The 41,761-nt window shown below is 39.1% G+C and carries 42 protein-coding genes and 1 pseudogene; 7 read left to right on the forward strand and 36 right to left on the reverse strand.

Annotated features, from left to right (window positions below):
- Positions 1-30: 30 nt before the first annotated feature.
- Together HMPREF2926_RS09180 and HMPREF2926_RS09185 are read right to left on the reverse strand one after the other, a co-directional pair.
- Complete coding sequence (locus HMPREF2926_RS09180; RefSeq protein ID WP_003010141.1) at positions 31-1,152, reverse strand: VanZ family protein; 1,122 nt, start codon at positions 1,150-1,152, stop codon at positions 31-33.
- Positions 1,153-1,296: 144 nt separating this feature from the next.
- On the reverse strand, positions 1,297-1,887 hold the full coding sequence (locus tag HMPREF2926_RS09185; protein ID WP_042759775.1) for a rhomboid family intramembrane serine protease: 591 nt from the start codon (positions 1,885-1,887) through the stop codon (positions 1,297-1,299).
- 310 nt (positions 1,888-2,197) lie between these two features.
- Here HMPREF2926_RS09185 and HMPREF2926_RS09195 point away from each other — a divergent pair, with 310 nt between their 5' ends.
- On the forward strand, positions 2,198-2,401 hold the full coding sequence (locus HMPREF2926_RS09195) for a CsbD family protein (protein ID WP_023919356.1): 204 nt from the start codon (positions 2,198-2,200) through the stop codon (positions 2,399-2,401).
- A 280-nt stretch (positions 2,402-2,681) separates the two neighbouring features.
- Here the strand turns inward: HMPREF2926_RS09195 and HMPREF2926_RS09200 are convergent, their stop codons facing one another.
- The 19 genes and pseudogenes from HMPREF2926_RS09200 to HMPREF2926_RS09285 form a co-directional block, all read right to left on the reverse strand.
- Positions 2,682-3,383 carry a DUF3169 family protein gene (locus HMPREF2926_RS09200; protein WP_070587525.1) on the reverse strand — a complete coding sequence of 234 codons (702 nt, stop codon included), beginning with the start codon at positions 3,381-3,383 and terminating at the stop codon, positions 2,682-2,684.
- A gap of 14 nt (positions 3,384-3,397) precedes the next feature.
- Positions 3,398-3,748, reverse strand: coding sequence for a PspC domain-containing protein (locus tag HMPREF2926_RS09205; protein ID WP_049499704.1), 351 nt, complete (start codon positions 3,746-3,748; stop codon positions 3,398-3,400).
- 13 nt (positions 3,749-3,761) lie between these two features.
- Positions 3,762-3,944 (reverse strand): hypothetical protein, encoded by a 183-nt coding sequence (locus HMPREF2926_RS09210; protein WP_049499707.1) that lies wholly within the window; start codon positions 3,942-3,944, stop codon positions 3,762-3,764.
- The gene (locus tag HMPREF2926_RS09215; RefSeq protein WP_031576108.1) at positions 3,941-4,150 is read right to left on the reverse strand and encodes a helix-turn-helix transcriptional regulator; all 210 of its coding nucleotides are present in this window, start codon (positions 4,148-4,150) and stop codon (positions 3,941-3,943) included. The genes HMPREF2926_RS09210 and HMPREF2926_RS09215 overlap by 4 nt, the downstream gene beginning before the upstream one ends.
- Positions 4,151-4,918: 768 nt before the next feature.
- A complete protein-coding gene (locus HMPREF2926_RS09220) occupies positions 4,919-5,500 on the reverse strand; it encodes a TMEM175 family protein (RefSeq protein WP_070587527.1) in 582 nt (193 codons plus the stop codon).
- 252 nt (positions 5,501-5,752) lie between these two features.
- The gene (cadX, locus tag HMPREF2926_RS09225; RefSeq protein WP_002889640.1) at positions 5,753-6,091 is read right to left on the reverse strand and encodes a Cd(II)/Zn(II)-sensing metalloregulatory transcriptional regulator CadX; all 339 of its coding nucleotides are present in this window, start codon (positions 6,089-6,091) and stop codon (positions 5,753-5,755) included.
- An 11-nt stretch (positions 6,092-6,102) separates the two neighbouring features.
- Complete coding sequence (locus HMPREF2926_RS09230; RefSeq protein WP_070587531.1) at positions 6,103-6,717, reverse strand: CadD family cadmium resistance transporter; 615 nt, start codon at positions 6,715-6,717, stop codon at positions 6,103-6,105.
- A 645-nt stretch (positions 6,718-7,362) separates the two neighbouring features.
- The gene (locus HMPREF2926_RS09240) at positions 7,363-7,734 is read right to left on the reverse strand and encodes a type II toxin-antitoxin system death-on-curing family toxin (RefSeq protein WP_046165031.1); all 372 of its coding nucleotides are present in this window, start codon (positions 7,732-7,734) and stop codon (positions 7,363-7,365) included.
- Positions 7,731-7,988 (reverse strand): type II toxin-antitoxin system Phd/YefM family antitoxin, encoded by a 258-nt coding sequence (locus tag HMPREF2926_RS09245; protein ID WP_070587534.1) that lies wholly within the window; start codon positions 7,986-7,988, stop codon positions 7,731-7,733. Before HMPREF2926_RS09245 ends, HMPREF2926_RS09240 begins: the two co-directional genes overlap by 4 nt.
- 790 nt (positions 7,989-8,778) lie before the next feature.
- Positions 8,779-10,356: an ATP-binding cassette domain-containing protein gene (locus HMPREF2926_RS09250; protein WP_070587536.1), complete on the reverse strand. Its 1,578-nt coding sequence runs from the start codon at positions 10,354-10,356 to the stop codon at positions 8,779-8,781.
- Between the two features lie 548 nt (positions 10,357-10,904).
- Positions 10,905-11,078, reverse strand: coding sequence for a cysteine-rich KTR domain-containing protein (locus HMPREF2926_RS10785; protein ID WP_002779755.1), 174 nt, complete (start codon positions 11,076-11,078; stop codon positions 10,905-10,907).
- 51 nt (positions 11,079-11,129) lie between these two features.
- Positions 11,130-13,049 carry a tetracycline resistance ribosomal protection protein Tet(O) gene (tet(O), locus tag HMPREF2926_RS09255; protein WP_000691758.1) on the reverse strand — a complete coding sequence of 640 codons (1,920 nt, stop codon included), beginning with the start codon at positions 13,047-13,049 and terminating at the stop codon, positions 11,130-11,132.
- Positions 13,050-13,415: 366 nt separating this feature from the next.
- Entirely contained in the window at positions 13,416-13,790 is a 375-nt protein-coding gene (locus HMPREF2926_RS09260; protein ID WP_001129922.1) for a TnpV protein, read from the reverse strand.
- A pseudogene (locus HMPREF2926_RS11460) lies at positions 13,771-13,851 on the reverse strand (helicase); the annotation flags it as partial. The gene HMPREF2926_RS09260 and the pseudogene HMPREF2926_RS11460, both read right to left, overlap by 20 nt.
- A complete protein-coding gene (locus HMPREF2926_RS09265) occupies positions 13,842-14,681 on the reverse strand; it encodes a hypothetical protein (protein ID WP_218108107.1) in 840 nt (279 codons plus the stop codon). The gene HMPREF2926_RS09265 and the pseudogene HMPREF2926_RS11460, both read right to left, overlap by 10 nt.
- Positions 14,662-15,288, reverse strand: a complete 627-nt coding sequence (locus tag HMPREF2926_RS09270; protein ID WP_083307961.1) for a hypothetical protein — start codon at positions 15,286-15,288, stop codon at positions 14,662-14,664. Before HMPREF2926_RS09270 ends, HMPREF2926_RS09265 begins: the two co-directional genes overlap by 20 nt.
- Complete coding sequence (locus tag HMPREF2926_RS09275; RefSeq protein WP_070587544.1) at positions 15,288-15,986, reverse strand: class B sortase; 699 nt, start codon at positions 15,984-15,986, stop codon at positions 15,288-15,290. The genes HMPREF2926_RS09270 and HMPREF2926_RS09275 overlap by 1 nt, the downstream gene beginning before the upstream one ends.
- Positions 15,987-16,573: 587 nt before the next feature.
- A complete protein-coding gene (locus tag HMPREF2926_RS09280) occupies positions 16,574-17,203 on the reverse strand; it encodes a hypothetical protein (RefSeq protein ID WP_070587547.1) in 630 nt (209 codons plus the stop codon).
- Positions 17,204-17,370: 167 nt separating this feature from the next.
- Positions 17,371-17,733: a hypothetical protein gene (locus tag HMPREF2926_RS09285; RefSeq protein WP_070587550.1), complete on the reverse strand. Its 363-nt coding sequence runs from the start codon at positions 17,731-17,733 to the stop codon at positions 17,371-17,373.
- 876 nt (positions 17,734-18,609) lie between these two features.
- Here HMPREF2926_RS09285 and HMPREF2926_RS09290 point away from each other — a divergent pair.
- The 4 genes from HMPREF2926_RS09290 to HMPREF2926_RS09305 all read left to right on the forward strand — a co-directional run bounded on the left by HMPREF2926_RS09290 (position 18,610) and on the right by HMPREF2926_RS09305 (position 22,957).
- Positions 18,610-19,620: a site-specific integrase gene (locus HMPREF2926_RS09290; RefSeq protein WP_070587553.1), complete on the forward strand. Its 1,011-nt coding sequence runs from the start codon at positions 18,610-18,612 to the stop codon at positions 19,618-19,620.
- Between the two features lie 282 nt (positions 19,621-19,902).
- Positions 19,903-21,273: a hypothetical protein gene (locus HMPREF2926_RS09295; RefSeq protein WP_070587556.1), complete on the forward strand. Its 1,371-nt coding sequence runs from the start codon at positions 19,903-19,905 to the stop codon at positions 21,271-21,273.
- A 135-nt stretch (positions 21,274-21,408) separates the two neighbouring features.
- Complete coding sequence (locus HMPREF2926_RS09300) at positions 21,409-21,672, forward strand: helix-turn-helix domain-containing protein (protein ID WP_070587558.1); 264 nt, start codon at positions 21,409-21,411, stop codon at positions 21,670-21,672.
- Positions 21,673-21,739: 67 nt separating this feature from the next.
- Complete coding sequence (locus HMPREF2926_RS09305; RefSeq protein WP_070587562.1) at positions 21,740-22,957, forward strand: tyrosine-type recombinase/integrase; 1,218 nt, start codon at positions 21,740-21,742, stop codon at positions 22,955-22,957.
- A gap of 110 nt (positions 22,958-23,067) precedes the next feature.
- On the opposite strand, the gene rpsI is transcribed toward HMPREF2926_RS09305, so the two are convergent.
- The 5 genes from rpsI to rlmB all read right to left on the reverse strand — a co-directional run bounded on the left by rpsI (position 23,068) and on the right by rlmB (position 26,200).
- Entirely contained in the window at positions 23,068-23,460 is a 393-nt protein-coding gene (gene rpsI, locus HMPREF2926_RS09310; protein WP_002893764.1) for a 30S ribosomal protein S9, read from the reverse strand.
- 18 nt (positions 23,461-23,478) lie between these two features.
- A complete protein-coding gene (gene rplM, locus HMPREF2926_RS09315) occupies positions 23,479-23,925 on the reverse strand; it encodes a 50S ribosomal protein L13 (RefSeq protein WP_002876943.1) in 447 nt (148 codons plus the stop codon).
- 152 nt (positions 23,926-24,077) lie between these two features.
- A complete protein-coding gene (locus HMPREF2926_RS09320; RefSeq protein WP_070587564.1) occupies positions 24,078-24,941 on the reverse strand; it encodes a DegV family protein in 864 nt (287 codons plus the stop codon).
- Complete coding sequence (locus HMPREF2926_RS09325) at positions 24,941-25,453, reverse strand: NYN domain-containing protein (protein ID WP_003004212.1); 513 nt, start codon at positions 25,451-25,453, stop codon at positions 24,941-24,943. The genes HMPREF2926_RS09320 and HMPREF2926_RS09325 overlap by 1 nt, the downstream gene beginning before the upstream one ends.
- 18 nt (positions 25,454-25,471) lie before the next feature.
- Complete coding sequence (rlmB, locus tag HMPREF2926_RS09330) at positions 25,472-26,200, reverse strand: 23S rRNA (guanosine(2251)-2'-O)-methyltransferase RlmB (RefSeq protein ID WP_070587566.1); 729 nt, start codon at positions 26,198-26,200, stop codon at positions 25,472-25,474.
- Positions 26,201-26,296: 96 nt separating this feature from the next.
- On the opposite strand from rlmB, the gene HMPREF2926_RS09335 reads away from it, so the two are divergent.
- A complete protein-coding gene (locus tag HMPREF2926_RS09335) occupies positions 26,297-27,259 on the forward strand; it encodes an aromatic acid exporter family protein (protein ID WP_070587569.1) in 963 nt (320 codons plus the stop codon).
- A gap of 114 nt (positions 27,260-27,373) precedes the next feature.
- Positions 27,374-30,595, forward strand: a complete 3,222-nt coding sequence (locus HMPREF2926_RS09340; RefSeq protein WP_070587572.1) for an LPXTG-anchored zinc carboxypeptidase — start codon at positions 27,374-27,376, stop codon at positions 30,593-30,595.
- Positions 30,596-30,910: 315 nt separating this feature from the next.
- Here HMPREF2926_RS09340 and HMPREF2926_RS09345 read toward each other — a convergent pair whose 3' ends face one another.
- From HMPREF2926_RS09345 to HMPREF2926_RS09390, 10 genes are all read right to left on the reverse strand, one after another.
- Entirely contained in the window at positions 30,911-32,578 is a 1,668-nt protein-coding gene (locus HMPREF2926_RS09345) for an alpha-glucosidase (protein WP_070587576.1), read from the reverse strand.
- Positions 32,579-32,644: 66 nt separating this feature from the next.
- On the reverse strand, positions 32,645-33,775 hold the full coding sequence (locus HMPREF2926_RS09350; RefSeq protein WP_021154414.1) for an ABC transporter ATP-binding protein: 1,131 nt from the start codon (positions 33,773-33,775) through the stop codon (positions 32,645-32,647).
- Positions 33,776-33,900: 125 nt separating this feature from the next.
- The gene (locus HMPREF2926_RS09355; RefSeq protein WP_070587579.1) at positions 33,901-34,761 is read right to left on the reverse strand and encodes a helix-turn-helix domain-containing protein; all 861 of its coding nucleotides are present in this window, start codon (positions 34,759-34,761) and stop codon (positions 33,901-33,903) included.
- A complete protein-coding gene (locus HMPREF2926_RS09360) occupies positions 34,758-35,156 on the reverse strand; it encodes a Mini-ribonuclease 3 (protein WP_049503453.1) in 399 nt (132 codons plus the stop codon). The genes HMPREF2926_RS09355 and HMPREF2926_RS09360 overlap by 4 nt, the downstream gene beginning before the upstream one ends.
- Positions 35,149-36,492: a cysteine--tRNA ligase gene (gene cysS, locus HMPREF2926_RS09365; protein WP_070587582.1), complete on the reverse strand. Its 1,344-nt coding sequence runs from the start codon at positions 36,490-36,492 to the stop codon at positions 35,149-35,151. The genes HMPREF2926_RS09360 and cysS overlap by 8 nt, the downstream gene beginning before the upstream one ends.
- A gap of 20 nt (positions 36,493-36,512) precedes the next feature.
- Positions 36,513-37,379, reverse strand: a complete 867-nt coding sequence (locus HMPREF2926_RS09370; RefSeq protein WP_070587585.1) for a GNAT family N-acetyltransferase — start codon at positions 37,377-37,379, stop codon at positions 36,513-36,515.
- 12 nt (positions 37,380-37,391) lie between these two features.
- A complete protein-coding gene (cysE, locus tag HMPREF2926_RS09375; RefSeq protein WP_031576159.1) occupies positions 37,392-38,009 on the reverse strand; it encodes a serine O-acetyltransferase in 618 nt (205 codons plus the stop codon).
- A gap of 24 nt (positions 38,010-38,033) precedes the next feature.
- A complete protein-coding gene (gene pnp, locus HMPREF2926_RS09380) occupies positions 38,034-40,256 on the reverse strand; it encodes a polyribonucleotide nucleotidyltransferase (protein WP_070587587.1) in 2,223 nt (740 codons plus the stop codon).
- Between the two features lie 346 nt (positions 40,257-40,602).
- Positions 40,603-41,340 carry a hypothetical protein gene (locus HMPREF2926_RS09385; RefSeq protein WP_070587589.1) on the reverse strand — a complete coding sequence of 246 codons (738 nt, stop codon included), beginning with the start codon at positions 41,338-41,340 and terminating at the stop codon, positions 40,603-40,605.
- A gap of 18 nt (positions 41,341-41,358) precedes the next feature.
- Positions 41,359-41,761 (reverse strand): DUF6287 domain-containing protein (locus HMPREF2926_RS09390; protein WP_256263032.1); only part of this gene is annotated, 403 nt, incomplete at its 5' end.

Below are 41,761 nucleotides of genomic sequence, written 5' to 3' on the forward strand. Positions count from 1 at the left end.
AACGAATTACTGATTTCTGTCCCACTCTCTCTATTTTGACGATTCAGTTTCATCTTTTAAGAGCTCTTTCTTCACGCGCACCGTACTCTCATACTCAGCCCCAGCTAGACGGTCAAACAGAAAGCGACGATTAAGCAAGATAATGGCAAGAGTGAGAATCAGGTACAATAAAACCACAAAGAAGAGCAATAAAATCATGGACAGGGTTAAGAGAGAATTGTCCGTCAAATCGCTATTCAAGAGCGAAATCAAATAGAACAACCCTTGAGGAATCAGATAGAAATAACCTACTACCAGGATTCCCCACCAGATGGTGCGAAGCCATTTTTGCTTGTCAAAATGCAAGCGGAATTTCAATAAAGCCATTCCCAAGGTTTTGCCCCGCCACAAGGGAATCAAACCAAAATAAACAGCCAAAACCGCTACATAAGGAATCGTCTCTAAACGCTCGATTACCGCGTAAAGCAAGGATAGCATCACAAAGTCGATCAAGAAGGCAAGACCCGTCCGGAAACCAGATACTCTGGTTCCTACTCGGAAAGAATGTTCGTCAATTTCATCTCGTGTCGGCAATAACCAAACCAGGAACCAACCAAGCAGATAACCCACTCCACCACCAGTGGTATTTTGAATAATATCATCGACATCTGCTAGGCGGTAAGGACCCGGATATAGAAAGTAGAGACCTGATAACTGGGTCAGCTCCAAAAAGAGACTAAAGAGGGCTGTCAGGAGAATCGTTTTCTTAAAACCACACTTGAAATAATAGCGCAGATACATCCCAAAAGGAATCAACATCAGAACATTAAAGGCAGGCACATAAAAAGTTGGATGCTTAAGGGCTTGAATCCATGTACCAGTCTGCGCTAAATCAAAGGGGCTCTCCTGGAAAAAATCCACTACAAAAGCAAAGGGATGGAGATTGACCATTTCCGAGTAGTTAGTATGAATCTTACTTGGATCCGGCAGAGGCAAGATCACCAAGAGATAGACCGTCATCAAGTAAAGCATAAAAGAATAGAAAATCAGCACCCGCAGTTTATTGACCGAACCATATTTTCGATAATTCAAAATCATGTAGGGCAAGGTCAGCAAAAATGCCAGAAAAGGAAAGAGCTGAACAGCTGTTTTGATCGTAGAGATATACCCCATTGTGTCTCCTTTTTTTCGTTATAAAATCACCCTTTGCACAATGACAAAAGGTGATTTCTTCATTGATATAGAATATTATACGGCCCGGTAGAAGAAGAGTCAAGGAAGTACGATGAAAACCTTACTGAGGAGCCATCTTAATAGTTAGCTCCTCCCCTTCAATCCTTTACTTCCGATAAAGACCAATAGATAACTCACAATCCCTGAAAGATGCAATAGTGTTGATATCCATCCGGTGATTACTGGTAAGAGCATGAGGCCAGATAGAAAAATCAAGAATAGATAAAGCCATTTTACGGTACGTGAAAATTCTTTCCACACGTTTGGCAGGATCATAACCCCTCCGGTCACAAAGGCGTATCCTACAGCAGAGATCCCTGTTGCCTGAATGTCCTGCTCCTGGGTTAAAAAGTGAAAAACGATGGAAGAGAGGACTGTCGCCGTCACAAAAACGATTAAGACTTGTCTGGAGCCTCTATTTCTTTCTAGCAGTCCTCCGAAGGGAAGGATCATGAGTCCATTTAACAACAAATGGACCCATAAAAACCAGATAGGGGCTCCTTTACTACCGTGCATCAGGGTCCCACTGACATATTGCCAACCATACACCGGCTTTGAATGAAAAGCCAATAGGTCGTACATAGCATCCCCATAAAAGGAAGTCAACAGGCCGAGCAACAAACAAGTTAAAGACAAAGTACTGACAACGGGGTAGGTTTTGAGGATTCTTTTCATGTTTCTCTTCTCTTTTTCAAAAAATAGCGTTACGATGTATCCATTCACGACCATTATACCATTTATTTTATTGGAGACAGAAAAGTTTTTGGCTTCTTTCGTTATCTTTGCTGGAAATCCTGAAAGTCGTGACCTATTAGTCGATCATTATTCAGACCTCATCCCTATTATTACAATGCCGGAGCGGATATTTGACTTTCCATTTCAGAGGGCATATAATTATACTAATCTGAACTAAATAGTTTTAATTTTTTAAATGAACTGTCTTAAATTCAGATTAAAAAACTATTTACTTAACGGAGGTGACGCTATGTCATTAGAAGAAAAATTGAACCAAGTGAAGGGTTCTGTTAAAGAAGGCTTCGGTAAATTAACCGGTGATACAAAAACAGAAGCTGAAGGCACTGCTGAAAAAGTTGCTTCAAAAGCAAAAGAAGTTGCTGAAGATGCAAAAGAAGCTGTCGAAGGAGCTATCAAGGGCGTTAAAAATATCTTTCATAAAGAAGACAAATAGTCTTTAACATCCTAGACCCACTCTATTTTCTACAGTCATGTTTGACCGTGGAAGATAGGGTGGGTTTTTATTTTCCATTTATCTTAGGTATAGAAAAAACACCCCGAAGGGTGCTCATTGTAATGATTAGCATTCTTTTAAAAGAACGTTTACTAAAGCTACTTTACAAACTTTTTAGAATTTTGTGTTTAGCTCTATCTTGGAATGAGATTTATTTTGATTGATTCATTCCTTTCAACATCGTCACCTACATTTGCGACACGATTCATAGAAACCCCTGTTATTTAAAGTAACGTTTTGTTTTTCTTAATTGTGCAATATTGATATAGAGATGGATGACAGCAGTTATAAGGGCAGCAACTAACTGTACTTCTCCAAGAATAATGGATAGGGCAAACAAGATGATATAGACAGATGGTAAGATTAGCTGATTGAGTTTGAACAAGATTAAATAAGCCTCTTCCATTTCCGCTTGTTTCTCTCCCTCGTCATAGGTTTCTAGATAATCTAATACCTCTTTTGGTGTGGCTAAAATAGAGAGTTGGTAATTACGAATTTTGCTCGTTGTTTTGATGCAGAAACTTCCAACAAGAATGGTTAATACTGCTAAGAGAAAAGCTGATATCGGTAAATCGTGGCTAGGCAACACTGTAAGCAAGCTAAAAAGCATACTAACTTGCAAAACATTGTAAGCAACTGTCCCATAATCTAGAGAGCGATACATCTTAATATAAGCTCGCTCGTTTAATTCATCATCTTCTTCTGCTAGGTAGCTAGCATAAACTTTCCTACTATTCATGATAAAATAGAGAGCTACTATTGTCGATAGTATTCCCAGACAGAAAAAGATGGTCGTCAAAATAAACTGTACTTGCTCTTGAGAAATGTTTAAATGAAGATTCGTAAAGGTAGCACCAAACATTCCGATTAAACCACCCAACAATAAACTTCCTAACAATAGTAATAAATGTTTCTTTTTCATTTTCTATCTTCTTTCTAAAATAAACCTAGCAGTCCTTGAACCAGAGCATGCCCAAATCCAAAAGTCGCCGTTAAAACTTGATCACCAAAACTATTCAGGAGAATGGCAACTAGATAGAAAAATAGAATCTTGTACCCTGATTTTTTGATGACTACTTCAAGAGATTCATTTCCCATCCAGCCAGCTAAAAAAGCATAACTTATCACTGTGAGAAGACTAATTTCTATCGAAGATAGAAAAAGCAAAACGGCTAATGCACGAATCATCAGAGGGTCTACATTGAAATAACGGGCGATACCGGCACAAACCCCTGCAATTTCTTTATGTTCGGTATCTACTTGAAAATCTGCCAAAAACTCTTTCATAATCTTACTCCTTTTATACTCTTTCTTTTACTTTCTTTTCTATCCGCTCAAATACTAAACTAAAAATCAAGCCACTCCAGAAAAAATAATTACTGTCTAAAATGTGAAACCATCCCATCAAGGTCCCGATCATCATCGAAACATTTGCTATAAAGGCAATGATACAAAGATAATAAATTACTCTATATTTGTTCATGATTCTTCCTCCTCTAAGCGAAATACCGACTCTACTGGCTCATGAAATATCTGAGAGATTTTCAAGGCGATAATAATAGAGGGGGTATACTCATCACGCTCTAGCAAACTAATGGTCTGCCTAGATATACCTGCTAGCTTTGCAAGCTCGGTTTGGTTTAAACCATCACGAGCGCGAAGCTCTTTTAAACGATTTTTTAGCTTCATATTTACCATTGTCATCAAACTCAGCCACTTCGCTTAGATATCCCAAAAATGGTAGAATCTGATTTTTCCTCCTTTGTTATTATATAAGATATTATTACCGATATCCTCATAGTTTCTCCGTTCAAAGTCTTATTTCTTTAACTTGATTACATTGTAACATATCTTTTTATTTTTGAAAATGATAATAGTCAAAAATATCATTATTTTTGTCATTTTGTAAATGATTTAGGTCAAAACTCTTATCCTGAATAAGAATTGATTTGATATTTTTCTAAATAGAGATGAAATGGATACTTGAAATCAAAAAAATAACGGGGTCAACTTTGTATTTTTGAAACAAAAAAAGACATCCAAGAGAATACTCTTGAATGTCTGTAAACGTTGATAGTATCGTGTTGATTAACGTTTTGAGGCAATTGACTTCGTCGAATGGCAGCCGTAATTGTAAGCGGCTAAAGCCACAACAACTACGTCAACTACCACAATTTAGTATGAAAATACAAAAAGAACACCTCGAAAGGTGCTCTTTGTAAGTATTGTAATTCTTTCGAATTAACGTTTACTAAATTGTGATGCTTTACGAGCTTTCTTAAGACCTGGTTTGGAAAGTATGGGTTTCAGTTGGACTAAAAACAGCGTATTATCAAGGCTTTTCAGAACGATATCTACTGATTAATTTCATAAAATATGAATCAATAGATTATAAATAGGGGAATAGTTTAGGTCTGTGAGCATTAAAATAATACACCTAACTTTGATCACCATTTTTTAGTTATTCACTCTTTTTTCAGATAGTGTTTTTAAAGTTATGATGTAAAATGCCGCAATTAAAACACTATACATCATAATCGGAGGATAGAGAATTAAGGATAGAATCAATCCCACTCCTTTAATTATTTGGTCAGGTATCAATAACTTTCTATATTGTGCGTTAGCTTCAAGTAATTCTTTCTGATCTATATTGGGTTTATCAATTACTTTATGTAAAAACCAGTTTGCTACCGTTGAAACAATAACGATCAGTCCATAAAAGAGCTGTGCCGTATGATTCATGAAATGACTACTAACTATTCCAGTAGCATAGGGCATAAATGAAACAAAAAATAAAAGATACAAATTCCACCAAACAATTTGTGGGGAAATTTTCTCAACCTTTTCCCACAATGTATTTAGTGCCATCCATAACGATCCCAACCAGAAAAAGGAAAGAAAATAAGCAAAGAAATTTTGCCGTAAATCCCAAAAAGCTTGAAGACTTGGTGTCGTTGGTTTTTCTAACTCTAAAATCAAAATGGTCATAATAATTGCTAGAACAGCATCTGTCAATGCAATTAATCTATCTTTCTTCATCGGATTACATTGCCTTTCATTTTGTAGTATTCTATCTCATCGTATAATATTTATTAATCTTAAATATTGGATAGTCACTTCATATTTTGAGTACAAACAAGATACACTAAAAAGCATGTATCTGTCATATTCTATTTAACTTTAGAAATATTCATCCATTGCTACGAGTAGTCTTTCTTGTGAGTAATTTTCATCAAAAAATTTCATAGATAAGTCCTATATATAATCATGATAAAGTAGTAAAAATAGTTGTTATCCTAGTTGATTAAAAAAGTCTTTGATTTCCTCATCTTTTATAAAATAATATATAATTTTCCCCTCTCTTCTAGTGTCCAAGATGTTTTGATTGGCTAGTTTACGAAGATGGTGGGAGGCAGATGCCATACTGAGATTTAGTAAACAGGCTATATCACAGACACAGAGTTCTTCAACAGCAAGGAGATAAAAGATGATATTTATCTGTTTATTATCGGTAAATTTTGATAAAATGCGAAGTGATTTTTGGACTTTTTCCTTTTCAAGGTAGTTCGTTGCGGTTGTAACATTTTGTTGATTAATAACATCCACTTGACAGATACTATCTTTTTTCATAATTTTTTCTCCTAGCCTAACACAGCCCATAGCATGTCAAAGCTGTTGTTTTCAATCAGGATATACATCCCCAATCCTAAATAGACAACGGCAATAAACCATCTGCTATATTTTTCCAAAGTTTCTCCAACAGAAGGGACTTGTGCTAATTTTTGGGCAGAAAAAACCAAGAGATAAATCATGACTAGAAAAGTAAGTAAAGTCACTATCAAATTCGCTAAATTTAAGGTGGTAAAATATGGGACAAAAACACCAATATTGTCAGCGCCACAACTTGCAAAAGTAATCATAGCGACTAGAAAAATCAGGTTTTTATTGTCTTTTCGCAAACCATCTTTTGCAATAGCTTCTCCATCAGAATCTCCTAAAAGCAAAACTTTGAGTCCTAGGAAAATTGGAATCAAACCGAGCAAACCTAAAATCTCTTTACTAGGAATATAATTTAAGACAAATGCAAAAAGTAAACTTAGCAATATTAGACTAACAGAGCCTAGAAATTGTCCTAAATAGATGTTAATGATGTCTTTTCTGCTTTTTCTTTTGGCAAAAAATAACATTAGGATAATAAGTAAGTCTACGGCTGTCCCAGAATACAGGATTATTGAAGTAACAATATTTTGAATCATAAAACACCTCATTCAAATATATTTTTGAATGTATTCTAACATTAAAATTTATAGATGTCAACTTAAAATCCACCAATTAATAATTGCATGTCAATATTTGTATTGTGAAACTAGTTTCAGAAATATATAGTCTTAAAGTATGTCCACTGCCAATGGTTTTTTCAATATTTAAGAGGAGATTTATAATGGTTCATTTCTATAAATTTATAAACGAGTTATATATTTTGTTTAACCAATTATTAACTATTTTTATCAATAATCACTTCATTAATTTGTACTTTTTAATTTTCCCAATTTGTAAAATTAAACCAGAAAAAAAGCATCTCGTATTAGACGAAATGCTTTCAATAAGTATAAATAAGTTTTAACGTTTACTAAATTGTGAAGCTTTACGAGCTTTCTTAAGACCTGGTTGGAAACACTTCTATTTGAATACGTTTCAAAATGCGCTTAAAATCAATGTTTTCTCACGTTTTCAGAAAGAACAATTTCATCTAATTTGAATAACTTTCATTTGAATGGTGTGAATTTTACACTAAAAATACACGAATTGAGCTAGATTTTACCAAAAAGTTCACACCATTATTACCTTCGAATCATTAAAAAATAAAGCAAGTAATTTTTAATAGTCACTTGCTTTTTGTATCAATGACTTTTTACAAAATCTAAAATATCTTCGTAGGTTAATTCTGATGCCGCTACACCCAATCCGAGATGAACCAACTCTTCATCAGTACAATCAAGCACAATATCGTTAAGTTCTAGTAGCACAAGCATTACAAAAATACCAATGCGCTTATTTCCATCTAAAAAAGCGTGATTCTTAATCAAAGAATAACAAAGCCTAGATGCCTTTTCTTCAATAGTTGGATATTGATCAACTCCAAAATAAGTGTCAAAAACATTCGAAAGCGAGGCCTCAACTAACCCCTTGTCTCGTACACCATCCATTCCTCCCGTAGATATAATCAATTGACTATGTAAGGCAACAACCTGTTCAACGGTTAATCGCTTCATTTAGCTAATTCCTTCAAGGCTTCTAGGTGGCGTGACAAGATAGAGCTTGCCACCTCGTCAACACTAGCTTGATCTGCAACAACAGCTTCTGTCTGTTCTTCTTGAACTAAGGTGTTATAGTCAACTAAAACATATTTAGGTTTATTGTTTTTCAAAATAACAGCTGTACCCTTACTATCAACCATTCGAGCAACTTTAGAGAAATTCTGATTCGCCTCCGTGATTGGAATTAAATTTTCAAGATTAATTTGCATTGTCATCGCCTCCTTTTGTTTATCATACCATTATTAAGCAACAAAAGCAAAAATATAGGATGGATTTATCCTATATCAAATGAAATAACTTAGTAATTTGAGGGGGATTTAGATCTTGCGTACGGTAAATGAGAATACTTTCATGCTCAACTATGGTAAAATGATGGCAGCTCATAAGACTTCCTTTCGTAACTAGTTCGTTCAATTCTATTTAACTAGAAAATCTTATGAGCTTTTATTACGTACTTATATTGTATATTCAAGAGTAATAAATAAGCTAGGCAGCCCCCATGGTGTGAACCATGAAGTGTTTCGAAGCGTTAATAGTATCACATTGATTAACATTTTATGGCAATTGATTTCGTCAAATTGCAGCCACATTTATAAGCGACTAAAGTCGCAACAACTGTGTCAATTGCACAAATTTAGTAAGAAAGTACAAAAAAAACACCCCGAAAGGTGCTCTTTGTAAGTATAGTAATTCTTTCGAATTAACGTTTACTAAATTGTGATGCTTTACGAGCTTTCTTAAGACCTGGTTTGGAAAGTATGGGTTTCAGTTGGACTAAAAACAGCGTAGCATCAGCATCAAGCACTCACAGAATTCTATCTCTTATTTCAAAAAAAACTGATTGAGTTTGATTGAATAGGGGAAAATAAAAAGTTAGCTTTCAATTAGTCTAAAATAGCATAGTATCAGATACTTGCAGAATTCTATCTGTATTTTATTTTCAATACAACTGATTATCAAATGCAATATATTGGATTGTATTTCAATTTGAAGTCTGTGTTAATCACGAAATCTATAATCTTCTAACTTAATAACCTCATCATAATTATCTTTATTGAATTTATGAGCAATTTCAATAATTGTACAATCTTGATAGTAAATAAGCTGTCGAATCTCTTTTGCATTCGTATCATCCAATGAAGCTGTTACCTCATCAACAAGTAGAATGGGCTTCAATCTAAGCAAAGCTCTGGCAAGTTCCAATTTCATCATTTGACCACCTGATAGATTTTGTCCATCAAGGTGTAATTCAAGATTATTGCCAACTTCCTTAAGAAGATTAACTTTCTGTAACACATCTATTATACTACTGTCTGAAAAATCTTGGAAGAGAGTTACATTATCTCTTAAACTACCGTTAAAAATATAAGGCTTTTGATGAATGACTGATACACAATCATACGATGGCTTAAAAGACATTCCATTCTCACTTTCAAAAGAAATAGTTCCTGAATATTCAGTATCTTCACCACTTAAAAGTCTAAACAGAGTAGATTTCCCACTGCCGCTTGCTCCCGTCAGTAAAACCTTTTTTCCAAAAGGAATATTAAGAGATAACTGTTGAAAGAGCTTTTTTTCTCCAAATGATTTACTTAAATGATCAATATCAATACATAATTTTCTTCCTTCAACGTTTTTTTCCTTTACGTCAGTAAATCCATCACTTAACTGTAAAATAGAAACTACCTTATCTCTAATAGCTGTGGATGATTGTAGACTAGAAGTACCTTCTAGCAATTGTTGTAAAGGAGAAATAAGATTCATCGAGGCCGTCATCATGGCAAGTAATGTCGTCAGAGTTAAAGAGGTTGTTCTCATCAAAAATAATCCTATCATCAGAGGGATAACTAGCCCTATACCTTTGAGAGGTCCTGTCCAAAACATGACTAAATTATGACTTGTAAAATAATGGTATTGCTTCCTTTCAGTGTTTTTAATAGCATCCAACACATGAACCGAAAACTGCTGGCTAGCTTGATTACTACGAATAGTATCTATTCCTTTGGTAAAATCCGTGATAGAAGCCATACTGTTTTCTCTAGCTTTACTTAATTCCTCCCCTCGTCTCTTCAACATCTTATGAAAGATAAACTGGGGTATAATCATTAAAAATCCCCCAACTGTAAACATCAGACCTAGTTGGATATGTTGTATCAAAAGATAGGACACAGAAGCTAGAATAGATAGTCCAAAGATAGGATAAATAATGAGCGGGACCAGATACTCTTGCCAAAACATTAGAATATCTTGTGCTAAAAAGGAATTTAATTCTGATGGACTGTATTGCAATGTTCTTTGATAGAACTTCTCAATAGCTTTTTTAGAAATAAGAACATTAAAATCTTCAATGATTGCTCGTGCTAGGATATTATTGACATACATACAAGCGTAGATAAAGACAAATAATAACACTCCACTTAATCCAAATGTTAGGATCATTCGATTGTCATTTACATCAACTTTTCCTGCTACCTGTATGAGAAATGAAGTAAGTAAGCCTTGTAAGGAATATAATAGCGAAAATAATAGATAAAAAAATAATTTAGTTTTTGAAATATGCTTAAAAATAGTTCCCATCTCATTCTACCTTCAATTCATAATCGACCTTATTGGATAAAATCGCAAGTTCAAAATTTTGTAAAATATTTTGTCGCATACGTTGGCACTTTTCATTAAACGTCCGTTCATTAAAAATATCACGTTTAGGACAAGCTCCACCTTTACAAATCAATAATAATTGGCATTTCGAACAAAACCGCAAAGGCTCTGTGACCTTTACGGTTATAGGAAATAGTAATTCTATTGTATGGAGATTGTACTTCTACTTTCAAGGTGAGAAGTACCGTTGCACTGGCAGAAATTTTTTTAACTGGTTTCCTGCCGTTCTCTGATATGCTATGTATTGATAAATTTTGCTTCGTATGAGCAGATAGATAACTGCCCGAAAAAAGGACATAAAAAAATCCCTCCAAATTTAAAAACAAATTCAGAGGGTAATTTAGGGTATAACAAAATAACCCACCCGAATATCGTTTTTTTTTATTTGGTGAGTTTGTTCTTTCAAATACGAAACAAAAAGAGCCGATGATTCGTGAATTGTTCCACAATTTCATCGGCTCTGCGTCTTAAGCGTCTGGCTCTTTGATGACAGTTATCTTCAAGTTGTCAACTTTAATCAATCTTTCTTGTCTGCATTTTGGACAATAAAGGGGATAATTCTCCAAAACAGTGTCCTTCCTAATTTTATTACGGGTTTTGCTCCCACAAACAGGACACAATATCCATTCGCATTTCATCATAATTAGTCTCTAATCCTTTCAAATCTCATTTTATATGACTTTTGCAAGCTGTTAAGCTAACTTGTGGAACATATGCCGAACCTTATCTATACGGCTATTCGGGCGGCGGGGTTGGCAAATAAATTTACCAATAGCTGGCTGGTATCCTTTTAACTCTGTCAAGCAGACTCCCTGCCCATTTGTGAAATAAGTTAAATCGTTCCTGTATTCTTGAATACATCTAGCAGGGATTTCTCCTTTCAGAATGACCTCGTCATTCTTTATCTGAGTACTTACAATATCTGCACAATACCTTGGAGCATCATGATACGCCCGTGAGAGATATTCCTGCGGTGCATAAATTTCAAAGTGGAGATATGGCTCTAATAGTTCTGTCCCTGCTTTTTTTAAAGCCTGCTCCAATACGATAGGGGAAAGCAGCCGAAAGTCTGCGGGGGTACTTACAGGACTATAATACAATCCATATTCAAAACAGATTTTACAGTCTGTCACTTTCCATCCATACAGCCCCTGCTCGCAGCCATAAAGAACCCCCTCCATAACCGCATTTTGGAACGATTGATTTAAATATCCAAGTGAAACTCTGCTTTCATACTGCACTCCGCTTCCAATAGGGAGCGGCTCTATGGACAACCCGACAGAAGCCCAGAAAGGATTTGGCGGGACTTCTATGTGGATGGTATATTCTGCTTTTCTAAGCGGTCTTTCCATATATATAACAGTAGGCTCTTTTATTTCTGCCTCCACATGATATTTTTCCTCAAGGATGGCACAAATGACTTCCATCTGCACATTCCCCAAAAAAGAAAGTATAATCTCATGCGTTGTAGTATCCACATAATATTTTAAAAGAGGGTCGCCATCTGAAATTTCTGTAAGTGCCCCAAGCAATATTTCCCGCTGTTCAGATTTCTTTACTGCAATCGTTGTTTGGAGCATAGGGAGAGGATTTTCAATAAATTTTCTCTGCGGCAACAGTATTTCGTTCCCCAAAATACTGTTTAGCTGCAAAACATCATTTGGTAAAATTACAATATCACCAGAGCAGGCTGTATCGGATGAATATAATTCACCGTTTGTCGGAACACACATCTCTGTGATTTTTATTTTCTCTTTTTCAGATATTCTAATAACATCCCTCAAATGCAATGTTCCGCTATATATACGCACATAAACAAAACGCCGCCTTTTCTCTGAATATTCAATCTTAAAAACCTGCCCGCATAGTTCAGATTGACCTTCAGGCGTTGATGAATAAAATTTACTGGCAATTACTTCTATAAGCTGCCGAATCCCCAGATTGTTTTTAGCGCTTCCGTGATAAACGGGAAATAACGTTCCGTTTTGGAATCTCCTGTTTTCTTCCTGTTCCAGTTCTGACATTTTAAACGGTTTCCCTGACATATATTTCTCTAATAGTTCATCGTTTCCCATAATTACCGCATCCCACTGTTCCATATCGTCATTGTCCGTTACATTTATATGGGGATGCTGCCCAACCTTTTGCTTCACTATAATTTCCGAAGAAAGCTTTGCTTTCATTTCCCGATATACCATTGGCAAATCAATCCCCTCTTGGTCAATTTTATTGATGAAAAAAATTGTCGGAATCTTCATTATCTGTAGTGCATGAAACAGTATACGGGTCTGTGCCTGTATGCCATCCTTTGCAGAAACTAATAATACTGCTCCGTCTAATACGGATAAAGAACGGTATACTTCCGCCAAAAAATCCATATGGCCTGGCGTATCTATAATGTTGACTTTTACATCCTCCCACTGAAAAGATGTCACTGCTGTCTGGATAGTGATTCCCCTTTGACGCTCCAAATTCATTGTATCTGTCCTTGTTGTGCCTTCATCTACGCTCCCTAGTTCTGCAATTGCACCACTGGTATACAATAAACTTTCCGTTAATGTTGTCTTTCCTGCGTCAACGTGAGCCAGAATGCCTAAGTTAATTATTTTCATGTGATTTTCCTCCTATCAACACCCAAAAAAGGGCATAAAAATACCCAGTGATAAATACTCCTATCACTGGGTAAATAACTCCAATAGCCCCAAAACACTTATATGTTTTCGGGCATATAAAATTACATGATAAAAGTATTCTTAAACTGGGTACAAAAAACTAAGCCCCATATTAAAAGTGAAACGGGACTGCTACTTTTTGTTCCCACTATCAAATTGACAGTTTATTTAAGAATACCTTGCCGCATATTTATTAACTCCTTGTATAATACTGAATCTAATTATATTCCTTAACCCTTTATTTGTCAAGCTGACAAACTAAAGCAGAAAAAGCGGCAGGATTTCCCCCTGCCACTAATCATCTGTTTATGCAAAAATAATTTCCTTTTCCACAATCTCCCTCGCACAAGCCCTTATGTTATTGAGGCATCCTGTCCATTCTAAGGCGTTTTCTGCCTTTAGCTGTTCCGTTATGCCCTGTGCCTGTTTCATACCCTCTATGAGCCTTTCAAAGCGTTCCTGTGCCTGTCTGTTGATGTCGGCAAGGTAGGCGTTTAGCCTGCCGCTTGTAAGAAGATTGGTGTATGTAACTTTACGGTACTGTTTTAGATAATCTAAATGCCGTTGCCCCCAGATGCCTATTGCCTGTTCTTCTTCGGCGGGTACAGTTAAGCACGGTATCAAATAATCCCCTTGCCTTTCGTATTTGCCGCCCAGTTCCTCAAATAATGATTTTGCCATTGTCTGTTACCTCCACATTCTTTTTTATTTTGAATGTCCGCAAAATCCGTCCTACATCATTGGAGCAGTTAGTACAAAGAGAATCTTCGCTTTCCCCTTTTCACGGACAAGGATTTGATTGTCTTTCAAAGAAACATCATACTTAGATGCATCCAAACCATAAGTAAAGGAGTTCTTCCCACCCCACTCGGCTAAGATGATTTCTTCTTTGACTCCATTAGACTGTACCGTATATTGCACATCTGTTTTGCCATCGACATTGTTGTATAAGATGGCATTCTTTTCTACAGTTGCTTGTTCGTATGTCTTATCAAGCGGATACAGGGAAATTTTGTCATCCTTATGTGTAATATCAATAGGAGTATCTTCTTTGACTTCGCTCGGAAGAACTACTCCTACTGGAGATTCTTTAGGTAGATAATAGTGCTTCCCATTAGCATGATAAGAATAAAGAGATAAATCTACAGGAACTTCTACCCCTTCTTTATCAATATAGGTTTTAATATCACTCCCAATATGCGTCACAAAGTGAGTATCATCAACGCGAAACAATTGTTCTTGCCCACTAACCGCTACTGGTTCACCATATTGTTTCTTGAGTTCTGCCTCTGCCTTACTCTCTTCGTTGATCACCTTTGGTTGTTGTAGGGCATCTCCTCCATCTTTTGCTGGTTTTGATGAAGCGTCAGCACTTGTCGATCCTTCTGTATTTGCATTTTCAGAACCAACAGTCTGGCTACTCGCCTCTGTAACAGCTTTTTTATAAGCTTCCTCAGCCTGTCCTTGTTTAATTGCTTCGTTTATTTCTTCCGCATAGATCAACGGCATGTTAGAAACAAACAAACTCAGCAATAATAACCACTGTATGGTCTTACGAAGTCTTTTCATCATCATTCTCCTTTGTAAGATAAATAAAATAATAAAGTGTAAAAATTAAAATAAGAGCATCAGTGATTGATAAAACGAAAGAACCTAGTATTGGAAACCAAGCAGCGATAGCTAAACAAACAGTAACGATAATCATTGATACTAGAGCAGGTAGTCGCATTTGCTCTGCTCTACTTTTCATTGGTAAAGCCTTATAGATACTAACCAAACTATAGGATAAGACTACTTTAAGAAAAGTTTGGATAATGGTAGTAAAAACCCAGATAGCAATCTTGACATGATCATATTCCAAACTTGTATTATCGTATAAAATTTGACCAAAGCCCCCGATGAGGATTCCGCATAAAATCACACCAAACAAGTAAATAAGAATAGTGTGATTTAAGCGTTTATCTGATCGATACTGCTTATAAAACCAGATCGCTATTGGAAAAATAAGAACTGTTCCTATCATTAAAAATAGTAGGCTGAGTAAGGTCAGAATGAGTGATAACCCTTTATCGACTAGCACCGGGGAAATCGCACCTGTAAATAGAAGGCGTTGCCCCACTCCTAAAAGCAGCAAGCCAGTAGCTAGTCTCCAGAACCTTGAGAGTCTTGATATTTTCATTATTTACTTGTCCTTTCTTTAACACTTTTTAAACGAGCGGTAACCACAAAACGTTGGTCATTTCCAATAGCATCACATGTTGATAAGATTAAAAATCGATCTTTTTGAGGGTCAGTGGCTATCTGACGATAGAATCCCCCATAGTCTGACGTTCTTATCTGTAATGTTTCTAAATAATATCTGAGGCCTTCTCGACTTCCTAATTTGAATGTATGAAAAAGATGATCATCTGTATAGGAGTGAGCTGCCAACACCTCATATTCAAAATGTTGAGTCAAGGTGTCAATCGTAATACGTTCATGCTCTTTAAAAAAAGCTGGCTTCGCAAAATAATCTAAAGATCCAAACATAGAATCATCTAACATAGCATGTCCATAGATTATAGTGACAGGATCTTCAAATGTTATTTTGTTAACCAGCTCTGTAAATATAGCTCCATAATAGGTCTCTTTACCATCTATATCGTGAGATAGGTAATAAGCATCATCCCTTGGATGTTGAGCTACTGGATAATCAATTCGAGTCCCTTCGACTGTTAGCCAAGCAAAGACATCTGGATTCTGATGAAACCTCGTCTCTATTGCATTTTGAAAATGCTTCTCTACAGCTTTCTGTTCGAATCCATCCAAGATTTTTAGACCTAAAAATAAAACTGCAACCATTGCAATTAATGATAAACTAAACCTTAAAATTTTCATGTAACCGCTCCCATACTATCATTATAACAGACCCCTGTAACCCTTGTAAATACACTTTCCCTTTAAATTATACTTTTATTAAAATATTTTGATAATCATATACATGTGTACCGTTTCATTACCTGTTTGATTGCTACTATTTAACAGAAAAGAGGAGCCCTCTCCAAATGAGAATGGGCTCCTCTTTTAACAACTGTTTGAGCTAACTCTAATTTTTTCCTAAACTCCCTTGTGATAGAAGACTCCTTGATTCTACAAAAATCCAATTTTTACAATTTCTATAGGAAAATCGAGTTCTAAAATCATTTTTAATTGAGAAGAATCCTTATATATTTCATGGTCTAGATTGTCACAATATGCAATTCCTTACCCTTATTTCGCTGCATATTTATATGGTTCCATGAAATCTTTCGAAATGATAGATTTCATAAATAGAAATGTGATTCCAATGGCTGTCGGAAAGATTGCATATCGTATTCTTAGGTGTGAATTTTACCCTAAAAATACACAAATTGAGCTAGATTCTTCCGAAAAGTTTACACCCTTTAAACTGTTATTGTTTTATCCATTATTCACAATTCTTTATCTTACTCTTGGTCAACAATTGTATAATCTTCGCTTTGCAGTAATTCTAATACTTTTTTTACAAATTGTATTGACAGCAATCCTTCAATCTTAGAGCCATGTGTTTTGAAATTTTCGTCGATTTCTTGAATTTCTAATCCAGTATTTCTTTCAGCAATTTTCTCTGTAATAGGTGAATGAAAACTATATTCCCCAATTTCGTAATATAAGAAATATAGATATTTCTTTGTTCCTAGACGATAATCAAAAAACTCGACCTCCATATCTTTATCGTAATCATAGTAACTATTTTTCCAAATAATTTCATTAGTTTTTTCTTTCAACAATTCCTCGTAGTTTTTTTCATAACTATATACTCTTTTTTTCTCTTCGCCAATGAATTGTTTGTGAATCAGAGTTGGAGAAAATACTTTCAATAACTCCTCTTTTAGTTGATAGTATTTTCCCATTTCCTCTTCCGCTTTTTCAATATTACTCTCCAAACGCTGATGGAAACTTCCGTTTTTGTATTCTTTAATTTTATCACGATAATTTTTAGCTCGCTTATTCACAGAATATACACATTCTGCAATAATTTCATTGGTAATTTTTTTCTCATTGATCAAATCATTATACAGCTTTGGAGTTTTCATTTCATTATCCCTTTCGAACTTTCTCTTACTATCATATACTTTAAAAAATAATTCACATGTTTTATTGTAACGTCTAGTTATCGTTTTTTCAATAACTAGACATTTCAATTTTATTCATAATCTCTTATTTACCACAAGAACACACTGAGATACTTGTCCCAGTATGTTTATTTCATTTTGGATAACTTCATCAATAAACTTAAACGTTCATCATTTTTGAGCTCTGATAACAAGCAAATCAACCGCTCATATCCAAGTTCTTTCTTCTGCTTGATTAATGAATTCATCACAGCCACCAAATCTTCTGGCGTAAAATTCCTTAAGTAAAGTGTAATATAACTTCCACTATTAGAAAATAGGCTAACATGAATTGCATTATGTTCTTTTTGCCTAATTTTTATTCCTCCCGTAGACTCCCTAATATAAAACTCATACACTGTCTTTTTGGGATAGCAATCAAATGAGTTTTCGAATTCTCTGCGATTTTTATAGAGAATATAGTTAATGAGTGAATAATATTTTAGAAACATAGTTGTTTCCTCCTAAAATGTTTTTACAGTTATAGTATGCCACAAATCCCAATTTATAAAAAAAATAATTAAGAAAAAACGATAAAGATATTGTTTCACTTATTGAATTTTTTGTAGTTTTTCCTCTTTCTCTCATCCCTCATTTATTTTGCAATTCTAATTTTTCTGTGTGTTTAGCGTTGACAGAAACGTATGTGTAAGTCACGCTAAACACACAGTCCGAAATAAAACCGTATAACACAAAAGAGAGATGAAATTTGTTTTTTTATTTTTATCAATTTATGGCATACTATAGATATCTAAAGATTGATTAAGTAGAGACGTAACTAATATAGCTACGTTTTTTTATGTTTAAAAGGAGGTAGCTATCGTGGAAACAGCAGGTTTAAGCCGGGTTAGGAAAGAACCAGTTTTTGTATATCATTAACTTAAAAAAATAAATTTGTAAATAACAGAAGCAATGTCAACAGCAGTTTAAGAAGATTTTTTAATTGGAACAAAGTAAAGAATAAAAGTATAAAAAAGAAAGTAAATAGCAAAAGTCTAAAAATCAAATACAAAAAAACTAGCTTAACTCAGTCGCTAAATTCAAAGCATTTAAACCTGAAAAAGAGTAAAAAGAAAAAACAACAGATTTTTATCTGTAAGATGGAACTCTACATATTATTTTAATTGAGTCAACTTGTCATGTTGTAAAATGACTTGGTTAACTTCTTAGCCATCAATTAAGAAGCGCCCTCAGCACAGGGAAGATACTACATCAGTGAATATAAGCTTTAAATCACTGCACTACTTCAACTTGAATAAAAAAGACCTTAAGATTTTTCTTAAGATCTTCTTTAAATGAACATCATCTTCTATAGAAAGGAAAGAACTATGGCAAAGAAAAAACGTAGTCGTTCAGAACGACGAAAAGCTAGAGAAAAAGCTAAGAAACAACAGATGGATGCTCTAAACACTTTTGAAGGTCGTAAACAATTCATCCAATCAAAGGGATTAACTAATCTAGTCACGCGCTTCAAGAAGGGAAAAGGTATCAAAAGAAATGAATCCAAAAAGACAGGAGAGGACATTCATTTAATCCATACAGACCGAACTCTTCATAACTACGCTGGATCCTGGAGCAGATTTGCTTCCTTTGTTGCTGCAACAGCCACTGCCGAAGATTTAAAAGCTCTTGAAAAATCTAAGAATGTAGATATATGGATTGACTTAGTAAATCAATACTTAGAACATTGTAAAAAAACTGGGCTTTCTGCACCAACCCAATCAACATACAAAGCAGCATTAGCTAAAGTCTTAGGCGTATCTTCTACTGCTTTTATTGCAACAGATATTCGATATCGAGCCAACAAAAAAAATAATCGCTTAAAATCTAATGACGATAGAATGTCTGAAGAAACGAATAATCGATGGTTTTCAATCGTATCTGCCACTGGACTACGAAAAAATGAGCTAAAAGCAATTACTGGTGACTCACTCTACCAACGTGAGGATGGCCGATATTATCTTAAAATCATTGGTAAAAAGCATAAAACAAAAGGAGCTAGAGATCGTTGGGTTCCGATTATCACACGAGACAAAGAAGAATTAGAGAGGCTTGTTGAGGAGTTTAAGCTAGCTGGTAAAAAGCGTGTGTTTCAAGTTCCATCTGCTTTAAAACCTCATAAATATCGTGCTGAATACGCAAAACGTCTTTATCTTCTTGTCGCGAGAGATCCCAAAGATATCAAAGATAAAAAAGAAAAAATTTATCTACGGGGAGAATTAAAAGGCGTTGTCCTTGATCGAAAGGCTTGTTTAATTGTATCACGTGCTCTCGGACATAATCGACCAGAAGAGTTTCAAAAGTCCTATGCTTACAAGTTAATCGCACAAGCAAACTAATAAGTACTTCTAAAAAATAATTGTATATCTCTCATTGAAATAAAAAAATAAATAAAGTAGGGAAAAACCTAATTTTTTCTCCAAACCCTTATCATTACGCGTTTTTTTAACAATTAAACATTGTGTATTTTATTGTTTTTCAAAATTTCTTCCATTTTTTCACTTTTTTTTTTAAAAAAAAAGGCGTTTTCTGTCAAAAAAATGGCATACCTATATATAGGGGATTTAAATTGAATTATATACTTCCTAACAAAAATAATAGTAAAAAGGAAACATTAAAACATGAAAAGGCTTACTAAAATTTCTACTGAACAGATGCAATTAAAACAGATGCAATTAAATGAGAAAGAAATTCAATCTTGTTTTACTTTAATGAATTCCTTCTGGGGCTTTGATCGCATGGATTTTAACTTGGGTGAAAATCTAATTGTTGACATCGAAAAACTGATAGAATACAGCAAAAAGAATCCTGATAAAGTTAAAAAATTAAATTACAATTCAAATCAGATAGAAGATTTAATTATCCAATCAAGGGAATTCGGAAGACTTGAAATTGGGAAAATTTATAAAAAAGAAATCGGAGATACTGTTAATTATTCCTTACTACAACTGAATCATGGAGGTCTCAATTTTGAAACTCTCTCTATTTCTGCAATACGAAAGAAACTAATAAAAGTTATGACGGAAATCAAACAGCAAACTGGTATTTGGATTATCCCAACAACAATTAGGATTCATCAAATGGAAATCTCATTTACATTTGCTACTGATGCGATTATTCATTTTCAAACAAGAAATTTATTATTGAGGGCTCTATCTAATACATCTCAAGTAAATAAAAAAGTTTATACAAAATGTTCAACTCCCGAAGACCACCATATTCTTTCAAGTAAAAAAAATGAAAACTTGTTGCATGTTCTTTACGATAAAACAGCAAAAGCTGAACATAATAACCAGATTGAATCAAACGTATCTCGTAAATATCGCATCTATAGATACGAAATGACACTGAATGAACAAAAAATTAAAAGTGAATTCAAGAGTACTGACTTGGATAAACTAAACAATGATCAGCTCTATTCATTTGTATATAGTGTAATTGAGAAAGGATTGTGCAACTTTAAGATAATTGTTCAAACTTCAGTAAGAGATACCCAAAATAAGTTAAAAGAATTGTATGAAGAAAAAGGTAAAGATGGATATATAAAAACTTTTTTTGAAACTCAACTAAATCATGCTATGGATTATTTATATCCAATAACATTGGATGAATCTATTTTTTTATTTATTGATGCATCTAAATTTGTAAATCCAAAAAACTGTGCAAGAACTAAAAAAAATCTGATTAAAGAAAGTAGGAGGAATGATTTGAAAAATGAGAGTTATTTTCTTTCTATTATGATTACATGGCAAGTACTATATCTCTTTAGCTTAATGCTAAATAGTCTATATCTTGTTACTATCTTTGACTTTGGTTGTTACAAGAGTAATCAAAATAATAAACTCCATTTTTTTAAAATCCCTAGTTTTACCAATGAAGAAAAAGATAGTTTTATTAATGACGTTAATAAAATCAAGGATAAAGACATTGGTTCATCCCTGGATTCTTTTTTAAATGAAATTCAAATAAATACTTCTTCCATTTTAATATAAATTCTGATTAAAAAAATGGAAAAGTATTACTACAGCAACGTTTTCCTATTTTTTAACTCTTCAACCCTTGAAGACTTAAAAAAATCCAAACTAATTAAATTTAAATCTAATAGAAAGAAATAAACAGGACTATTTATGAATTTATTTATTCCAGACGACGAAATGGTTAGGCAACTTCAATTACTAATATCAGATACTGTTAAAAAAGAACTGGATAAATTTTTAGATATTAATGAAAATATCAATCATTTTTTAAATAAAAAGCAAACTTGTGAGTATTTGAATATAACAAATAATACTTTAGACAAGTGGATTAAGCAAGGATTGCCTTGCATTAAGATTGGTAAAACTGTTCGCTTTAGCAAATCTGAAATCAATCGCTGGTTACAAAAGCAGTAGAAATTCTATGGTCGTTTGTTATAATGTAACCATGGTATTTTCTAGCTCAATTCAAAAGGAGAATACTATGTCTATTATAAAAACTAAAAACGGAACCTATCGCTTACGTGTCTATATTCCTGAGGATGTGAAGTCTTCACTAGGTGTTGATAAGAAAGTGATTGAAAAACGATTCAAAACAAGGATTGAAGCAAAAAAATATGAACTAGAACTTCAAAATAAGATTGATAAAATTCATAGTGGAGATTCAGTCTCATTAGAAAATAGTGGTTCTATCCTTTTTTCAGATTTCTATCAAAACGTTTGGTGGGAATCCTACAAAGCAGGTCAAACTACTTCTACTGCTAAACCACCTTCTCAAGCAACTATAGTTGGAACAGAAATTGCTTTTAGAAAACACATCTTACCCTTACTTGGGAATTATTCAATAGACTTTCTTAATCAAAATAAGCAAGTTGTACTAAATCTATTGACTCAAAAGGCTGAAGAATATGCAAATTTCAAAGTTATCAGGAGCTACGTTAACTCTATCTTTGACTGGGCAGAAGAATTAGAGTATATCGAAACTAATCGCCTATCAAAAACTATAAGCCGTATCAAAGCCACTAAGAAAATCAAGTTACAGGAATCTAAAAAAGATGAAGATTTATATCTATCTCAAGAAGAACTTCAAGCATGGTTTACAGCTTTTGAAAAGGATTTGGAGACTGAAAAAATTCTATTCAAAGACTATGTTTTGTTCTATACTACCTTCTTTTTAGGAGATAGAAAGTCAGAGAGCTACGCTTTGCAATGGAAACATATTGATTTCAAAAATCAACAAATTCAATTGGTTCAAGCCTTAGATCGATATAAAAATCAAAAGTCAACTAAAGGGAATAAAAAGACGATTTTTTCGATTCCACAAGAACTTACCGACTTGTTAAATTCTTGGAAGAAGCAACAAAAATCTGAACTGGCTTCATTTAACATCATGCAAACTCCTGAACAGTATGTTTTTACGTATATTGATACAAAGGGAAATGTAAACAGTTGTCTCCATGCTGATTATCTTAACAACAAAATGAAATCTGTTAAGCGTCGTCATCCAGAACTTGCACATGCAACTCCTCATAAATTACGACATACAGGAGCCACACTCGCTAAACAGGCTGGAACCTCTATGGAAGCTATTTCTGAAGCACTCACTCATAGTGATACGATTACAACTAAGACTTATGTAAACACATCAAATGTGATTCCAATGGCGGTTGGAGAGATCGCTTATCGCTCCCTAAAGAAATAATGGTGTGAATTTGGTGTGAAAAGTGGTGTGAATTTTGCTAAAAATCATCAAAAAAACACCCCATGGTGTGAACCATGAAGTGTTTCGAAACGTTGATATAATCGTATTGATTAACGTTTTGAGAATTGTGATGCTTTACGAGCTTTCTTAAGACCTGGTTTCTTACGTTCAACTTTACGTGAGTCACGTGTAAGAAGTCCTGCGCGTTTCAATGAATCGCGGAAGTCTGGGTCTACTTGAAGAAGGGCACGAGCGATACCGTGACGGATAGCTCCTGCTTGACCAGCGTATCCACCACCTACAACGTTAACGAAAACGTCGTATGAACCTGCAGTTGAAGTAACTGCGAATGGTTGGTTGATTACAAGACGAAGGTCAGCGTGTGGGATGTACTCTTCAACATCTTTTTTGTTAACAGTGATTTTACCAGTTCCTGGAACAAGGCGAACGCGTGCAACAGCGTTTTTACGACGTCCAGTACCTGCATATTGTGCTTGTGACATACTTTATTGTTCCTTTCCTTAGATAAGTCCTGAAATATCAAGAACTTCTGGTTGTTGTGCAGCGTGAGTGTGCTCAGCTCCAACGAATACTTTCAATTTCATACCTTGAGCGCGGCCAAGAGTATTGTGTGGAAGCATACCTTTAACTGATTTCTCGATCAAACGAACTGCATTTTTAGAACGAAGTTCACCAGCAGAGATTGATTTCAATCCACCTGGGTGGTTTGAGTGAGTGTAGTAGATCTTATCAGTTGCTTTTTTACCAGTCAATTTAACTTTTTCAGCATTGATAACGATTACGAAGTCACCTGTATCAGTGTGAGGTGTGAATGTTGGTTTGTTTTTTCCGCGAAGCACGCTAGCAACAACTGCTGAAAGGCGTCCAAGAGGTACATCAGTTGCGTCAACAACGTACCATTTGCGTTCTACTTGGCCTGGTTTAGCCATGAATGTAGTTTTGTTCATGATTTCTCCTATATGAATGTCGTTTTTGTTTACAGGGCGGATGTTCCGGTCCGCGAGTTATTTGAAAGGTTCCGGGGCCTTACAAATGGGGTAAACAATACCGCCTACTATTGTATCAAAATTCTAAGATAAAAGTCAACCGATTTGGAAAATTATTTGCGATTTTCTTTTCCAATGACAAATCCGATCAAGGAATTCGGGCCGACGTGGGCTGAAATAACCGGTCCAAGAGGCATCACAAGGACTTCATCAATCCCTTCAAGCGCAAGCATTTCTTGCTTCAGTGCTTCTGCTCCTTCTAGATCGTTGGTATAAGAGACTAAAGCTGTGCCTTCACCAATATCTGCTTTGATCAGCTCCAGTAATTCTCGGACAGCTTTTTTGCGTCCCCGAACCTTGCTAATTGGGACTAATTTTCCTTCCGCATCAATCCAGAGAATGGGTTTGATGCTGGCCAAACTACCCATAATCGCAGCACTTTTTGAGAGACGGCCTCCACGCATAAGGTGGTAGAGGTCATCGACGAGGAAATAAGTCCGCAGTTTTGGCGCTAGGTCCATGATTTCTTCTTTGGCTTCTGCTAATGAACGACCTGCATCACGCGCAGCTACTGCCCGCATGACCAGATATCCCTCTCCAATCCCAGCAGCCTTCGGATCGACAATCTCGATCACAGCTTCCGGGTAGTCTTCTAAAACCAGGTCTCGTGCCATGACTGCACTCTGATAAGTCCCAGATAAGACCGATGAAAAGGCTACATAAAGCAGATCTTTTCCTTCTTTGGCAAATTGTTCAAAGGTTTCCTGAAATTGGCCCACATTGACCTGACTGGTTGTCGGTTTAGCTCCATTTTTCATGGCTTCTAAAAGCTCAGGGCTGGTCAATTGACCTTGGCCAACTGTCTGGTAAACCGTCCCATCTAACTCAATGGTCAAGCCAAGAATGGTCACCTGATGTTCCTTGGCCCAGTTCTGGTCTAAATCTGCGGTCGAATCGGTTAAAATAGCAAATGTCATTACTTGTCTCCCATCATTTCTTGTAATTGTCGCAATACTTCGTGATCGAGCGGTCGCATAGGTGGTTTTTGATCGTTGACCACTCGCTGCGCCTGATTGAGGTTTCCTTTGACGACTGCGACCCGTTTTTCTAACTCTCTGGCAGATACCCGAAGAGCTCCTTGAGCAAAGACGGTCCATTGCTCATTTAAGTCACTGGTCGCTACCGATACTTGGTGGAGGGGCGTGTTAAGCTCTGCCGCCAAGCGCTCGATATAGTCATCTGCCGTCTCATCCTCGCCGGTAAAGACCACCTGAACATTGAACTCCTCATAGGTCTGCCGCACTCCTGGCATATACTGGGCATCAAAGACACAGATGACTTCGATCCCTTCAAAGCTAGCATAGTGGCTCAGTTTTTGCAGGAGGATATTGCGGGCTGCATCGAGTTCACTTTTTTGAAAGAGCTGGCGAGTCTCCTGCCAAAAGGCAATCATATTATAGCCGTCAACCAATAAGATTTTTCGTTTCATATCATTGCCTTTCTAGGATTATAGTCGGTTGCGAAAGACCTCATACATAAGAATAGCTGCTGCCACGCTGGCATTGAGGCTTTGCACATGACCATTCATGGGAATGGTGATCATCTCATCGACTTGCTTTTTGATGTTGGCTGAGATCCCTTTTCCTTCATTGCCAATGATCAAGGCTAACTTGCCAGCCGTATTCCACTGGTGCGATGGCGTGCCGTTCATGTCGGTTCCAAAGATCCAGAAGCCCTCTTCCTTTAACTTGTCTAGGGTTTGGCTGAGATTGGTCACACGGGCAATGGGAATGTGTTCCACTGCTCCGGTAGAAGTTTTCGACACCACTGGGGTTACCCCGACTGCCCGGTGCTTAGGAATGATGACTCCTGAGACATTGGTCGCATCAGCTGTCCGTAAGATAGATCCAAGATTGTGTGGATCTGTCAAACCATCGAGAATCAATAAAAGCGGGTTCTCTTCTTGGGCTGTCTGTTTCAGAATCACTGCCAAGTCTGTGTAAGCAAAGGCTGCCACACGAAGAACGAAGCCTTGGTGAACAGCTCCTTCTGTCATTTCCTGAAGGGTTTTCTTTGGCGTCCAAGAAATCGACACCTTCTTTTCAGCTGCTAAAGTCTTGATTTTGTCGACATTTTTTCCTCGGAGGTCTTCTTGAATATATAATTTATTGCCTGTATTGGCTTGTAAAGCCTCGGTGACTGCATGGACACCGTATACGATATCGTTATTTTCCATAGAACTAGTATACCACAAGAAAGGAGGAAGAGGCCAATTCATGATATAATGAAATGAAATCTATCTCAGCGAAACCAGCAAAATAGAAAGGAAGCCATGCCTCTTTTTCAACGAACCATCAAGCTCACCTTGGCCACCTGTTTAGCAGCTGCCCTTGCTTATGCTCTGGGCTTGACCTATGCCATCTCAGCTGGCGTCATTGCCATCTTGAGTATCTCTGATACGCGTCGCAGTACGATCAAGCAAGCCTATCAGCGCTTTATGTCGACCTTGCTGGCCCTTGTGATCGGAAGGATCGCTTTTTCCTTTTTTGGATTCAACCTTTGGGCACTGGGAGTCTTTATTGCTCTCTATGTTCCATGCGCCTTTCTAATGGGCTGGCAGATCGGCATCACGCCAAGTACGGTCCTCGTCACCCATCTCTTGATTGAGCAGTCTACTTCCTGGGGGCTCTTGCTCAATGAACTTGCCCTCTTTTTAATCGGGACCAGCTTTGCCCTGCTGGCCAATCTCTATATGCCTTCTAATCAGGCTGCGATTGATCACTACCATGATGTTGTCGAAGACCAACTGAAAAAGATCCTTGGTCGTTTTGCGGAATTACTTGGTAAAGGGGATGGTCGCAACGATGCCCGCTTGATCAAAGAATTGGATGGTATCCTAAAGGACGCTTTAAATCTTGTCTATCTGGATCATTCCAACCACCTTTTTCATCAAACCAACTACCACATTCACTACTTCGAAATGCGCAAGCGTCAAAACGACATCCTGCGGGATATGGCAGAAAACGTCAACCGCTGTCAGTTGGCGGCGAGTGAAAGTATGATCCTGGCTCAACTTTTTAAGAAGACTGCGCAACAGTTAAGTCAGGAAAATCCTGCCCAAGATCTTCTAGATGATATTAGTCAGTATTTAGCGATCTTTCGCGAACGCCCTCTTCCTAAGACCCGTGAAGAATTCGAAACACGCGCCACCTTGCTCCAATTGTTAAGAGATTTAGAAACCTTCATTCAGGTCAAGGTTGATTTTTACCAACAATTCCATGAGGAAACAGAATAGACAAAGAAGCCCTTGCAAGATGCAAAGGCTTTTTTATTCAGGCAGTTGTTGTAAACGCTTTCCTAAAATGGTATACTAGAACTGGAAAATAACTTTTTAAGGAGGGTCTTCTATATGAAGTCTTCGTATAAGAAACATTTGTACACTACAACACTCAGCCTCTCCGCTGCTGTCTTGCTTTCCGTTATCGGTCATGGCCAAGCTTCAGCCGATAGCGTAGAAGCGCCTCAAACGGAACCAAGCACGGTCCTTGAAGCGACACCTGCTACTGAGCAACCTGTGACCGCCGAGACGACAAGTCATGCTACAGCCACAGAAGTAACTCCTGCTAGTCCTGCAGAAAGAGCAGCGACTTCTGATGTGGCTTCTAGTACAGAAGTTGCTCCAACCGCTAATCCAAGCACTAACCGTGCCGCAACGACCACTGACCAAGCGACTCGATTGGCGGATAGCACCATTTATCTCTCTGAAAAGAGTACGATTGATGACAAAGTCCAAGAAAAAGCTCAAGCTGCTGGCAAGATCAGCTGGACCTTAGACAATAAGCCTCTCTCTGAGTGGAAAACCTGGGATATGGAGACAGGAACACTGAGCAAGGATCCATTCCTCACCATCACAGAGACTGTAAACGGAAATGATCTGGATCTCCACATTGACGTGCAGGATCTCTTTGGTCAAGATCTCAGTCTTCGTAGCCCAAATAATATTCGCCGGACTTATCGCAACTACATCGGCAATCATGAACTGGTCGGAACCAATGCAGACTTAGGTGTGACCATCAATAAAACTCTTGTTTTTCGACCTTACCAAGACTACCATACACATGAAGAGATGCTCGCTGCTATCGAAAAATCCAAGGAAGAAGCGAAACCCGATCGTTTGGTGCAGTTAGAAACCCTTGGTAAGAGCGCCCAAGGCCGGGACATGAAGATGGGAATTGTGAGTAAGGACCAAGCCAGCATCGATCACTACCTGTCTAGCACCAATCCTACAGCTTTGACCAAACCAAGCGAAATGCTGGCTGCACTGAAGGACAAGACCTTGGATTACAAACTACCTGTCTTAGTCCACAACACCCACGCGGATGAGCAGCCAGGGATCGACATCATCACAGGCCTCTTCCGTACCTTCGCTACAGAAAATCAAGTCACTTTTAAAACGACAGACGAAGCTGGTAACGTCAAGAATGTAACTCTGGACATCCCAACTCTCCTAAACAAATTTATCTTCTTGTTTGACTTCACGGAAAACCCTGATGGGGATGCTCTCAACCTGCGTGCTTTGGCCAATGGACTGGATCCAAACCGCGATGCCAGCTACCAAACAAACCCCGAAGTGCGTACCGTCATCCAAATGATCAACAAGTGGAATCCAATTGCTCTCTATGATATCCATGGATTTGTCAAAGAATTCTTGATTGAGCCTGCAACACCTCCACATGATCCGAATTTTGAATACGACCTCATGTCCAACCTCATGCTAGAAAATGCCCACCATATGGGCCGCGCAGGGGTTGCCAATTCCAAATACGACAGCTACATCATTCCAAAACTGGATTGGGGAGATGGCTGGGATGATTCCTTCTCTGGTTATACAGGTGTCTATGCTGTCTATCACGGCATCTTGGGCCACACCATTGAAATACCAGAATCCAACCAGGAATCTTATTATGCTGGTCGTAATGCTGTCCTCGGCGGCATTGACTTCCTCAACCAAGATCCAGACAAACTCCTTGAGATGCGGCTCAACTTCTACTTACGTGGTCTCAATAAAACGGAAGATCCAAAAGCTGAAAATGAACTGGTCGGCCCAAATGGGGAAATCGTTGGACGTGTGAAAAACGGTCGTCCAAAATTCTTCCCAGACTACTACGTCATCCCAATGGGTCTCGACAAGGACAATGACGCCCAAGAAGCCTTCAATATGATCGACTACTTCAAACGCAATGGTGTCCTCGTTAAAGAACTCAAAGAAGATACAGGCAACTACAAAAAAGGGGACTTGGTCATTGACATGGCCCAAGCCAAACGGGGCTACGCCAACCATATTCTCTACAAAGGTTCTAACGAATCTGCCTGGGCTGCTATGTACGCCGAGTTGCTGGTCAACTTCCCAGATATGAGAGGGTTCAAGTCCGAACCTGTCTTTGCGGATGGTCTTTTCAATGGAAAATTAGGAGAAGTCACCACCACCCGTGCGACTCGTACTTCTGAGATCGATCCAAAAGCTCCTTACTATGTAATCGCAAATACCTCAGCCAGTGCCGTTAAAGCTATCAACCAGGCCATTTCCCAAGGAAAATCTGTCTACCTAACAGATGATGGCTACATCGTTGACCGCGATACCTTTGCTTCGCTCCTGCCAAACTATGCCATCTATGGTGATGCCCTCTACAAGGTGCCAAGCGGGCCAACCTTGAAACCGATGAAGGTCTACTCTCCAAACTACCACTATAATTGGGCTGGAGTCGATGCGCCTGCTCATACCAGTCTGGTCCTTGAAAAATTAGGCTTCCAAATTGTCAATACTCCAGAAGAAGCGGATGTTGTTATTTTGGAAAGCAATCGTTTTGATGCTTCCATCTTTGGCAAGAAACCGACCCTTGTCATCGGTGGGGAAGCCATGCAGAAACTGGAAAAATTGGGAGTTCTTGCAGGCTTTGATGCTGAAAAACTAAAAGGTGGCAGTGACTACGAGGGCTCGATGAAGGCCATCATCGATGACCAAGATCCACTGACCAGCGGTTACAAGAAGAATACCCTCTTCTACTCCAACTCAGGAAACTGGATTGAAAAAGTTCCAAGCAACTTCAAGACCTTGATGAGCATCGCTTCAAGCGACTACTACATTGCTGGCTGGTGGCCAAAAAATGAAGTCCTAGCCAATAAGGTCATGGCCATCTCTGGAGAACTTCTGGGCCAACCACTCTTTGTCTATGCCGGAAATCCAACCAATCGCCAACACCCTGTCCACTTCTTCCGTTGGGTAACCAACGCGATCTTTGGCAGCAAGTTGGCTAGCTTGATGGATTACGTCCCAGCTAAAGAACCAGATCAAGTGGTGGTTTCAATTCATAACCAAACAACCACTCCACAGCCAATCTTGACCAAGAAGGAGACTCCTAAAGTTCTCCTTCCACAAAAAGAAATGACAACTGAAAATGAAGAAAGTGTGCAAGCCTTGACTTACCAAGTGGGACAAAGCTTCCAAGAAAGTCCAGCCAAGGCACAATTGCCACAAACTGGAGAAGACACAGCTGCACACTTCATTCTTTCAGGCTTCTTGTTAGCCGTTAGCGGAGGCTTCCTCCTCTTGAAAAAGAAAGAAGTTGAGTAAGATTTTAGACTAGCTATGAATCTCAAGTTCATCTTTTCATAGAAAATCAATTTTTCATATAAATAATCTAAGAAATTAGACAAAAGTTATAAAACTCGCTCTAGTATTTAGCAGTATTCAGTCTTATACTGAAACTTTCCGCCGTGAGAAAAGTGCTTGGAACATAACAGTTTCAAGCACTCGGGAGTTTTGAAACCTTAGGTTCAAAACTAAGTCATGGAACTTCTTCGAAGTTCGCTGACGTCCGTACTCACCTAAGGAAAGTTTCGAAAGATATATCTTCAAAAGAACCTTCGCAGACGCGAAGGTTCTTTTCTATTCCACCAATTCCAACACAACCGTTTGGTAAGGAGTCAATTCTAGCACTTGGTCTCCTTCTTGGAATAATCCTGCTGTATTATTTAAAACGACCGTTTTAATCGGAGCTGGCAACTCCAAGGTGGCCTGGCGATTTTGGAAATTGCTGACAACCAAGAGACGCTTGTCCCCACGGCGTTCAAAGGCGATGATGTTTTCACGGTCCCGATACGCTGGGATCAGATCTCCAAACCGGATGGTATTTCCATAAAGGGGATGGCGATACAAGGCCGTCAACTTGCGGTAATAATTCAAGATGGAGTCTGGATCCTTTTCTTGATCTTCCACATTGATGGCAACATCTGGTTTGGGACTGATCAGCCAGGCTGGTCCATCGCTAAAGCCCAGACCTGGCTCTCTTGTCCACTGCATCGGTGTCCGCGCATTGTCTCGGCTGTAGTTGGCAATCACTGCTAAGGCTTCTTCCTCGCTCAAACCAGCTTCTTTAGCGACATGATAGCCATTGATGGTCGCGATATCATCAAAGTCCTCTACTGATTCAAAGACTTGGTTTTCCATTCCAATTTCTTGGCCTTGATAGATAAACGGAATTCCCTTGCGCAAAACCTGAATAGTTCCTAGGGCTTTTTTACTGGTGTCGTTTACTGGACCTTCAGCAATATAATGGGACACCCCACGAGGCTCATCGTGGTTTTCAATGATCGTCGAGAGAACCCCAATACTATCTGCGCGCTCATGCGCTTGGAAAATACTTTCCTTGAGTTCATCTGCTGTTGGAAGACTATGGTCAAACCAGCCTTTTCCTTCTTGACCCAGCATGGTTTGTTTGAAATCAAAGATCGATGAGAAAACGCCATCTTTTCCGATAAAGAAATGCAACTCTTCATCGGTTTCATTGAAAACTTCGCCTACAGTGAAGGCATTGTACTTGGCAAAGGTCCGCTCATTTAACTCTTGCAAGAAGGGTTCAATCGATTGGGCATTCACTAGAGACTCCGGTACTGGGACCAAGCCATTTTCGCGATCAGACGGAAGCGAACGCCATTCTAAATCCTTTTTGATATTGATGATGGCGTCAATCCGGAAGCCTGCAATTCCCTTGTCCAACCACCAGTTGATCATCTTGTAAATCTCTTCGCGCAAGACAGGATTTTGCCAATTGAGGTCTGGCTGATCCTTGTGGAAAGAATGAAGATAGTATTTGTTGGTGCCAGGAACCGGCTCCCAAACACTGCCCCCAAAGTAACTTTCCCAGTTGTTGGGTTCTTTGTCACTTTCGATAAAATAAAAGTAATCCGCATAAGGGCCATCTGGATCCGCTAAAGCCTTTTGGAACCACTCGTGATGACTGGAGCAATGGTTGACCACCAAGTCCATGATGATAGAAATGCCCCGCTTCTTACCTTCCGCAATCAATTCTTCCATATCTTCCATGGTTCCAAAGAGGGGATCAATGGCATAATAGTCTGAAATATCATATCCCTGGTCAATAAAAGGGCTCTTGTAAACAGGAGATAGCCAGAGAATATCAATCCCTAAGTCTTGAAGGTAATCGAGTTTCTCCGTGATGCCTTTCAAATCCCCAACACCATCACCATTGCTGTCCTTAAAGCTTTTTGGGTAAATCTGGTAAGCGACCTTCCCCTTCCACCAGTCTTTTTCCATGTCTTGTCTCCTTAAAATGAAAGAGACCGAGACAAATCGTCTCAGTCTCTATCGTGTCAGTAGGTATTAGTATACTGTTTTTTCAGTTTCTTTATCGAAGAAGTGAGCTTTGTTCAAGTCAAATCCAAGTTCGATGGTTTCACCAGTTCCAAGGTAGTCACGCGCATCCACTTTAGCGATGAATTCGTTGTCACCAACTTGGCAGTACAAGTGAGATTCAGAACCGAGCAACTCAGACACAGAGATAGTTGCTTTTACGACTGATTCTGGGAAAGTTTCAAGGAAAGCAGCTTCTGTATTCACGTCTTCTGGACGGATACCAAAGATCAATTCTTTACCATCATAGCCTTTTTCTTTCAAGACTTTCAAAGCACCTTCTGGAACTTTCAAATTCAATCCATTGGCAACGATGTGTCCACCTTCCAATTTTACATTGATGAAGTTCATTGCAGGGCTTCCAATGAATCCTGCTACGAATTTGTTCACTGGGTTTTTGTATACTTCTTGAGGAGTACCGATTTGTTCAACACGTCCGATAGTACCAGTACCAGCAGGGTTTTTAGTAGCTGACATGATAACGATACGGTCTGCAAGTGTCATCGCTTCTGTTTGGTCGTGAGTTACGTAGATAGTTGTAGCTCCGATACGACGGTGGATTTTAGCGATTTCAGCACGCATAGATACACGCAATTTTGCATCCAAGTTTGACAAAGGTTCGTCCATCAAGAATACCTTAGCATCACGGACGATCGCACGACCCATGGCCACACGTTGACGTTGACCACCAGAAAGGTCAGCTGGTTTACGATCCAAGAATTCTTTCAAACCAAGAATTTCAGCTGCTTCTTGTACACGTTTGTCGATGTCTTCTTTGCTGTATTTACGCAATTTCAAACCAAATGCCATGTTATCGTATACAGTCATGTGTGGGTAAAGAGCGTAGTTTTGGAATACCATGGCAATGTCACGGTCTTTAGGTGCCACGTTGTTTACAACAGTGCCATCGATTGAACATTCACCTTCTGTGATATCTTCAAGACCAGCGATCATACGAAGAGTTGTTGATTTACCACATCCTGAAGGACCTACGAAAACGATAAACTCTTTGTCTTTGATGTCCAAGTTGAAGTCTTCAACTGAGTAGTGTTCGCTGTTTGGATATTTTTTGTAAATATTTTTAAGATTTAATTCTACCATGATGGTACTCCTTTGATTTTTATAGTTCTATTGTAAATGAAAACGTTTTACAAATCTATGGCAAGTCTCACAAAAAAAAAAAAAGAGTTTTGTGCAAGTTGCACAAAACTCTCGATTGATTCCGTTTAAATTACATCTTGTAAGACTAAATGGTAGCAAAGAGCCAGATCTGTCAGATTTTTCAACTGGAGACCCGTTAGCTCTTCCCACTTATCAATCTTGTATTGGAGCGAATTACGATGGAGATAGAGTTGCTGGGCGGCCTTGGTCACAACTGCCCCATTTTCCCAAAGAGCGACAATGATGTCTTGCAATTGATCTTGACTTTCAATCAACTGATGCAAGCGTGCCTTGATCGGGATGAGATCCAGATCTGCCTGCTCGATTCCCCACAGATAGAGTTGAGAAAAGCGATAGACACCTTGATGGCCTTCTCGAATCCAAGCTCGAAAGACAGCCTGTTCTGCTCGAATGACAGGAGACACTTTCCCGTCTTTAGACTCGGTCCATACTTGCCCGACCAGGATAGATAAACGAATATTGAAGTCATACTCCATGGCAGAGACGGTATCTTTTAAGATATCGGCCACAGGCAAAGACTGGTCTTGGTCCAGAATGAGCACATAATCTTGTCCGCTCAGTTGCAAAGTTGCTCGGAAATTGGGCAAGAGTGTCTGCATCATCTCTAGCCAAGAAGCCGTCCCTTCCGCTGTTGAATGCGAGAGGTGGCAATAGACAAGCTGCATTTTTTTGATAACTTGAGGGGCTTCTCCCTTTCCATCGATCAGGTACTGGTACCAAGGATTAGGGGCAACCTCTTCTTCACCGCCCAACCAGGAAATCAATTGTTTTTCTCGCTCGGTTAGCTCTTCTTCCCTCAGCAGCAACCATTGTTGAGCCTGCAGGGGAATGGCTACATAACCAGCTGGTGGATTGGGGTGATCCGTCACCTCTGCATGAGGAAACCACTCTCTGATATTTTTCACTGCTTTCTTCCTTCTTCTACTTGCTGGATGCACCAGTTGATCAACTCTTCCAAACGAGCAAGCTCACCCGTCATATGGAGATAGCCCATAACAGCCTCAAAGCCCGTCGACATCCGATAGGTCACGACATCCGCATTTTTGGCCTTGGTATGGCTATTGGTATTGCGACCGCGCTTGTAGATCTCCAACTCTTTTTCCGTCAGAATTTCTTGCTCCAGCATGCTTTCAATCAAACTGGCCTGAGCTCTAGCTGAGACATAACGGGTGGCAGCCTGATGAAGCTTATTAGGTTTGGTCATCCCTTGAAAAATCAGGTGTCTGCGAATATACATGGAATAGACCGCATCTCCCTCAAAGGCAAGGGCAATCCCATTGATTAGATTGACATCAATCACGTGTCCACCTTACACCTTCTTTTGTATCTAAGAGCTTGATTCCTTGCGCAGCCAATTCATCGCGAATGGCATCTGCTCGCGCAAAATCTTTCTTAGCCCGCGCTTCCTGACGTTCAGCGATCAAGGCTTCAATATCTGCATCCAAGACTTCTTCGACAAAGACCACTCCAAAGACTTCTAACATCTTGGTCAAGGCATCCTTGACGTCTTGATTGTAGTGACCTGAATTGATCCATTTAGCCAATTCAAAGACGACGGTGATGCCGTTTGCCGCATTGATATCTTCATCCATAGCCACGATAAACTTGTCCACAAAGCCTTGCAAGTCTGCTGGATCCACTTCTCCTGTGAACGGTTGCTCATAGGTATTTTTTAAATACTTGAGGTTGGTTTCCGCATCGCGCACCGCTTTTTCTGTGAAGTTAATGGGCTTGCGGTAATGCTGGGTCGCAAAGAAGAAGCGAAGCACTTGGCCGTCGATCGTCTTCAATGCATCATGCACGGTGATAAAGTTGCCTAAGGATTTGGACATCTTGACATTATCAATATTGACAAAACCATTGTGCATCCAGTAATTGGCAAAAGTCTTGCCTGTTTTAGCTTCAGACTGAGCAATTTCATTAGTATGGTGTGGAAACTCAAGATCGGCCCCACCACCGTGAATATCAATGGTATCGCCTAAAATCCCCGTTGACATGACCGAACACTCAATGTGCCAGCCAGGACGACCAGGTCCCCAAGGACTTTCCCAAGAAACTTCACCCGGTTTCGCAGCTTTCCAGAGGGCAAAATCCACCGGATTTTCCTTGCGAGCTGTTTCCTCATCTGTCCGACCAGAAGCGCCTAGCTCTAGATCTTCCAAAGTTTTATTGGCTAACTTAGCATAGTTGTGGGATTTTTCCACACGGAAATAGACATCGCCTTGGCTCTCGTAGGCATAGCCTTTTTCGATCAAGTCGGTAACAAAGCGAATGATGTCATCCATAAACTCAACCACACGAGGGTGGCGGGTTGCAGGCTTGACACCAAGAGCCGTCACATCTTCACGAAAGGCCGCGATGTACTTATCCGCCACTTCCTGAGGAGTAATGCCTTCTTCCTTGGCACGGTTGATGATCTTATCATCCACATCGGTAAAGTTGGAAATATAGGCAACTTCGTAGCCACGATACTCAAAGTAGCGACGAATCGTGTCAAAGGCTACCGTTGAACGGGCATTCCCAACGTGGATATAGTTGTAAACTGTTGGCCCACAAACATACATGCGGACCTTCCCTTCCTCGATGGGGGCAAATTCTCGCAAATCACGAGACATGGTATCATAAATTTTTAACACGCTTCATTTCCTTTCTGTTTCTACTCTTTTGGCTTCAAATAAACCACCTGAGTCTGTTTGACAAAGCCAATCTTTTCATACAAACGTTTGGCACCTACATTGCTGTCTTCCACGGCAATCTGAAACTCCTTGTCATTTTGTTCAATGAGTTGGTTGACGAGAGATTTTGCCAGGTAGCTCCCATAGCCTTTTCCACGTTCATGTTCGGCTATTGCTAAACCATAGAGGTAATTCGTATTACTCGATAAATCAACTGTACAAGTTCCAATAACCTGACCGTTTTTTAACAAAATATATAAGCGACTTTCTGGATCCTTCAGAGCTTTAGCGACATATCTATCCACAACTTCTCTAGATTCATGTTCCTCTGAAAATGCCTGAAATTTCAACTGACTAATTTGATCCTGATAGGAACGATCTGCTAACAAAACGTCCAGATTGGAAACAGTTGCCAACGGATAAGGTCTTCTATCCTTACCTAACCAGGTTTCTGTCTCTTCATCCTCGACCAGTCCCCAATTGCTGGCAAACTCAGGATGGCGCTCTAGAAAAACACGCTCTGTCTGAAAAGTCACAGACTCAATGGGATAAGATGCCGTTTCTGTCTCAAAACTTCTATACAAAGCACGCGCAATGCCTTGACGACGATGATTGGGGTGGACCAGAATCGCTACTTCCACATCTGGGTCATCTGCATAAACCGTTAATAGGCCAATAAGTTCACCTTTTTCATAATAAAGGAAAAAGGCGGGCATATCGGGATCAAAATTGAGCATATTGGAGAGATAAGGATCCCGAAAAGTTCCATCATACTTCTGACAGATGGCAATAAGGGCCTTTGCTTCCAGTAGTTGGTGGTCATTCAATGTATTGGTTGCTTGAATCACGTAGCGATCTCCTTACAAGCTAGAAGACCGATGACTGGCTTCCTTAGCATGCTCCATCTTATTCACATAGTATTCGCGTTTTTCTTCTTCTTGGTGAATGATCGGCTCATCCTTCTTACCGTGAACACGAACAATCTTGGCAGGAATACCGACAACGGTCACATCACTCGGTACATCGGAGACCACGACCGCTCCCGCTCCTACTTTGGCCTTGGCCCCAATCTCAATCGGACCGATGACCTGGGCATGAGCGGAGACCAAGGCTCCTTCACGAACCGTTGGATGGCGTTTCCCGACATCCTTCCCTGTTCCCCCAAGGGTCACCCCGTGGTAGAGCATGACACCTTTTTCAACAATGGCCGTTTCCCCGATAACGAGGCCCGCTCCATGGTCGATAAAGACACCAGAAGCAATGGTCGCACCTGGATGAATTTCAATCTGGGTCCAAAAACGCCAGAACTGACTATGCATCCGCGCCAAGAGTTTAAAGCCATGGTTCCACAAAAAGTGGGAAACACGGTGAGCTGCCAGTGCTTTGACGCCTGGATAGGTCAAAAGGACCTCCAGCGAGGTACGCGCTGCTGGGTCATTTTCTTTTACAATATCGATGGTTTCACGCCACCATCCCATACCGTGCTCCTCCTTTTCTAATGATTATTCTGAATCTTTTTGTGTAATAGTAAAGTCTTTTTTAGGTTTGTGGTCTTTGTTGTGGTGACGAGGACGATCGCCATGGCGATGAGTTTTTTCACCTTTTTCCTCGCTGTTTTCTGCTTTTGGCGGACGAGGGAGAAGAACTTTCATAGAAGCATCGACACGACCTTTTTCATCGATCTTGATAATCTTCACATCGACTTCATCACCGATGGCTACCAAGTCTTCGACACGGTTGGTGCGCGTCCAAGCCATTTCAGAGATGTGTACGAGGGCATCTGTCTTGTCAAAGAGGTTGACAAAGGCACCAAATTTCTCGATACGAACCACTTTGGCATGGTAGACTTCATCCACTTTGGCTTCACGCACCAAACCAGCAATGATCTCTTTGGCACGGTTAATCGCATCTTGGTCGCTCGAGTAGATAGATACGTTACCTTCTTCGTCGATATCAATCTTAACGCCTGTTTCAGCGATGATCTTATCGATGGTTTCTCCACCCTTACCGATGACAATCTTAATTTTGTCGACATCAATCTTGATGGTATCAATTTTTGGAGCAGTTGGTGCCAATTCTGGACGCACTTCTGGAATCGTTGCTTCAATCACATCAAGGATTTCAAAACGAGCTTTCTTGGCTTGGGCAAGCGCTTCTGTCAAGATTTCTGCAGTAATCCCTTGGATCTTGATATCCATTTGAAGGGCTGTGATCCCGTCACGAGTTCCAGCAACCTTGAAGTCCATATCTCCAAAGTGGTCTTCCAAACCTTGGATATCGGTCAATACTGTATAGTTGTTTCCATCTGAGATCAGACCCATGGCAATACCAGCTACTGGGGCCTTGATTGGCACACCACCAGCCATAAGGGCAAGTGTTCCTGCACAGATAGAGGCTTGAGATGAAGAACCATTTGATTCCAATACTTCTGCTACCAAACGAATCGCATATGGGAATTCTTCCAAGCTTGGCAATACTTGAGCAAGAGCACGCTCCCCAAGAGCACCGTGACCAATTTCACGACGACCAGGTGCACCGTAACGTCCAGTTTCCCCTACAGAGTATTGTGGGAAGTTATAGTGGTGCATAAAGCGTTTCTTGTACTCTGGATCCAAACCATCGATGATTTGCGTTTCACCCATTGGCGCCAAAGTCAAGATAGAAAGAGCTTGGGTTTGTCCACGCGTGAAGAGACCTGAACCGTGTACGCGAGGAAGGAAGTCGACTTGTGCATCCAAAGGACGGATTTCATCGACCTTACGACCATCCGGACGAACCTTGTCTTCTGTGATCAGACGGCGCACTTCTGCGTGTTCCATTTGTTCCAAGATTTCAGCTACATCCCGCATGATGCGATCAAATTCTTCGTGGTCTGCATATTTTTCTTCGTAAACGGCTGTCACTTGGTCTTTAACCGCTTGAGTCGCAGCTTCACGAGCTAATTTTTCTTCTACTTGGACTGCTTTTTGGAGGTCACTGTTGTAGGCTGCAATGATTTCAGCCTGCAATTCAGCATCTACATGAAGCAATTCCACTTCTGCTTTTTCTTTACCGACTGCCGCAACGATTTCTTCTTGGAAGGCAATCAATTCTTTAACGGCTTCGTGCCCTTTAAGAAGAGCTTCCAACATGATTTCTTCCGACAATTCTTTGGCACCAGACTCTACCATGTTGATAGCGTGTTTGGTACCAGCTACTGTCAATTCAAGAAGAGAGCGCTCAGCTTGTTCTTGCGTTGGGTTGATGATGATTTCCCCGTCAACATAACCCACTTGTACCCCAGCGATTGGTCCGTCAAATGGAATATCTGAAATAGACAAGGCCAATGATGAACCAAACATGGCAGCCATTGGTGCAGATGCATTTTCATCGTAAGAAAGCACTGTGTTGATGACTTGCACTTCGTTACGGAAACCTTCCGCAAACATTGGACGGATCGGACGGTCGATCAAACGCGCTGTCAAAGTCGCATCTGTTGAAGGACGTCCTTCACGTTTCATAAAGCCACCAGGAAATTTCCCAGCCGCATACATTTTTTCTTCGTAGTTGACTTGAAGTGGGAAGAAATCCCCAGTTGCCATTTTCTTAGACATGACAGCTGCCGTCAAGACAGTTGACTCACCATAACGCACGACAACAGAGCCATTTGCTTGCTTAGCAACCTGACCGGTCTCTACGATTAACTCACGACCCGCAAAAGTCGTTTGAAACACTTGTTTTGTCATTTTAATCCCCTTTGGATTGATAAAATTATACGACTTGCCTACAAAGATCAAGATACTAAGCCGTTAAGCAACTCAAAGGAAAATAGGAAATCGAACGACGGAGCGAACGCTCCTAGGTAGATTTATCTTTTTCCACAGAGTTGTAGGCGGGTTCAATTACGCATGATAGCATTCGATTGACGCAGCACATCTATTTGTTATATCCTCATCTTTGTATCCAAGCACGTATACCTTTTATTTTAACATATTCAAGCCCAAAAGAAAAAGGCTTTGAGGGCCTTTTTCTGTGAATCTTCCAAGAGACCTATATAAAAATTTTAGATCCAGGTATAGCTTCTATTTATTTTTAAGATTTCAAGAATTCAGTGCTGTCGACATAAAAGCGTGTTTTGTGGGTTCCACCCTTGTAATTCTTGTTGTTGCGTTTCAAGACAAAACGTCTGTATGGATCGGAAGTTCCTTGGATGGTCGTTGTCACTTCAACTGAATCTTCATTGATCACCCATTCATCCGGTGAAGGAATTTCCATCGGTGGCATCGCTCCGCCACGACCACCAGATACAATTTCGTAAAAGGCCTTGTCTTTTGTCGAATAGATCCAGCCATCTTTCTTTTCATTTGTTAGTTGGATCAGCTGGTCTTGTGACAGACTACGGATAGAGTCCGAGGTCTCTTCAGCATTCAATTTATCAATGATATCTTGCAAATTATAAGTTCCCGGCGTGTAGGTATTGTAGTAATCAATGAACATGTCTTGCGAGTAGCCTTCAACTGCACTGTGATCATTGTTCAACTCCAGCAAACGAGTCGGTTGCACCTGAAGTGAATAGGTCAAAGACGCACTGTTTTCAATGATCGAGTAGATATCCGCTTGGTCTGCTTTTGACAAGGTTCCAATGGCTTCTTTATCATGTTCATCTGACTTAGCTTCTTCTGTTTGCTCTTTTTCTTGGGCTTTATCAGATGATTTTTTGACCGATGAATCCCCTACCGGACTGTGCTTACGCTCATAGCGTTTTGGAGCACAAGCTACCAAAGAAAGCAAGAGGGCTGCAGCTAGTAAATATGTTCCAATTTTTTTCATGTTTGTCACCTTATTTTTTTAGTTCACACGATAGTACAAATCGTTCCCATTTGTAGCATCACTCTTACTCCAGTAAATGGATTCACTGCCACCTTCTCTTGAAGGAATGAAAAGAATAGGCGTTTCGTTCGTTGCGCCAGGCATGCGACTAACTCCGTGAAGATTACCTTCCTTGAAGTAAAAACCAGAAAATTGAACACCATTGACAGCACTACCATTGACCTTCACAATTCCTTGCGCATCAAACTCAATGCTCGTACCGTACTTATTTTTCCAAACTCCCGCTACACTTGAGAAATTTCCAGCTTTTATTTCATCTAGATTCATCTCAGTGCTTGTTTTGGCAGGGGCAGGAGTTGATTCGGCATTTCCATCCACCCGCGTTGTGAATTCAAGGGCGATCCAGCCTTGTCCAGATTCC

This window comes from Streptococcus sp. HMSC078D09 (assembly GCF_001813675.1).
Taxonomy (GTDB): domain Bacteria; phylum Bacillota; class Bacilli; order Lactobacillales; family Streptococcaceae; genus Streptococcus.

Excerpts from the sequence above, each read along its gene's own strand:
- HMPREF2926_RS09180 (WP_003010141.1), bottom strand. The coding sequence starts at position 1,152 with ATGGGGTATATCTCTACGATCAAAACAGCTGTTCAGCTCTTTCCTTTT.
- HMPREF2926_RS09185 (WP_042759775.1), bottom strand. The coding sequence starts at position 1,887 with ATGAAAAGAATCCTCAAAACCTACCCCGTTGTCAGTACTTTGTCTTTA.
- HMPREF2926_RS09195 (WP_023919356.1), top strand. The coding sequence starts at position 2,198 with ATGTCATTAGAAGAAAAATTGAACCAAGTGAAGGGTTCTGTTAAAGAA.
- HMPREF2926_RS09200 (WP_070587525.1), bottom strand. The coding sequence starts at position 3,383 with ATGAAAAAGAAACATTTATTACTATTGTTAGGAAGTTTATTGTTGGGT.
- HMPREF2926_RS09205 (WP_049499704.1), bottom strand. The coding sequence starts at position 3,748 with ATGAAAGAGTTTTTGGCAGATTTTCAAGTAGATACCGAACATAAAGAA.
- HMPREF2926_RS09210 (WP_049499707.1), bottom strand. The coding sequence starts at position 3,944 with ATGAACAAATATAGAGTAATTTATTATCTTTGTATCATTGCCTTTATA.
- HMPREF2926_RS09215 (WP_031576108.1), bottom strand. The coding sequence starts at position 4,150 with ATGAAGCTAAAAAATCGTTTAAAAGAGCTTCGCGCTCGTGATGGTTTA.
- HMPREF2926_RS09220 (WP_070587527.1), bottom strand. The coding sequence starts at position 5,500 with ATGAAGAAAGATAGATTAATTGCATTGACAGATGCTGTTCTAGCAATT.
- cadX (WP_002889640.1), bottom strand. The coding sequence starts at position 6,091 with ATGAAAAAAGATAGTATCTGTCAAGTGGATGTTATTAATCAACAAAAT.
- HMPREF2926_RS09230 (WP_070587531.1), bottom strand. The coding sequence starts at position 6,717 with ATGATTCAAAATATTGTTACTTCAATAATCCTGTATTCTGGGACAGCC.
- HMPREF2926_RS09240 (WP_046165031.1), bottom strand. The coding sequence starts at position 7,734 with ATGAAGCGATTAACCGTTGAACAGGTTGTTGCCTTACATAGTCAATTG.
- HMPREF2926_RS09245 (WP_070587534.1), bottom strand. The coding sequence starts at position 7,988 with ATGCAAATTAATCTTGAAAATTTAATTCCAATCACGGAGGCGAATCAG.
- HMPREF2926_RS09250 (WP_070587536.1), bottom strand. The coding sequence starts at position 10,356 with ATGGGAACTATTTTTAAGCATATTTCAAAAACTAAATTATTTTTTTAT.
- HMPREF2926_RS10785 (WP_002779755.1), bottom strand. The coding sequence starts at position 11,078 with ATGATGAAATGCGAATGGATATTGTGTCCTGTTTGTGGGAGCAAAACC.
- HMPREF2926_RS09260 (WP_001129922.1), bottom strand. The coding sequence starts at position 13,790 with ATGGCAAAATCATTATTTGAGGAACTGGGCGGCAAATACGAAAGGCAA.
- HMPREF2926_RS09265 (WP_218108107.1), bottom strand. The coding sequence starts at position 14,681 with ATGATGAAAAGACTTCGTAAGACCATACAGTGGTTATTATTGCTGAGT.
- HMPREF2926_RS09270 (WP_083307961.1), bottom strand. The coding sequence starts at position 15,288 with ATGAAAATATCAAGACTCTCAAGGTTCTGGAGACTAGCTACTGGCTTG.
- HMPREF2926_RS09275 (WP_070587544.1), bottom strand. The coding sequence starts at position 15,986 with ATGAAAATTTTAAGGTTTAGTTTATCATTAATTGCAATGGTTGCAGTT.
- HMPREF2926_RS09280 (WP_070587547.1), bottom strand. The coding sequence starts at position 17,203 with ATGAAAACTCCAAAGCTGTATAATGATTTGATCAATGAGAAAAAAATT.
- HMPREF2926_RS09285 (WP_070587550.1), bottom strand. The coding sequence starts at position 17,733 with ATGTTTCTAAAATATTATTCACTCATTAACTATATTCTCTATAAAAAT.
- HMPREF2926_RS09290 (WP_070587553.1), top strand. The coding sequence starts at position 18,610 with ATGGCAAAGAAAAAACGTAGTCGTTCAGAACGACGAAAAGCTAGAGAA.
- HMPREF2926_RS09295 (WP_070587556.1), top strand. The coding sequence starts at position 19,903 with ATGAAAAGGCTTACTAAAATTTCTACTGAACAGATGCAATTAAAACAG.
- HMPREF2926_RS09300 (WP_070587558.1), top strand. The coding sequence starts at position 21,409 with ATGAATTTATTTATTCCAGACGACGAAATGGTTAGGCAACTTCAATTA.
- HMPREF2926_RS09305 (WP_070587562.1), top strand. The coding sequence starts at position 21,740 with ATGTCTATTATAAAAACTAAAAACGGAACCTATCGCTTACGTGTCTAT.
- rpsI (WP_002893764.1), bottom strand. The coding sequence starts at position 23,460 with ATGTCACAAGCACAATATGCAGGTACTGGACGTCGTAAAAACGCTGTT.
- rplM (WP_002876943.1), bottom strand. The coding sequence starts at position 23,925 with ATGAACAAAACTACATTCATGGCTAAACCAGGCCAAGTAGAACGCAAA.
- HMPREF2926_RS09320 (WP_070587564.1), bottom strand. The coding sequence starts at position 24,941 with ATGACATTTGCTATTTTAACCGATTCGACCGCAGATTTAGACCAGAAC.
- HMPREF2926_RS09325 (WP_003004212.1), bottom strand. The coding sequence starts at position 25,453 with ATGAAACGAAAAATCTTATTGGTTGACGGCTATAATATGATTGCCTTT.
- rlmB (WP_070587566.1), bottom strand. The coding sequence starts at position 26,200 with ATGGAAAATAACGATATCGTATACGGTGTCCATGCAGTCACCGAGGCT.
- HMPREF2926_RS09335 (WP_070587569.1), top strand. The coding sequence starts at position 26,297 with ATGCCTCTTTTTCAACGAACCATCAAGCTCACCTTGGCCACCTGTTTA.
- HMPREF2926_RS09340 (WP_070587572.1), top strand. The coding sequence starts at position 27,374 with ATGAAGTCTTCGTATAAGAAACATTTGTACACTACAACACTCAGCCTC.
- HMPREF2926_RS09345 (WP_070587576.1), bottom strand. The coding sequence starts at position 32,578 with ATGGAAAAAGACTGGTGGAAGGGGAAGGTCGCTTACCAGATTTACCCA.
- HMPREF2926_RS09350 (WP_021154414.1), bottom strand. The coding sequence starts at position 33,775 with ATGGTAGAATTAAATCTTAAAAATATTTACAAAAAATATCCAAACAGC.
- cysE (WP_031576159.1), bottom strand. The coding sequence starts at position 38,009 with ATGGGATGGTGGCGTGAAACCATCGATATTGTAAAAGAAAATGACCCA.
- pnp (WP_070587587.1), bottom strand. The coding sequence starts at position 40,256 with ATGACAAAACAAGTGTTTCAAACGACTTTTGCGGGTCGTGAGTTAATC.
- HMPREF2926_RS09385 (WP_070587589.1), bottom strand. The coding sequence starts at position 41,340 with ATGAAAAAAATTGGAACATATTTACTAGCTGCAGCCCTCTTGCTTTCT.